The organism is Agrobacterium sp. CCNWLW155 (assembly GCF_036888815.1).
Classification (GTDB): Bacteria; Pseudomonadota; Alphaproteobacteria; order Rhizobiales; family Rhizobiaceae; genus Agrobacterium; species Agrobacterium radiobacter.
The window spans coordinates 1-43,801 of sequence record NZ_JBAKFW010000019.1; the positions used below are offsets into that span (position 1 = coordinate 1).

The 43,801-nt window shown below is 58.0% G+C and carries 44 protein-coding genes and 4 pseudogenes; 26 read left to right on the forward strand and 22 right to left on the reverse strand.

Annotation, left to right across the window (positions count from 1 at the left end; all coding sequences use genetic code 11):
• Positions 1-202 (forward strand): hypothetical protein (locus V6S97_RS26600; RefSeq protein WP_334428084.1); only part of this gene is annotated, 202 nt, incomplete at its 5' end.
• 48 nt (positions 203-250) lie between these two features.
• Here the strand turns inward: V6S97_RS26600 and V6S97_RS26605 are convergent.
• On the reverse strand, positions 251-1,507 hold the full coding sequence (locus V6S97_RS26605; RefSeq protein ID WP_334428085.1) for an amidohydrolase family protein: 1,257 nt from the start codon (positions 1,505-1,507) through the stop codon (positions 251-253).
• A gap of 81 nt (positions 1,508-1,588) precedes the next feature.
• On the opposite strand from V6S97_RS26605, the gene V6S97_RS26610 reads away from it, so the two are divergent.
• Complete coding sequence (locus tag V6S97_RS26610; protein ID WP_334428086.1) at positions 1,589-1,987, forward strand: nuclear transport factor 2 family protein; 399 nt, start codon at positions 1,589-1,591, stop codon at positions 1,985-1,987.
• 29 nt (positions 1,988-2,016) lie between these two features.
• Here V6S97_RS26610 and V6S97_RS26615 read toward each other — a convergent pair whose 3' ends face one another.
• A complete protein-coding gene (locus tag V6S97_RS26615; RefSeq protein ID WP_111796990.1) occupies positions 2,017-2,721 on the reverse strand; it encodes a GntR family transcriptional regulator in 705 nt (234 codons plus the stop codon).
• A gap of 233 nt (positions 2,722-2,954) precedes the next feature.
• Between V6S97_RS26615 and V6S97_RS26620 the strand changes: the two genes are divergently transcribed.
• From V6S97_RS26620 to V6S97_RS26640, 5 genes are all read left to right on the forward strand, one after another.
• Positions 2,955-3,794: an ABC transporter ATP-binding protein gene (locus V6S97_RS26620; protein ID WP_060726672.1), complete on the forward strand. Its 840-nt coding sequence runs from the start codon at positions 2,955-2,957 to the stop codon at positions 3,792-3,794.
• Between the two features lie 3 nt (positions 3,795-3,797).
• Positions 3,798-4,571: an ABC transporter permease gene (locus V6S97_RS26625; RefSeq protein ID WP_060726640.1), complete on the forward strand. Its 774-nt coding sequence runs from the start codon at positions 3,798-3,800 to the stop codon at positions 4,569-4,571.
• 29 nt (positions 4,572-4,600) lie between these two features.
• Positions 4,601-5,623 carry an ABC transporter substrate-binding protein gene (locus tag V6S97_RS26630; protein WP_334428087.1) on the forward strand — a complete coding sequence of 341 codons (1,023 nt, stop codon included), beginning with the start codon at positions 4,601-4,603 and terminating at the stop codon, positions 5,621-5,623.
• A gap of 98 nt (positions 5,624-5,721) precedes the next feature.
• Positions 5,722-7,266, forward strand: a complete 1,545-nt coding sequence (locus V6S97_RS26635) for a gamma-glutamyltransferase family protein (RefSeq protein ID WP_334428103.1) — start codon at positions 5,722-5,724, stop codon at positions 7,264-7,266.
• 422 nt (positions 7,267-7,688) lie between these two features.
• Positions 7,689-7,862, forward strand: coding sequence for a DapH/DapD/GlmU-related protein (locus V6S97_RS26640; RefSeq protein WP_334428105.1), 174 nt, complete (start codon positions 7,689-7,691; stop codon positions 7,860-7,862).
• A gap of 312 nt (positions 7,863-8,174) precedes the next feature.
• On the opposite strand, the pseudogene V6S97_RS26645 reads toward V6S97_RS26640, so the two are convergent.
• The 3 genes and pseudogenes from V6S97_RS26645 to V6S97_RS26655 form a co-directional block, all read right to left on the reverse strand.
• Positions 8,175-8,759, reverse strand: a pseudogene (locus tag V6S97_RS26645) (dioxygenase family protein).
• 49 nt (positions 8,760-8,808) lie between these two features.
• Positions 8,809-9,891: an aldo/keto reductase gene (locus V6S97_RS26650; RefSeq protein ID WP_334428088.1), complete on the reverse strand. Its 1,083-nt coding sequence runs from the start codon at positions 9,889-9,891 to the stop codon at positions 8,809-8,811.
• 30 nt (positions 9,892-9,921) lie between these two features.
• Positions 9,922-10,914 (reverse strand): MBL fold metallo-hydrolase, encoded by a 993-nt coding sequence (locus tag V6S97_RS26655; protein ID WP_223569150.1) that lies wholly within the window; start codon positions 10,912-10,914, stop codon positions 9,922-9,924.
• A 164-nt stretch (positions 10,915-11,078) separates the two neighbouring features.
• Here V6S97_RS26655 and V6S97_RS26660 point away from each other — a divergent pair, with 164 nt between their 5' ends.
• A complete protein-coding gene (locus V6S97_RS26660) occupies positions 11,079-11,999 on the forward strand; it encodes a LysR family transcriptional regulator (RefSeq protein ID WP_334428089.1) in 921 nt (306 codons plus the stop codon).
• 669 nt (positions 12,000-12,668) lie between these two features.
• On the opposite strand, the gene V6S97_RS26665 is transcribed toward V6S97_RS26660, so the two are convergent.
• Together V6S97_RS26665 and V6S97_RS26670 are read right to left on the reverse strand one after the other, a co-directional pair.
• A complete protein-coding gene (locus V6S97_RS26665) occupies positions 12,669-13,163 on the reverse strand; it encodes a lipocalin-like domain-containing protein (protein WP_223569131.1) in 495 nt (164 codons plus the stop codon).
• A gap of 49 nt (positions 13,164-13,212) precedes the next feature.
• Entirely contained in the window at positions 13,213-14,046 is an 834-nt protein-coding gene (locus tag V6S97_RS26670) for an SDR family oxidoreductase (protein WP_060726635.1), read from the reverse strand.
• A gap of 95 nt (positions 14,047-14,141) precedes the next feature.
• On the opposite strand from V6S97_RS26670, the gene V6S97_RS26675 reads away from it, so the two are divergent.
• Positions 14,142-15,041 carry a LysR family transcriptional regulator gene (locus tag V6S97_RS26675; RefSeq protein WP_334428090.1) on the forward strand — a complete coding sequence of 300 codons (900 nt, stop codon included), beginning with the start codon at positions 14,142-14,144 and terminating at the stop codon, positions 15,039-15,041.
• A 67-nt stretch (positions 15,042-15,108) separates the two neighbouring features.
• On the opposite strand, the pseudogene V6S97_RS26680 reads toward V6S97_RS26675, so the two are convergent.
• Positions 15,109-15,258, reverse strand: a pseudogene (locus V6S97_RS26680) (Atu4866 domain-containing protein); the annotation flags it as partial.
• Between the two features lie 219 nt (positions 15,259-15,477).
• A complete protein-coding gene (locus tag V6S97_RS26685) occupies positions 15,478-16,266 on the reverse strand; it encodes an alpha/beta fold hydrolase (RefSeq protein WP_223569134.1) in 789 nt (262 codons plus the stop codon).
• Positions 16,267-16,409: 143 nt separating this feature from the next.
• Between V6S97_RS26685 and V6S97_RS26690 the strand changes: the two genes are divergently transcribed.
• A complete protein-coding gene (locus V6S97_RS26690; RefSeq protein WP_334428091.1) occupies positions 16,410-16,877 on the forward strand; it encodes a MarR family winged helix-turn-helix transcriptional regulator in 468 nt (155 codons plus the stop codon).
• A gap of 50 nt (positions 16,878-16,927) precedes the next feature.
• Here the strand turns inward: V6S97_RS26690 and V6S97_RS26695 are convergent, their stop codons facing one another.
• Entirely contained in the window at positions 16,928-17,707 is a 780-nt protein-coding gene (locus V6S97_RS26695; protein WP_334428092.1) for an SDR family oxidoreductase, read from the reverse strand.
• A complete protein-coding gene (locus V6S97_RS26700) occupies positions 17,704-18,033 on the reverse strand; it encodes a nuclear transport factor 2 family protein (RefSeq protein ID WP_334428093.1) in 330 nt (109 codons plus the stop codon). Before V6S97_RS26700 ends, V6S97_RS26695 begins: the two co-directional genes overlap by 4 nt.
• Before the next feature lie 151 nt (positions 18,034-18,184).
• Here V6S97_RS26700 and V6S97_RS26705 point away from each other — a divergent pair, with 151 nt between their 5' ends.
• Together V6S97_RS26705 and V6S97_RS26710 are read left to right on the forward strand one after the other, a co-directional pair.
• A complete protein-coding gene (locus V6S97_RS26705; protein WP_060726629.1) occupies positions 18,185-19,084 on the forward strand; it encodes a LysR family transcriptional regulator in 900 nt (299 codons plus the stop codon).
• A 454-nt stretch (positions 19,085-19,538) separates the two neighbouring features.
• A complete protein-coding gene (locus V6S97_RS26710; RefSeq protein ID WP_060726628.1) occupies positions 19,539-20,336 on the forward strand; it encodes a creatininase family protein in 798 nt (265 codons plus the stop codon).
• Here V6S97_RS26710 and V6S97_RS26715 read toward each other — a convergent pair.
• Positions 20,324-21,295, reverse strand: coding sequence for a LysR family transcriptional regulator (locus tag V6S97_RS26715; RefSeq protein WP_060726668.1), 972 nt, complete (start codon positions 21,293-21,295; stop codon positions 20,324-20,326). The genes V6S97_RS26710 and V6S97_RS26715 overlap by 13 nt on opposite strands.
• Positions 21,296-21,479: 184 nt before the next feature.
• Between V6S97_RS26715 and V6S97_RS26720 the strand changes: the two genes are divergently transcribed.
• The 6 genes from V6S97_RS26720 (at position 21,480) to V6S97_RS26745 (ending at position 27,529) form a co-directional block, all read left to right on the forward strand.
• Positions 21,480-22,496 (forward strand): ABC transporter substrate-binding protein, encoded by a 1,017-nt coding sequence (locus V6S97_RS26720; protein ID WP_080865175.1) that lies wholly within the window; start codon positions 21,480-21,482, stop codon positions 22,494-22,496.
• 122 nt (positions 22,497-22,618) lie between these two features.
• On the forward strand, positions 22,619-23,422 hold the full coding sequence (locus V6S97_RS26725; protein ID WP_139786297.1) for an ABC transporter ATP-binding protein: 804 nt from the start codon (positions 22,619-22,621) through the stop codon (positions 23,420-23,422).
• Positions 23,419-24,213 (forward strand): ABC transporter permease, encoded by a 795-nt coding sequence (locus V6S97_RS26730; protein ID WP_060726625.1) that lies wholly within the window; start codon positions 23,419-23,421, stop codon positions 24,211-24,213. The genes V6S97_RS26725 and V6S97_RS26730 overlap by 4 nt, the downstream gene beginning before the upstream one ends.
• On the forward strand, positions 24,213-25,529 hold the full coding sequence (locus V6S97_RS26735) for a cytosine deaminase (protein ID WP_060726624.1): 1,317 nt from the start codon (positions 24,213-24,215) through the stop codon (positions 25,527-25,529). The genes V6S97_RS26730 and V6S97_RS26735 overlap by 1 nt, the downstream gene beginning before the upstream one ends.
• Before the next feature lie 3 nt (positions 25,530-25,532).
• Positions 25,533-26,939 (forward strand): FAD-binding oxidoreductase, encoded by a 1,407-nt coding sequence (locus V6S97_RS26740; protein WP_183229542.1) that lies wholly within the window; start codon positions 25,533-25,535, stop codon positions 26,937-26,939.
• Positions 26,939-27,529, forward strand: a complete 591-nt coding sequence (locus V6S97_RS26745) for an NAD(P)H-dependent oxidoreductase (protein WP_060726622.1) — start codon at positions 26,939-26,941, stop codon at positions 27,527-27,529. Before V6S97_RS26740 ends, V6S97_RS26745 begins: the two co-directional genes overlap by 1 nt.
• Before the next feature lie 36 nt (positions 27,530-27,565).
• Here the strand turns inward: V6S97_RS26745 and V6S97_RS26750 are convergent, their stop codons facing one another.
• A complete protein-coding gene (locus V6S97_RS26750; RefSeq protein WP_060726621.1) occupies positions 27,566-27,952 on the reverse strand; it encodes a RidA family protein in 387 nt (128 codons plus the stop codon).
• A 288-nt stretch (positions 27,953-28,240) separates the two neighbouring features.
• Here V6S97_RS26750 and V6S97_RS26755 point away from each other — a divergent pair, with 288 nt between their 5' ends.
• Entirely contained in the window at positions 28,241-28,702 is a 462-nt protein-coding gene (locus V6S97_RS26755) for a hypothetical protein (protein WP_334428096.1), read from the forward strand.
• Here the strand turns inward: V6S97_RS26755 and V6S97_RS26760 are convergent.
• Together V6S97_RS26760 and V6S97_RS26765 are read right to left on the reverse strand one after the other, a co-directional pair.
• Positions 28,699-29,724 (reverse strand): IS1595 family transposase, encoded by a 1,026-nt coding sequence (locus V6S97_RS26760; protein WP_334428097.1) that lies wholly within the window; start codon positions 29,722-29,724, stop codon positions 28,699-28,701. The two genes, V6S97_RS26755 and V6S97_RS26760, sit on opposite strands and share 4 nt — an antisense overlap.
• Before the next feature lie 409 nt (positions 29,725-30,133).
• Positions 30,134-30,337: a DUF1127 domain-containing protein gene (locus V6S97_RS26765; protein ID WP_334428098.1), complete on the reverse strand. Its 204-nt coding sequence runs from the start codon at positions 30,335-30,337 to the stop codon at positions 30,134-30,136.
• 127 nt (positions 30,338-30,464) lie between these two features.
• Between V6S97_RS26765 and gcvA the strand changes: the two genes are divergently transcribed.
• Positions 30,465-31,436 carry a transcriptional regulator GcvA gene (gene gcvA / locus V6S97_RS26770; RefSeq protein WP_334428106.1) on the forward strand — a complete coding sequence of 324 codons (972 nt, stop codon included), beginning with the start codon at positions 30,465-30,467 and terminating at the stop codon, positions 31,434-31,436.
• Positions 31,437-32,163: 727 nt separating this feature from the next.
• On the opposite strand, the gene V6S97_RS26775 is transcribed toward gcvA, so the two are convergent.
• On the reverse strand, positions 32,164-33,549 hold the full coding sequence (locus V6S97_RS26775) for an MFS transporter (protein ID WP_060726620.1): 1,386 nt from the start codon (positions 33,547-33,549) through the stop codon (positions 32,164-32,166).
• A gap of 180 nt (positions 33,550-33,729) precedes the next feature.
• The gene (locus V6S97_RS26780) at positions 33,730-34,677 is read right to left on the reverse strand and encodes a dihydrodipicolinate synthase family protein (protein WP_334428099.1); all 948 of its coding nucleotides are present in this window, start codon (positions 34,675-34,677) and stop codon (positions 33,730-33,732) included.
• Positions 34,678-34,841: 164 nt separating this feature from the next.
• On the opposite strand from V6S97_RS26780, the gene V6S97_RS26785 reads away from it, so the two are divergent.
• The gene (locus tag V6S97_RS26785; RefSeq protein ID WP_111796996.1) at positions 34,842-35,867 is read left to right on the forward strand and encodes a LacI family DNA-binding transcriptional regulator; all 1,026 of its coding nucleotides are present in this window, start codon (positions 34,842-34,844) and stop codon (positions 35,865-35,867) included.
• A gap of 332 nt (positions 35,868-36,199) precedes the next feature.
• Here the strand turns inward: V6S97_RS26785 and V6S97_RS26790 are convergent, their stop codons facing one another.
• Positions 36,200-36,904: an ABC transporter ATP-binding protein gene (locus V6S97_RS26790; RefSeq protein WP_334428100.1), complete on the reverse strand. Its 705-nt coding sequence runs from the start codon at positions 36,902-36,904 to the stop codon at positions 36,200-36,202.
• Between the two features lie 46 nt (positions 36,905-36,950).
• On the reverse strand, positions 36,951-37,850 hold the full coding sequence (locus V6S97_RS26795; protein WP_060726617.1) for a LysR family transcriptional regulator: 900 nt from the start codon (positions 37,848-37,850) through the stop codon (positions 36,951-36,953).
• A 191-nt stretch (positions 37,851-38,041) separates the two neighbouring features.
• Here V6S97_RS26795 and V6S97_RS26800 point away from each other — a divergent pair, with 191 nt between their 5' ends.
• The 3 genes from V6S97_RS26800 (at position 38,042) to V6S97_RS26810 (ending at position 41,145) form a co-directional block, all read left to right on the forward strand.
• Entirely contained in the window at positions 38,042-39,325 is a 1,284-nt protein-coding gene (locus V6S97_RS26800) for a serine hydrolase domain-containing protein (RefSeq protein ID WP_334428101.1), read from the forward strand.
• A 33-nt stretch (positions 39,326-39,358) separates the two neighbouring features.
• Positions 39,359-40,240, forward strand: a complete 882-nt coding sequence (locus tag V6S97_RS26805) for an NmrA family NAD(P)-binding protein (RefSeq protein WP_334428102.1) — start codon at positions 39,359-39,361, stop codon at positions 40,238-40,240.
• A 74-nt stretch (positions 40,241-40,314) separates the two neighbouring features.
• Positions 40,315-41,145: an aldo/keto reductase gene (locus V6S97_RS26810; RefSeq protein ID WP_080865434.1), complete on the forward strand. Its 831-nt coding sequence runs from the start codon at positions 40,315-40,317 to the stop codon at positions 41,143-41,145.
• A gap of 264 nt (positions 41,146-41,409) precedes the next feature.
• Here V6S97_RS26810 and V6S97_RS26815 read toward each other — a convergent pair.
• The 3 genes and pseudogenes from V6S97_RS26815 to V6S97_RS26825 form a co-directional block, all read right to left on the reverse strand.
• Positions 41,410-41,654 (reverse strand): annotated as a pseudogene (locus V6S97_RS26815) (type II toxin-antitoxin system RelE/ParE family toxin); the annotation flags it as partial.
• A 496-nt stretch (positions 41,655-42,150) separates the two neighbouring features.
• Positions 42,151-42,335, reverse strand: a pseudogene (locus V6S97_RS26820) (type II toxin-antitoxin system RelE/ParE family toxin); the annotation flags it as partial.
• Positions 42,299-42,712 (reverse strand): hypothetical protein, encoded by a 414-nt coding sequence (locus V6S97_RS26825; RefSeq protein ID WP_111796997.1) that lies wholly within the window; start codon positions 42,710-42,712, stop codon positions 42,299-42,301. The gene V6S97_RS26825 and the pseudogene V6S97_RS26820, both read right to left, overlap by 37 nt.
• 121 nt (positions 42,713-42,833) lie before the next feature.
• On the opposite strand from V6S97_RS26825, the gene V6S97_RS26830 reads away from it, so the two are divergent.
• Both V6S97_RS26830 and V6S97_RS26835 read left to right on the forward strand, forming a co-directional pair.
• The gene (locus V6S97_RS26830; protein WP_060726613.1) at positions 42,834-43,130 is read left to right on the forward strand and encodes a type II toxin-antitoxin system HigB family toxin; all 297 of its coding nucleotides are present in this window, start codon (positions 42,834-42,836) and stop codon (positions 43,128-43,130) included.
• The gene (locus tag V6S97_RS26835; protein ID WP_060726612.1) at positions 43,130-43,525 is read left to right on the forward strand and encodes a helix-turn-helix domain-containing protein; all 396 of its coding nucleotides are present in this window, start codon (positions 43,130-43,132) and stop codon (positions 43,523-43,525) included. The genes V6S97_RS26830 and V6S97_RS26835 overlap by 1 nt, the downstream gene beginning before the upstream one ends.
• Positions 43,526-43,801: the final 276 nt, after the last annotated feature.

Below are 43,801 nucleotides of genomic sequence, written 5' to 3' on the forward strand. Positions count from 1 at the left end.
CGAAATCAGGAAGACCATGGCTTGGCGTTTGGCGTCCGAACTGACCTCAACCGCAACTCCTCTAAAGCCTGCGGCTCATAGAACAGTCGACGTGTGCCACGGAATCGCTAAAAGTAGAATTTTGATAATGGCAGAAACCTTCATTGGTGATTACATTGCCGAGCGTGATCAAGCCGCTTCCCGCGTAAGTTTCCCTATTTAAGACTACCATGAGCACCTGCACAGGTGCCCGCTACTCTATCTTCAATTGTTACAGACTATGGTTCTGTCGAGGCCGGAGCAACGTCACGGCCGGCCTTGTAAAACTCTTACGCCCGCGCTTGAAACCCATAGCAGGTTCGCGCAGCCCGCCGAAGACCTCGGTCTCATCCTCGCCTTCCATGACGACGATATCGGCTATCGCCCCGACAGCCAGCCCGTAGCCTTCGATCCGCATCAATCGGGCTGCATCCTCCGAGACAAGATCCAGACAGGCTGCAAAGTCCTCCGGCCCGAGATGCATGACATTGGCGTAGAGATTGGCCATGCGCAGCAGCGAACAGTCGCCGAAGGGCGTGAACGGGTTGAGAATATTGTTGCTGGCGATGGATGCGGTGACGCCCCGATCCCTCAGTATATGCACGGGTGCAATACCTCGAACGGCGCGAAAGCCGGCTTCCCGGCCGTTCAGATAGAGATCGGTCGACGGCAGCGCCGTCACCCCGACGCCCGCCTGGCGCAACCGCGAAACCCGACGTTCGAATGCTGCCTCGTCCATCGTCGCAAGCTTGGTGGCGTGACCGACAGTCACCCTGCCCCGCCAATCGGCCCCCTCCGTCCGCTCGCAAATCTCCTCCAGATGCCCCCAGCTCGGATCGAGGTCGAAATCCAGATGAAAATCCAGATCCACGTCATGCCGCTTGGCCATGGCGAAAAGCCGTTCCATGTGGCCGGACGGATCACTGTCGGTATAGGGGCAGCCACCGAGAAGGTCCGCACCCTCCCCAAGCGCCTGCTCCAGCAGGTCCTCCGTGCCAGGATCGTTGGTCAGCCCTTCCTGCGGGAAGACGCAGATGGTAAGATCGAGCGCGAAGGCATAATCCCGTCTCAGCCGCTTCATCGCCTCGAAGCTGCGCAGACCCGCCCGCGGATCGACCTCCACATGGGTGCGCATATGCATCGTACCTTTGGCAATCGCCATCTCTATCGTCCGCGCCCCGCGGGCATAGACGTCGTCGACCGTATAGTCCCGCTTCAGACGGGCAACCGCGGCAATCGCCCCCTTCAGCCCACCTCCGGCGTTGCCGCAACGGCAGAGCAGACAGGACTTGTCGAGATGCACATGAGTGTCGACGAAGCCCGGCAGCACCAGCCGCCCGCCAATCGGCTCATCCTCGCGGCCCGCCGCGGCGGCGATCCGGCCGATGGCGGCGATGCGGCCATCGATGATGCCTATATCCTGCAGCAAGGCACGCCCCCTCAGGCGCACGTCACGCAGCACGAGATCGAAGGATTCTTGAAATGACATATTGCGACCCGAGGGGAAATTTTTGTAACACTTACTGTATGCACTTTTGATACAAAATTCGCAACACCCCTGGAGATATCGATGCACGAGACAACAGAACGCGACCTGCAGGCAGTAAAGGACTATCTCGCTGCCTCCATGGCGCCCGATCCGGTTCGCGCCGCGACCTATGTCGCTCCCGGCTTCACCTGCCGCTTCACCGGCAACCGGCTTTTTGACACGCCAAGCGGCCCGACCAGCTTCAATGCCTCCCGCTACAAATTGGTGAAAAAACGCATAGAGCGCTATGACGTCGTGCCGGGCGAAACCGAAACCATCATCTACAGCCTGGGCTATCTCCACGGCGAATGGCCGGACGGCACCCCTTTCGACAACAACCGCTATATCGACCGGTTCACGGTACGCGACGGCCTGATCATCGACACCGACGTCTGGAACGACAGCGCCGAATGGATACTCGACCCGTCCATCGCCCGCTGAATGACCGTTGAAGGGGCCATCAGGCCTTTTCAGTCTGCATAGGGCGCCAGGATATCCATCAAGTCGCGTGGCTTGGCGCCCGAGCTTTGCAGCAATGCCCGCGAGGCAACCGCCTCCAGATGCTCACCCATCATCGCCTCCGCCTTTTCCGCCGGCCCGGTGCGGATCGCCTCGATCAATTCGAGATGTTCGCTGACTGCGCAGTCGGAGGAATGCGGTCGTCCGAAGACGGCAAGCGACAGGCCTGCGCGATAGCAGATTTCCGTGACATAACGGATCAGGATCGGCTTGCCGGTCATCTCCGCCAGAAGCACATGAAACTCGGTGGCGAGCCGGATCGAAGCACCTTCAGGCCCGTGCCGCGCGCCGTGCTCGGCCTCGACGATTGCTTTCAGCTGCTTTGCCTGCGCATCCGTCAGCTTGCCCGCGAGACGCCTCACCACCTGCTTTTCCAGATCAAGACGGATGTCGAAAATATCCCGAGCATCCTCGAAGGACGGCGTGGCGACCACAGCGATGCGGTTGCGCCGCAGATCGACAAGACCTTCCGCCGCAAGCTGGCCGAGCGCATGGCGGGCAATAGTGCGACTGACACCGAACCGCTCACCGAGCGAATCCTCCGGCAGCCGGTCACCCGGGTGCAGCGCCCGCTCGATGATGGCACGGCGCAAGCCCGTACAGATCGCCGCAACGCGATCCCCTTCACTTCTTGCCGAACCCTTGCTGCCCGTCATCACGAACCCTCTTCTTCTGGTCAATCGATAAGCGAGGCGACGGCAAAGATCAACTCGGCACACTGCCGCATTTAAATGCAAATCAAATCGAAAATGCGCAAAATAAATGCATACAATTAGTGCATCCACTTTCACGGCCAATTAATCCATGCTGGAACGCAATGATTCCGAATTCATGGAATCTGGCACGCTCATTGCATGCACTTTTTCGAAACACTTTCAATGGTGATCTGATGCTGACTGTTCCTCAACCGACGACATACGCCCCTCCCGCTGTGGAGCTCTCCCAGGCCGCGGTCTCCTTCGGCCGACAGGAAAAAGCCGTCGTTGCGCTGCAGGAGACCAGCCTGCGCATTGCCGATGGCGAATTCGTGGCACTCGTCGGCCCGTCCGGCTGTGGCAAGTCCACGATTATGCGGCTCGCCGCCGGCCTGCTGCAGCCGACCAGGGGCGCGGTCATCGTCGGTGGCCGCGAAGTCGGCGCCAAGGCGCTGCGCATCGGCATGGCCTTCCAGAACCCGACCATGCTCCCCTGGCTGACGATCGAGCGCAATGTCATGTTGCCGCTCAAGATCGTGAAGCCGTTCCGTTCCGAATACCGGGCGAAGAAGAACGACGAGTTCCGCGACCGGGTGCGTGCACTGCTTGCGGATGTCGGGCTCGACAAATTTGCCAACCACTATCCGTGGCAGCTTTCCGGCGGCATGCTCCAGCGCGCCAATCTGTGCCGCGCGCTCGTCCACGAACCGAGCCTGCTCCTGCTCGACGAACCTTTTGGCGCGCTTGATCAATTTACCCGCGAAGAACTATGGGGCACGATGCAGTCGCTCTGGATGAAACGCAAGCCGACCGTCCTGCTCATCACTCATGACCTGAAGGAAGCGGGCTTCCTCGCTTCACGTATCTGCGTCATGAGCGCAAGGCCCGGTCGCATCATTGATGACAGTACGGTCGATTTCCATCGCCCCCGCACCATTGAGATGACCTTCGAGCACGATTTCGTTGCGCTCAACCAGCGTCTGCGCGAACTCATCATCGATGCCCGCTCCGACACCGCAATCCAGGGAGCCTGATCCATGAGCTATGCATTACGCCGCCGCTTCTGGGCCGCCGCCCTCATCGTCGCCTTCTTTGGCCTGTGGGAGATCCTCTGCCTCGTACTGCAGGTGTCCGATCTCGTCCTGCCTCGTCCGAGTCAGGTCTTCGAGACGCTCATCGACCGCTTGCCCATCCTCATGCCGCATATCATCCAGACGCTCTGGACAACGATGGTCGGCTTTGTCCTCGGCGTAGTCGTCGGCGTCGTCATCGGTGCTGCGATCGGCGTGTCGCGCACGGCCTATGATACGGCCTATCCGCTGCTGATCGGTTTCTCGTCGATCCCCAAGGTCGCGGTCGTGCCGGTCTTCGTTCTGTGGTTCGGCTCCGGGTCGGTGCCTGCAATCCTGACCGCGCTCGCCATGTGTTTCTTCCCGATAGTCGTCAACATCGCCACCGGCCTTGCGACAACCGAGCCGGAACTGGAGGACGTCCTGAAATCGCTCGGCGCCAGCAAGCTCGACATCCTGTGGAATGTCGGCCTGCCACGCACGATGCCCTTCTTTTTCGCCTCGCTGAAGATTGCCGTCACCTTCGCTTTCGTCGGCTCCGTCCTGTCGGAAACCGTCGCCTCGAACCGCGGCATCGGCAATGTCATGATGTCGGCCTCGTCCAATTTCGATGTGCCGCTGGTCTTTGCCGGCCTTTTCATCCTCGCCCTTCTGGGTGTGCTTCTCTACGTCGCGTTCTCGCTCATCGAGGCACGCGTCACGGGCTGGGCCGTCCGCGGCCAGGATTTCACTGCCGCCTGAATATCTACTCAAAACAAATGGAGCCAGACATGCTGAAGAAACTGATCTCGACTCTTGCGCTTGGCCTTTGCCTCGGCGGTGTCGCCCGGGCTGACACGGATATCAAGTTCACCCTCGGCTGGAAGACGCAAGGCTCGGACGCCCCCTTCCTTCTCGCCATGCAGAAGGGCTACTTCAAGGATGAAGGCCTCAATGTCACGATCGACCAGGGCGAGGGTTCGGCCGCCACGGTCACCCGCATCATGTCGGGCGTCTACGATGCCGGCTTCGGTGATATCAATGCCATCATCCAGAATGCCGCCACCCGGCCGAACGAAGTGCCGGTCATGGTCTACCAGCTCTGGAGCAAGCCGCCCTTCGCCATCGTCAGCAAGAAGGAAAGCAACATCACCAAGCCGGCCGATCTGGAAGGCAAGAAGCTCGGCGGCGCACAGGGCACGCCCACCACCCGCCTCGTCAACGTGCTCGGTTCGATCAACAAGGTCGACATGACCAAGGTCGCAATAGAGAACATGGGCCCCAACCTGCAGGAGCCGATGCTGATCAAGGGCGATATCGACGGCGCGCTGGTCTTCAATATCACCAGCTGGTTCAACCTCATCAACAACCGCCAGGACCCGGCAAAGGACTATAACTGGCTATCCTTCGGCGATTATGGCCTGGATCTCTATGCCAACGGCATGATGGTGTCGCAGAAACTCGTCAAGGAAAACCCGAAGGCCGTGGAAGGTTTGGTGCGCGCGGTCAATAGGGCCACCAGGGAAATCGCCGGCAATTCCAGGGCAGGCATCGAGGCCATCATGGCCTATGACAATCTCGCCAAGGAAGAGCTCGAATTGGCGCGCATGAAATTCTCCTACGAGAACCTGATCATCTCGCCTGAAGTCGACAAGCTCGGCCTTGGCGATGTCGATGACGCCCGCCTGGCCCGCTCGATCGATATCGTTGCCGAAGGCTACCAGCTACCGTCGAAGCCGAAGCCGGAGAATGTCTTCTCGCGTCAGTTCCTGCCGTCGTTGGCCGAGCGCAAGCTCGTCTACAAGATCGACTGATTGGCGGAAATAAGCCTCCCTGGCCGGAAATGTCCGGCCAGGCCATGAAGAGAGGAAATTTCATGTCGCTAAATGTGCCGCAAGCAGCCCGGCCGGGAATGGTCACCAGTCCGCATCCCCTGGCAAGCGAAGCCGGCGCAGCGGTGCTGAGGCGCGGCGGCAACGCTATCGAGGCTGCCGTTGCGATTGCCGCGACACTTGCGGTGGTGATGCCGCATTTTTGCGGTCTGGGCGGCGATGCTGTCTGGCTGGTTGCAGACAGACAAGGCCTCCGCCGGTCGTTTCTCGGGATAGGTCAGGCCGCGGCGGTCCTTCCTGATCATCATACGCCGATCCCGTTGCGTGGCTCCGCTTCCATGATCACGACCGCCTGCGCGGTGGATAGCTGGGGGCATGCCCTGACATTTGGGCAGCAGCATTGGCAAGGGTGCGAGCAGCTTTCAGATCTCCTGACGCCGGCTATCGCCTTGGCGGAAAACGGCTACCGGCCGAGTCACTCGCAAGATTTCTGGCTCGAATTCAGACGCGCCGAGATAGCCGGCTGGCCGGGTTTCGCGGCCGCATTTGATCATCCCGGAAGCAGGGGTATCTTCACGCAAAGTTCACTCGCTCGGACGCTTCGCCATATCGCCGAGCATGGCCACCGCTCCTTCTATGAGGGAGAGTTGGCGGCACGCCTCGGAGAGGCGATGGCTTCGCTAGGGTCGCCGCTCACTGCCGCCGATTTGCAGCTTACCCGCACCCGCGATGCCGAACCCGTGTCGCAGGACTATCGCGGCGTAACACTGCTCGCGCCGCCCCCGCCGACGCAGGGGGTTTCCACGCTCGCAATCCTTGGCATTCTGTCCCGGTTGGATCTGGCGGCACTGCCGTCGTCAAGCGCAGCGCGATACCATCTTTTGGTTGAAGCCGTGAAACAGGCGTTCCTCGATCGCGAACACATCGCCGATCCGGATTTTGTTGACGACAATACCCCCGGCCTTCTTGACCCGATGCGACTTGAGAAGAAAGCCCGGGCCATCGACCGCCAGCGGGCCCTCGAGTGGCCGCATCCTTACCAGCATGGCGACACGGTCTTCTTTGCGGCAACCGACGAGCAAGGACGCTGTGCAAGCGTGCTTCAGAGTACCTATTTCGACTGGGGCAGCGGCGTGGTCGTGGGCGATAGCGGAATCATCTGGCAGAACCGTGGCGCGGCGTTTTCAGTTGCGCCCCGCCATCCGAACGCCATCCGGCCAGGAAAGCGCCCGTTCTACACCCTGAACCCCGGCATCGCATTCAAGGATGGAGTGCCCCATATGCTTTACGGAACGCAAGGGGCCGATGGCCAGCCGCAGACATTGTCGCTGCTGCTCACCGGCCTGCTCGACTACGGCATGACACCCACACAGGCTCTGGCCCAGCCTCGTTTTCTGCTTGGGCGCACCTTTTCCGACGTCCACAACAGCCTGAAGGTTGAGCAGTCGCTTGGCGGAAACATCATTCAGGAACTCGCTGCGCTCGGGCATGACGTCTCGTCGCTGCCGGCACTTTCGCCGATTTTCGGCCAGGCCGGTGTCATCTGCATCCAGGATGAAGGGAGGATTATTGGATCCCACGATCCGCGTGGGGAAGGCGTCGCTATTTGTGTTTCCACAAATTGAAAATCGGCAACGCGGTTTCCATGATAGAGCAACAGTTCGCAACATGGAGTCCTCCCAGCCCTCAAAGAGTATCAAACGGTTTTCCGGCCATCGGCGCGATTTTCGTGAACAGCAAATCCTGATCTTGCCACTGCTCTTCGAAACTTGCGATGGAGGTTGCGCTCATCTCAGGGCCGAGTGCTCCCAACTCAGCCGAAGACGATGATCTACGGCACAGAGCTGTTGGGTGAGATGCATGAACATCAGTCCGAGGAATTCGTCCTGAGAGGCGAACATCTGCCGGCTGCGCCAACCGTCATTCCTGGATCTCATGTGGCTACGAAATCACCATCGGTGAAGAGGTTTTCATCGCTGACCAGGTAATCATCCGCGACTGGGACGGACATTCGATCGTTGGCCGGCCGGAGAAGGCGCCCATTAGGATCGGAAATCACGTCTGGATCGGAATGCGAGCCGTCATTCTCAAGGGCGTTACTATCGGCGATGGCGCCGTTGTCGCGGCCGGTGCCATCGTTACGAGAGACGTCCCTGCGGGCACTGTGGCCGCGGGCAACCCGGCCAGGGTCATAAAAGACAGCGTTCAGTGGATACCGTGATCTTCGAGATCATCGGGATTATTAAGTCATCCCCGCATCGCCTGGACATCAAGCTTCTCGTCAGAAACCTGACGGCCACGTGATCGAGACATATTCTTCCGACAATTGATTATCGCACTCGCAAGGCCGGCGACGTCGCTGCTCGCGAGGTTTAGTCCCATTTGTTGTCTGTTTGAGTGATCAAGCAGAGTATAGATTACCGCGAGCACGGGAACCTGGTACGCTAGCCAGCCAGCCATTGCAACGGTTGTCTTGATCGCGAATGGACGTCATGCCCGGCTAAACGCCGGCGCTTACGCTGCGTTTCGTGGCTCAGATCACGAAGTCGAACTGCGCAAACTGTCCGTCGTCCGTTTTCTTAAGGTCGAGGAGGAGCGCGTGGTGAAACAGCCGGTCTCCCGCATTTCTGTTTTCACCAGGGAAAAATAGTTGTGTCGTCAGAAGTCGCCCGCCCGGGCGCTGGACTTTGACATGGAAGTAACGTGTTCGGCCGGGATAAAGCGCAGGTATGATGGTGTTGAACCACTAGCGCCCTTGGGCGTCGGTGAACTGATGCCCGCGCAGGCGAAAACCAACGCTATCATAGTCACCTTTCTCATCCGCATGCCAAATCTCGACAAGGCTGCCGGCGAGCGGCCGGCAGCGATTGTCGAAGACGAACCCGGCAACGGTGATCCGCTCACCACGGGGTGCGCTGGAATAAAGATCGCGCTCGAGCGGTGAATTCGGCTTGAAGAAGGGACCGGCCTCCCGTTCAAGCGTCGGTTCTTCTCCGGCAGGACAGTGCGGGGTCGGCGGCAGCTCGGAAGTAGTCTGTGCAAACACCGTCGAGTGCGCGGTATCAATGACAGGCAACGTTAGAAATGCGGTTAGAAGAGAACGTCTGGTGGAGGGCAAGTCTATATCTCCCGGTGCCGTGAGTTCAAGGGCGAGCTGCCCGCGTATTTTACCGCAGGCGCTGCGCCGCGTTGGCCTGTGCCTCGCGGATGAGGCCGGAATACATATTCTCCTTGCCCGGGTACCACGGCATCGTACCAATGGAGCCGAACCCGGGAATTGTTTCCATATGCGCGACCATCCGAGCACGCATGCGCTCGTCCGGAAGCGGGCCTGTCATCGCCTGGACATTGTCACTCATATGGTCAGGGTTTGACGTACCGCAGAGCACGCTCGTGACGGCAGGGTGTGCCATGACCCATTTCAGAAAGAACTGAGCCCAGCTGGTCGCTCCGAACTCGGAAGCGAACCGGGGAAGCGGTTGCCCCTCGACCACCTTCATCAGCCGCGCCTTTTCAAGCGGCAGATTGATCAGGACGCCAACACCCTTGTCGGCGGCGGCAGGCAGAAGGCGGCGCTCGGCGTCGCGGTTAAAGATCGAGTAATTGGTCTGGATGAAATCGACATCGTCGCGCTGGACAATCGCCAGCAACTGGTCCTGTGCCACCGACTCGTGATGGGTCACGCCGACATGGCGGACGAGACCTTCCTTTTTCCATGCCTTCATCAGCGGGATGATGACGGGGGCATTGGTGATGCTATGGCACTGCATGAGATTGATCGTGTCTCTCCATGTCCGAATGCGTGATTGTCGAAAGCTCTCAACGGCGTGGCTTTCGTCTCCAAGATACTCGCCTGTCGACCAGACCTTATTGGCGAGGAACATTTCGTCAGATCGTTCAAATTCGCCCATGAACTGGCCGACGCTGACTTCTGCCGAACCGTAGAGCGGCGATGTGTCGACCAGGCGCCCCCCTGCGGCGGCGTACCGCTCAAATACCTGTCGCAGGGCATCGCGGCGATCACCCGGCTTTAAATCAAATGTCAGAAAGGTTCCGAGACCGAGAGCTGTGACCCGTTCGCCGGTGCGAGGCAAGGTGCGGGTCAGCACCGCCGGGTAAGAAGCAGGTGCGGCCGACGACGCATTCGTTTCCTGGGCCTGCGCGGTCGTGCTGCTGGCGAGTGCAAGCCCGGTTGCCGCTGCACCCACCGTGCCGAGAAAGCCGCGACGATTGATCTTTGACTGATTCATAGGAGATTTCCTGCTCGATTGTTGTTGACTTCAAAATTGCCAGTTGGCGGGGACCCAAGCATAGCCGCCATCAGTCTTCAGCATTCGGCCGAGACCCGGGAAAGGATAATGAAAGCCAAGAACCGGCATACGCTCGGTAGCCGCCCTGTCAAAAATGCGGCGACGGGAGGAAAGGGCTGTTTCCTTGTCGCGGTCGGGGCCCGGCACCCAAGGTCTGTCGACGTTGACGACAGGGTGATAGGCAAGGTCTGCGGTCAGCAGCAACTGGTCATTTCCGGAATGAACGAGGAAGGTGGCCATGCCTGGAGTGTGGCCGGACGCGACGATCGTCGCCAGACCCGGCACAATCTCGGCGCCGGCCTCATATAGTTCGACATCGTTCCTGAACGGCTCAAGGCTGTTCTTGATGTTTGCCGCAAATCGCCTCCGGAAATCCTCTGGCACAGGCATATAGGAGAGATCCGGATCGGTGCGAACAAAGAAGTCCCAGTCCGCCTTCGGGACAAAAACAGTGGCGCGGGGGAAGGCCTTGCCGCCGTCTGCAGTTCTCAAGTTGCCGACGTGGTCGGGGTGGGTATGCGAGATGACGATCGCATCAATGTCAGAAGCGTCAAGGCCGATTGCCGAGAGGTTATCGAAGATGCGGCCGCCATTTGGGCCCATGGTCTTGCCGGCGCCGGCTTCGATCAGAATCCGCCGGCCACCAGTTTCGATCAGCAGCGTGTTGAGGTTAAGCGTCATGTGGTCGGTCGGCAGAAATGCCTGTCGCAGCACGTCCTGAAGCTCGGCTTCCGGGGCATCACTGGCGTAAATGCGTGGCGGACCACCAATCACGCCGTCACTCAAGACCATTGCGCTTATCTCTCCGACGCGGAAGCGATAATAACCGGCGTTGGCGGCTGCTGGTGAAGACGTCTGGGCGTGGGCACTGTCCGAACCGCCCAGGCTCGGGAGGATCATGCTTGACGCGCCTGCAACAGCGGACAGCATGATGGCGCGTCTGTTGAGAGTGAAGGCATTCATCTGTCTTTCCTTCTTCATTGGGCGTCCTGCCTCGTCTTGCTTCTCGATCAGACCGAAGCGAGGAGAGAGTTGCCGGAGCCTCTTCAGTTAGCGGGATCATGACACGGCGCCATTGATCTGATAACCTGCAATAAGTTTATCAACTTGATTAGAAAAACTTCGCAATGGATCCCATTCGGCTAGACAGTTTCGACGTGTTTGTTGCCATCGTGCGCTGTGGCGGCTTCCGCGCGGCAGCACTCGAGCGGGGCATCTCTTCATCGGCCTTAAGCCAAACAATGAATGCTCTGGAGGAGGCTCTGGGCATCCGGCTTCTTAATCGAACGACAAGGAGCGTGTCTCCGACGGAGGCAGGACAGCGTCTTCTGGAGCGTCTCGCGCCTGCTTTGAGCGACATCAGGCTCGCTATCGCAGAGGTCGATGAATTGCGCGATAGCCCGTCAGGGACCCTCAGGATCAACGCACCGGCGCCGGCAGTCGATCACTTCCTCTGCCCACTGGCTTTCGATTTTATGGAGGTATACCGCGAGGTGAAGATCGAAATCATCAGCGATGCAGCCGTCATCGACATCGTGGAACAGGGTTTCGATGCCGGCGTCAGGTTCGGCAAACAACTGGCGCAGGACATGATCGCTCTCCCGCTTGGCCCCGCGCTCCGTTATGCAATCGTCGCTTCGCCTGAATATATCAACAGGTGCGGAGAACCAGAGACGCCGCATGAACTTGTCCATCATGACTGTGTCAAGCGTCGCTTCCCCGGAGGCACGCTTGTCACCTGGCGATTTGCCGAAGGCGACGAGGAGATCGAAGTCACCCCAACGGGCCGCCTGACGGTCAGTTCAGCGCACAATGAACTACAGGCTGCCCTGGCCGGCAGAGGTATTGCACATGTCTTCGATGACTACGCCAGACCATACCTTCAAGATGGCCGACTGGTAGAGCTACTCTCCGACTGGAGCCCCACCCTGCCACACTGGTTCCTATATTACCCCAGCCGCCGCCTTCCGAGCGCGGCCATGCGTGCGTTCCTCGATTACATGAGAAGCTACGACTGGAGCGCGAAGGACGTCCTCGAACCGCGGTGACTTGGCCAGAAGCTTTCGTAGAAGCAGATCGAAGCTTCCTCCAAATTCGGCATTGTTCGGCCGCATCGAACTCTTTGCGCGAGGCTTCGATGTCTTGCCATTGTCGCGGATCCAGTCGGTGAATCCCGCACAGGCTACGGTCTGCCGCGATGTGGGTCAGGCGGCGGTCATGCTTGTGATACTTGGCGCTATCGATGTATCCGCACCGATGAAGGCCAACTTTGCTCTGAGTGGAAGGATCGTTCTCCGAATGGCCGTCGCATACATGGTGGCCGGCGTTCCCGCAAAGTCAGTTGAAGCCCAGAAGTCCCATTCTGCTTGGCCGAGGACATATTGCGCCTCGCTGAACGCCGGACGATCGCCTTACATCGGTCCTTTGATGTGGTCGGCATGCCGTCAAGGATGACGTCACCCCAACCCTCCAGGCACGAAGCGTTAAAATCCCGTGTTGGTTATATCCGATTGCGGCGGGACGGACCCGAAGGCGGCGCGTGTCATGATTTGAGGCGCTGAAACGCCAGCGCGGTTGCGGCTCCTGCCCTGAACATGTAACGGCGATTGAAAAGCATGGCTCTCTCCTCCGGACAACTCAACTTCGCTTTTGATCGTAGTCGATGGGCGAACGCTCGTAAGGTTGAGCCCTAATACAGAAGACCGCCCTTCTGTGCCTCATTTGACACGCTGCCATTCGATCCTGACTTCAGTGCCTTCCGGCCTGCGAAATTGTTCGGTCATACGGTCGCCCTCCACGACCATCCTTAGATCATCACGTGTTCGTACACTGCCGACCCAGTTCGGAAATGTCGCCCCTTCGACACGGTTTCCGCTGAATTCGCCCTTCTCATCAACGGTGTATGTTCCGAAAAATCCGATACTGCGTGACATAGCCATGCGGTTTTCATCATCCGTTCCCTCACCGCGAGCATTGGAGGCAAACCGCGGGACGTCGGCGTCGGTCAGAACCTCCACGAAGTGCATGTCGGAGGTGAAGACGAGAAGACCGTTGGGCTTTTCTCCATAGGCAGCGATGTTTTTGCCACCAGGATCGATGGTTGCCGACATCATCCGCCAGGTGCCTGCGACCTGGTTTTCAGCGGCTGTCTGCGCAAAAGCAGAAGACGAGACGCTGATGGCGAGAACCAATATAGCTGGTCGAATGGACATGTTATCTTCTTTCCTGTTCTCGAGGTCCGTGTTTCCGGACCGCTGCTGTTCACAGATCCTGCCTGTCGGCGGAATCTGCCACTTCACGCTGCGCCTCAAGAGCGGACAGACGCGTGGAAAGCGCCTGCGAGATAGACGAATAGGCAGTGCTGCCCAGCGCCAGTCGCAGCGGCGGCTTCTCGCTCTCGGCGGCTGATATGATTGCGGCCACCGTTCGCGCCGCATCGCCCTTGATCTCGAAGCTGCCGTCAGTGATCGCCCGGCGAACGGCGCCGGCGGGGGTGTCATCGTAAACATCCATGGTTTCCGCAAGGACGAGATTGGCTCCGAAATTCGTGCCCGTCGGCCCGGGCTCGGCGATGATGAAGTCGACGCCGAAAGGCGCCACCTCCTGTGCCACGGCTTCGACAAAGCCTTCGATGCCCCACTTGGTCGCGTGATAGAGGCTGAAGCCCGGATAGGCGATCTGCCCACCCTCGGACGAAACCTGGACGATCCGCCCGCCGCCTTGCCTTCGAAGATGAGGCAATGCTGCCCGGATCAAATGGATGGAGCCGACAAGGTTTGTGGCGATCTGCCGGTCTATCTCCTCATTCGTGAGCTCTTCCGCAGCACCGAACAGGCCGTAGCCGGCGTTGCTAACGATCACGTCTATCCGGTCTTGCCGTTGGAATGATCCTTTAACGGCGGAGTCAATGCTTCGCGGCTCGACCAGATCGAGCTCAACGATATCGAGACGGCCGCCGTATTCCTGCGCAAGTTTCGTCAGCGTACCCACACGACGGGCAGTGGCGACCACCCTGTGTCCCTTATCGAGCAGCTGTTGTGTCATCTCGAGACCGAGCCCCGAAGAGGCACCGGTAATCAACCATGTTTTTAGCATAGAAACTCCTGATCTGTTCATCTCTGAATGTAAGCCAGCAGCATTGGTGATATAAGATCTTCAATTTGAGATAAGGTGGTGAGGATAAATCACGAATGTCACGCCCTAGCCTGAACGATCTTGCCGCCTTTGCCGCGGTGGCCAATCACCAGAGTTTCCGCAGAGCTGCAGACATCATGGGCGTCTCGCGCTCCGCCCTTAGCCACGCGATCATCGGACTCGAGGGAAAAGTGGGAATACGGCTCTTCAACAGGACCACGCGTAGTGTATCGCTGACCCAGGCTGGCGCTCGCCTGCTCGCACGACTGGACCCGGTTCTGCAGGATCTCGATCAAGCACTCGATACCATATCCGAGGAACGCGGTACCCCAAGCGGCTCGCTGCGGATCAATGCGAACAAGAGCGGCGCGCGCATCCTGCTCATCCATGTCGTTCCGCGATTTCTAGATCTCTATCCCGACGTCGAGCTTGATCTGGTTTCGGAAGGTCGGCTCATCGATATCGTGGAGCAGGGCTTCGACGCCGGCATCCGCCTGCTGGAAGCTGTTCCGAAAGACATGGTCGCGGTGAAGTTCGGCGGCGACGTGCGTTTCATCGCCGTGGCAGCGCCATCCTACCTCGAGGGCAGAGCAAGGCCGCACACGCCCGACGACCTTTTCGCGCACCGCTGCATCCGCCAGCGTCTGCCGAGCGGGAAGCGCTATCGCTGGGAGTTCTCAAAACGCGGCGCCGAAGTGGCGATAGACGTCCCAGGCAATCTCACCCTCGATGACAATGATCTTCTCGTGCAGGCGGCGGTAGATGGGCGCGGTATCGCCTATGTGCCCGACTATTTCGCGCAGCCGTTTCTGGCGTCCGGTCAATTGGTGACCGTACTTGATGATTGGTGCCCGCCCACACCGGGGCTGGCGCTCTATTACCCGCGCAGCCGGCACGTTCCGTCACCACTACGAGCCTTCATCGACCTCCTGCGCGAGGTGGACAAGTCACGATAAGGAAGGGGCAGCGATGAATGGCATCTGCCCCTCTGCACTGTCGCGTTCGGGAGGCTTACCCGGTGGGTCACGATGCCGCTGGCTTGCGACGCAAGATCATGCCCCCATGATGCAAAGTGTTGGCATCAACGAAGTCGCCGTCGGCGGTAAAGCCGGTGTCGTCCCAGTACTCGATACGCGTGCCTTCGACTTCGTACCGGCCTTCATAGGCTCGCTCAACTGCGTTCGGGCAGTGTCTAGTTCTTGCTGACTAACCGCATTGTTGGCGCTCAGCTGTTCGTAGCGCTCGAACCTTGCCTTGGCGCTTGGAACGGCCGCTCTCGACCCGCTGCAAGGCAGCCTGGGCACTTCGGTAAGCAGCTTCAAAGGGCCTCGGGTCCAGCCCGTAAAACACCTTGGCAGGACCGAATGTTTCCTGCCAAGGCTCCTTATTGGCTCATTTCGTTTTGGCAGAGACGGCCTTTGCTGCCTGATCGATGGTATCGGCAATGACCGCCGGCTGCGTCATAAACAGGGCATGGCTTGCCGACACCTTGGTGATCCTGGCGTTGATCCGCTCAGCCATATGGATCAACATGGCCTGGTCGAAAGCCTTGTCTTCGGTTGCGATGACAGCCCAACTGGGCTTGGTGCGCCAGGCTGCATGTTCGAGCTTCGTACCGAACGCCGACATGTTGATCGGAACTTGGGCATCCCGCATGAATGCCACATCCGCATCACTGACGTCGTGCGCAAAGCCAGCCTTGAACTTTTCCGGGCTGACATAGCCGAAACCATCCTTCGTGATCTCGATAACGAACTCGGACGCGGGCGCAAATCCCTCGTATTGCTGAGCGGTCGTCTCGCCAGCATCGGGAGAAAGTGCCGAGACATAGACGAGGCCCGCAACCTTGGGATCGATGCCGGCTTCCGTGATTACGGTTCCGCCCCAGGAATGTCCGACGAGGATGACAGGACCAACTTGCCGCTCAAGCGCGCGTCTCGTGGTGGCAACATCGTCTGCAAGCGACGTCAGGGGGTTTTGCACGATGGTAACGCGATAGCCGCGCTTCGTCAGGTTGTCGTAAACACCCTTCCAGCCGGACCCGTCCGCAAATGCACCATGAACCAGAACGACGTTTCTGACGGTTTGGTCCTGTGGCAGCGCGTCAGCAGCGATTGCCTGCAAGGCGGCGGACAGGGAGGCTGCAGCTGCGATCGCGGTAATGGATATTTTGCTTGTCATGGCGTGCTCCTTTTATTTTCGCAATAACAATTATCGCGATAACATTAAGCTTTCATATTTGCCGATGCTCGTCAACATTTTTCTTATCGCGATATTGGTTTTTGCGATAAGTTAATTTATAAAGATCCTCATAGGAGTTCGAAATGTCCCAACGCCACAATGATCCCCCGCCCCTGCGCGACCAGCTGTGCTACGCTGTTTATACAGCGGGCATTGCAATCCAGCGCGCCTACAAGCCGCTCCTCGACGAGCTTGGGTTGACATACCCGCAATATCTCGTCTTGAACGTCCTTTGGGCGCAAGACGATCAGACGGTCGTGTCGATCGCCGACCAGCTTGCTCTGGACTCCAGCACCTTGACGCCTCTTTTGAAGCGTCTCGAAGCCGCCGGGCTTGTGTGCCGGACCCGCAATCTGAGCAACGAACGTCAAGTTCTGGTAGCATTGACAGACCAGGGTCGCACCTTACAGCACAAGGCGGGATGCCTCAGCGACACTTTGCTTGCAGCCTCGACCCAAACGCCCCCGCAACTCGCTGCCTTGAACCAAGACGTACGGTATCTGCGCGACGCGATCTATTCGCAGATCGGCGGGTGGAAACCACCCGCCTGATCCGCAATGGTCTACTTCAGCGAGACCACCGTCCAGAACACTGCATCCCCTTACGCGGTCGGGACAGTGCCGCCGTCGATCACATGCTCGGTTCCCGTAATCGACGACGCCCGGTCCGAGGCCAGGAAGGCGATCAGGTCAGCGACCTCCCCAGGCCTGGCCGGTCGTCCGAGCGGTATGCCGCCCAGCGAGTTCATGATCATCTGCACAGCGTCGTCATAGCTGATGCCGGCTTCCTCCGCGATCCGTAGTGCGAGACCGTTGGAGCCCGAATCCGCGATCCAGCCGGGAGAAACCCTCATCACCCGCACGCCCTTGGGAGAAACCTCCTTGGAAAGGCTCTTGCTGTAGGTGTTGAGCGCGCCCTTGGCTGATGCATAGCCGGTAGTCGCCTGGTGCAGCGGAAGAACCCGCTGGATCGACGTCACATGAATGACGACCCCACTTCCCTGCGCGATCATGCCGGGGATGAGAGCACGATCTAGTCGGACAGCCGGGAAGAAGTTGAGGTTGAATTCCTTCTCCCATTCCTCTTCGGTCAATGCCGCAAAGCCGCCGGAAGGTGCCGAAGAGCCGCCTAGCACGTTCACGAGGATATCGAGCCCGCCAAACTCCCGGTGAACAGCGTCGACGACTGTCTGCACACCATCGACGGTGGTCAGGTCGGCTTCGACGAACGCCGCGCCGGAGAAGTCTGCCGGCTTCTTGCGAGCGGTCGCAAGCACGCGTGCGCCAAACTCCTTGAACAGTGCCACGGTTGCTGCGCCAGCACCCGAGGTGCCGCCAGTGACGAGAGTACGACGGCCCTCCAAATTAAGAAACGCGCTCATACGGTGATCTCCAGTTCAGCAACCTTGTCGCCCGCAAGGGTGAAGATAAAACGCAAGTCAATCGGGCTACCCGGGAAGTCGCCCGCAGTGTGCGCAGTGACCTGGGTCTTGCCGTTCTCGACCGTGATCAGAAAAGGCTCGACCGTGTAGCTGTACTGCTGGGCCTCATCAGCCATCCATTCACGGATGGCGTCGCGTCCGCGGTGCGTCTTGCCCTTGTCCTTCACGATGCCGTTCTCGGTGAAGGTGGCAGCAATCGTATCCGGACTGCCTGTCCGGTCTGCCTCGAAATAGGCTTCGATGGCCTTCGGTAGTTTGATCGTCATTCGCTTCTCCATTCCTTCTCGCGGCCTCATTGGCGACCGTTCGACCTCCGTCTGAGATCGACTGAGTGAAAGGTAGATCATCATCATTGACAGGATAATCCGGACAAACAAGGATGTGGCATTGCGAAAAGAGGGACAATGACGTGACACCGTGACCAGATCCGTTCTTGCTGACCTTGATGCCGTTCTTAGTATCGCCCGCCTCGGATCGTTCCGGGCGGCCGCGCTCGATCTCGGCATTTCCACAACGGCCTTGAGCAATGCCATCGCCAAGCTCGAACAGCGTCTCGGCATCCGCCTGTTCAACCGGACGACACGGAGCGTCTCGCTCACCGATGCGGGAAAGACCTTCGTCGAACGGGTCGGTCCGGCGGTAACGGACATCCACGATGCCATGCTGGCCGCTCAATCCCTTCAGGAGGTCCCGACCGGCACGCTACGCATCAACGCCTTTGCCACGGCAGCCCGCGAGGTGATGGAGCCGCTCATCCTTTCGTTCATACAGCGCTATCCCCAGGTCCATATCGACCTGGTCACCGAGGGACGGATCGTCGATATCGTCGCGGCCGGCTTCGACCTTGGCCTCAGGCCAGCTGATCTCGTCCCGGCCGATATGATCGCCGTGCCTCTGGGCTTGACGCGCAGCAATGCGGTCGTCGCATCGCCGGAATTCCTGCAGACGCATGGAAGGCCTGCTGTTCCGGCCGACCTCTACCGGTTTCGATGCATCCGCGCCCGTCTTCCAAATAACGCGCTGTTCCGATGGAAATTCGAGAGGGATGGGAAAGCCGTCCAAATCGATGTGCAGGGCTCGATCACCCTTGATGAGTCGAGTTTGGTCAGGATCGCGGCGCAGAACGGCGTAGGTCTGGGATACGTTATGGAGGCGGACGTGCGTGAAGATATTGCAGCCGGGCGGCTGATCCGGGTTCTGGAGGACTGGACGCCCGCGTTGGCACCGCTGGCGCTGTATTATCCGGGCAGAAAAAACCCGCCGGCTGCCTTCACCTCGTTCATCCAAGCTGCTCGCGAATTCGCAAAGGGCTGCTAGCTCGGCAGATCGCGTCGTCGATATGGCGTCGTTTGCTGCCACCCGGCCTGAATTCCTGAACAGCTCCTGATGGCCTGTACATTATCTGCAGGCAAATGAGCATTCCATGCGACATAAAAAAGCACCTCAGGTCGCGTGCAAGCACGTAGTGAGCGGCTAACCCGCCCACTGCCAGACCGAGATTGAGACGTCAGTGTTTGTTGCTGGGCTCCCGTGGAGAGAGACGAGGCCCGACTATCCAAGCTGAAAGATGCGTGGCTATAGGAGCGAGGTGCCAAGAAAAATACGCGAAACTACTTTTATCACGCTGGTCGAAAACCGAAACATCTAAATTTCCGACAGGTCAGAGTATCTGCGCACACAAAAAGGCATCAGGGCAGACTGAAATTAATGCTTTTCGAGCCTCCGTTCATCTCTTACGCCTGTGTCGGTAAAGACGAAAGCAGGGACGAGAATGGCAAAGCCGTTTTACTGGAATGAACTGAATACGCTCGATTTTGCGAGCTTGTCCGAAGACCGAACGATCGCGGTCTTGCCAATCGCCTCGACCGAGCAACACGGCCCTCATCTGCCAGTGGCCACCGATGTTGCAATCGCCAACGGCATGTTGGCGGAACTGAAGGTTCTACGACCGGATGATATCGATTTCCTTGTCTTGCCGACGCAGGAAATCGGCAAGGCCAACGAGCATGTCTATGGTCCCGGTACGCTGTCTCTAGGCCCAGAAATCCTCATTCAGACCTGGACGGCGATTGGTACGAAAGTTGCTGAGGCGGGTGTTCGCAAGATGGTGATCGTCAATTCCCATGGTGGCAATGTCGATATCATGAGCATTGTTGCGCGTGAGTTGCGTGTTAAACATCGCATGGCGGTCGTTAGCACTCAGTGGGGCCGCTTCGGCAATCCCGAAGGCATGATCTCTGAGCACGAGCAGAAATTTGGCATTCACGGTGGAGATGTCGAGACATCCTTGATGCTTCATTTTCGACCTGATCTCGTGCGGATGGAACACTCCCAGAATTTCACGTCGAAGGCCGAATGGATGAAAGAACAGTCGCGGCTGCTGCAGCCACTACCGCCCCATTCCCTGGCATGGATTGCCCATGATCTCAATCCGCACGGCGTAGTCGGAAATGCGGCAGCAGGCACCGCAGCCAAGGGCGCGGCCATCTGCCGCCATCAGGTCACAGGCTTCATCGAATTGTTGCGCGACCTTTCCGACTATCCGCTGGACAACCTCTATGTGAAGTGACTGCCCTCGGCTTTGTCCGGTTGGCGCTGTGGCGGCACGTGCCCCCTGGCTTCAAGTTCCGCCACAAGTTCTACCAGTCGCGACAATATAAACTCTACAAAAAGACTTGTAACCGTGTCGAGCGAAGTGCGAGAGCGTGCGAAGAGTTTCATCGGTTGATGCCGGGAATGGGAGCCGGCCAATGGCCGAAAAACAAGTTCCCCGCGCTGGCACTCTGCCTGAACATCGAGCGGATTAAGCAGCGTCAGCCCACTTCCGAGCTTGACCAGCCGCTTGAGCATATCGGACGCGTTGCTTTCCACGACGGGCTGGACAGCGACGGAAAGCGGGGCGAATGCGAGATTGATGACGTTACGAAGACTCGTGCCCGATTGTGCAAGAACTAAAGGCTCCTGGGCGACATCGGCAAGATCGATCGGGCCTTCTCCTGCAAGGCGGTGCCCTGGCGGCATAACGACTCCAATCGGTATATCGAAATTGGCGAGCGTGCGAATACCGGGCGTAGCAGGAATGTTGAAGCCGAGGCCGATATCTACTTCACCAGCTAACACCGGCGAAATCGTGGTCGACGGGCCGTCATTACGCAGATGGACGTGCACCCGCGGATGTTGCGCGATAAAACTCGCGATGATCTCCGGAAGCGGCCCAGCCGAAAGTCCAACCGTCGCAACCATCGAGACCTTGCCAGCTTGCGGTGTCTTGAGCCCGCGAATGCGTGCTTCCATCCGCTCATAGGTTTTGAGCACTTCGCGGATATGCTCGATGCACAATTCTCCCGCTGCCGTTAGCCTCAATCCTCGCGGCATGCGTTCGAAGATGGGCGCACCCAACTCCTCCTCCAACGCCAGAATTTGCCGGTTTATGGCGGATGACGCGACGTTCAATCTGGCAGCGGCCTTGCGGATCGACCCGCATCTGGCGATCTCATCAATGTAACGCAGTTTTCTCGAATGGAGCACGTCGACCGTCCTTTGCTCAATTTTAAGGCGCGCTGCCATTTTCAGCGGCCCAATTGGCGAGCGATGCCGTAAAGGCATCAATGTGCACGAATTTTGATGCTTTTCAAAGATCATGGCAACCGCTCAAATGAAAGAAAGAGAGCTGGCACGCCTACAATGCCGGTTAACAGGGGAACGGATCGAAATGTTCAGATTCACAGATACAAAGAGCTGTCTGGTCGCATTGGGCCTGGGTACTGCAATTTTATACGCACAACCGGCATCGGCGCTTGACGAAGTCAGCTACGGTACCAATTGGCTGGCGCAGGCTGAACATGGCGGCTTCTACCAGGCGGTTGCCGATGGCACCTATGAGCGGCATGGTCTCAAGGTGACGATTGTGCAAGGTGGCCCCAACGCCGCCAATCGCGCTCTGCTGTTCGCCGGAAAGGTCGATTTCTACATGAGCGGCCAATTGGGGGATATGGATGCACGAAAGGAAGGCATTCCCGTCGTTAGTGTCGCCTCCCTCTTCCAGAAGGACCCACAAGTCCTGATGGCCCATCCCGATACTGGCGTGGAGACGTTCGGAGATATGAGCAAGCTCACCACTGTATTCATGGGCAAGGAAGGGTTTGCCACCTATTTCGAGTGGATGAAGAAAAATTACCCAGGGTTCAAAGAAGAGCAGTACAAGCCCTACACCTTCAATCCCGCGCCGTTTATTGCCGACAAGCAATCCGCGCAGCAGGGTTACCTGACATCGGAGCCCTATGAAATCGAAAAGCAGACGGGTTGGAAGCCCAAGGTCTTTCTGCTCGCCGACTCGGGATATGCACCTTATTCGACAATGATCACTGCGATGCAAAAGACGGTCGATGAAAAACCCGACATGGTCCAGCGCTTTGTCGATGCCACGCTGGAGGGCTGGTACAACTACCTCTATGGTGACAACAAGGCCGCCAATGATCTAATCAAGAAAGACAATCCGGAGATGACGGACGGCCAGATCGCATACTCTATCGCAAAGATGAAAGAATACGGCATCCTCGAGTCCGGCGAAGCAGCGACGAAGGGTATCGGCTGCATGACGGATGAACGATACAAGGCGTTCTTTGATCAGATGGTGGCGATTGGCGTCGAACCGGCCAACCTCGACTACAAGCAGGCCTATACGACGAAGTTCGTGTGCAAGGGCGTTGGGATGGCTCTCAAGAAATGACATGAAGCCATTGGATCACGTGCTTCACCCATTTGGGTGAGCCGTGGTCATCCCGTTTTTCCGTAATTCGAGACGCACCTGTTCGCCAAGGCCATGCAATGACATTACCGCCAGTTTCGAAAATGCCAGCCAGTAAAGAAGGCCGCAAGCGGCCGCTGGTCAGCATGCAGGACGTATCAAAACAATTTTCGAACGGAACGCTGGCGCTGTCAGGCGTGTCAATGACCATTGAGAATGGCGAGTTCGTCAGCCTGCTTGGACCTTCCGGCTGTGGAAAGTCTACGGCCTTGCGGATCATCGCAGGTCTCGGAAGTGCCACATCAGGCAGGATCGATTGGCCGAGTTCGCGCATCAATTCCAAAGGCCTGCCGGATGGCGACATCTCTTTCGTCTTCCAGGAACCTACACTGATGCCCTGGCAGACGGTGTTCGGCAACGTCCATCTGCCATTGAAGCTGAAAGGCATTTCCAAAAATGCTGCCAAGGACGACGTAGCCAAAGCGCTTGAAACCGTTGGGCTGAGCGATTTTGCAGATGCTTACCCACGCGAATTGTCCGGCGGCATGAAGATGCGTACTTCGATCGCGCGCGCGCTCGTCACGAAACCAAAATTGTTGCTGATGGACGAGCCATTCGCCGCGCTTGATGAGATCACCCGGCAAAAGCTGAATGACGACGTGCTGCGCCTGTGGAAGCAGACCGGCATAGCCGTCGTCTTCGTTACCCATTCGGTTTTTGAAAGCGCTTACCTGTCCAATCGGATCGTAATCATGCGGCCAAGACCGGGCCGCGTTCATGCGGACTTTCCACTCGTCACAAGTCTGGAACGAGACGCCCATTATCGCACCTCGGAAGAGTATCGGCAGGCTTGCGAAAAGGTGTCCAACATGCTGATCGAAGCTATGGACGGTGGAGGACACTCATGATTATCAACCGCGACATGGCTTTACGCCTCACAATACCCATCGCCGTGGTAATCGCGATGATCCTGATATGGCAAGCCATCATCAGCGCCTCTGCAATTCCGCAATACATTCTGCCCGGCCCGATTGCTGTGGGAAAATCGCTTTATAACGACTGGGGAACTTTGTCCCCCGCCTTGCTGGTGACTACCAAGATTACTCTTCAGGCGCTGGCACTGGCACTGATCGGCGGCGTGGGAATTGCGATCATTCTCGTGCAGTCGAAATGGATCGAGATCGCGCTTTATCCGATCACGGTCATTCTTCAGGTCACACCCATCGTGGCCATCGCACCCCTGATCCTCATTTACACGCCGACGACCCAGATCGCTCTGCTGATCTGCGCCTTTCTCGTCGCGTTCTTTCCGATCCTGTCGAACATGGCGCAGGGTCTGAAAAGTGTTGATCATAATCTATTGAACCTGTTCGACCTCTACGGCGCCTCACGCTGGCAAACGTTGATCCACCTCAAACTGCCATCAGCGCAGCCCTACTTCATGACCGGTCTGCGAATTGGCGGCGGCCTTGCGCTGATCGCAGCTGTCGTCGCCGAATTTGCAGCGGGTTCGGCAGGCGCCGGGTCGGGCCTCGCGTTCCGCCTTCTGGAGGCGCAATATCGGCTGAACATTCCAAGACTGTTCGCTGCACTGGTGCTGTTATCGCTGCTCGGCGTCGTCATCTTCTGCATAACCTCTTTTATTTCCTGGTTTTTCCTGCACCGGTGGCACGAGAGCAGCCTGAAGAGAGAAAATTGATGACAAATGGATTTATGGCGCTGCCGCAAGCGGATCGTTTTGCTCTCAGGAATGCCACATTACCTTCCGTGACGGTCGAAGGGTTTCAAGGTCAGGCGAAGGATGGCCTTGTTTGCGCAGACATCGTGATTGCCGACGGCAAGATCGAGGTAGTTTTACCGGCGGGCGATACCCCCTCTGACATGCCGCAGGCCGACCTTCGCGACGGCATGGTCTTCCCGTGTTTTATCGATATGCACACCCATTTGGACAAAGGACATGTATGGGATCGCAGGCCGAACCCCGATGGTACGTTCATGGGCGCCCTCGACAATGTGCGCGCCGACCGCGTGGTTCACTGGTCGCATGACGATATTCGTGCGCGCATGGAGTTTTCACTGAAGGCAGCTTACGCGCATGGCACGAAGTTGATCCGAACGCATCTGGACAGCATTCCCCCGCAGACGGATATCTCCTTTCCCCTGTTTGCTGAGGTTCAACAGGAGTGGAAAGATCGCATCGCCCTGCAGGCAGTCGCCTTGTTGCCACTGGAGAGCGTGCTCGACAAACCGGTTTTCGACGGCGTCGTCGCCACCACCAGAAAATACGGTGGTCTGCTGGGCGGCGCGACGCGCCTCCTGCCGGATTTGGATAAAATCCTCGACATCCTGTTTCGCAGTGCTGCCGATAATGGCCTCGATATCGATCTGCATGTCGATGAGACAGAGGATCGCGAGGTCCTGACGCTGGAGGCCATTGCCGACGCTAAACTTCGTCTCGGCTTTGAGGGTTCCGTCGTCGTCGGTCATTGCTGCTCGCTGGCGCGTCAAGATGATGACACGGTAAAGCGTGTCATCGACAAGGTCGCCAAGGCGAACATCTCGGTCGTGTCATTGCCCATGTGCAATATGTATCTTCAGGACCGCCATGCGGGCCGCACCCCGCGCTGGCGTGGCGCAACCTTGTTCAAAGAACTCTCAAGCGCCGGTGTGGCCATTGCCGTCGCTTCCGATAACACTCGCGATCCATTCTATGCCTATGGCGACCTCGACTGCGTCGAGGTGCTGCGAGAAGCGGTGCGCATTCTCCATCTCGACCATCCGATCGATGGCGTTGCGCGCGTCGTGACCACGACACCTGCCGACATCCTGGGTCGACGGGATGTTGGCCGCATCGGTGCTGGCCTTCCCGCCGATCTGGTCCTGTTTACGGCTCGCCGTTGGAGCGAATTTCTATCCCGTCCGCAGGGAGACCGCATCGTGATGCGCAATGGCAAGGGCATCGACAGCCGCCTACCGGACTACCGAGACCTAGATCCCATTCTTATGAAAGAGTGACATATGGCCGACTATGCGCAGATCAAGAAAGAACTTGAAGGCATTGCAACGGAAGACAATCCTGCCCTCGTACGCCAGAAAAGTCGGGATTTTTACTGGTATTCCCCCGTTCTGAAACGGCAGCTCGACAATGTAACCGCCGACCTGATCGTTTCACCGAAATCGGTAGAGGAGATCATCCAGACGCTGAAGGTTGCCTACGCCCATTCCGTACCCGTGACGCCGCGCGGCGCCGGTACCGGCAATTACGGCCAGGCCATGCCGCTTTCAGGTGGTATCGTCCTCAATCTCATCAATATGAATGCGGTCAAGGAAATCCATCGCGGCCGCGTCATCGCAGAACCTGGCATTGTCATCGCTGAGCTGGATCGCCAGACAAGAGCGCATTCCAATCAGGAACTGCGCTTCCACCCGTCCACTGCCCAATCGGCAACGATCGGCGGCTTTATCGCTGGAGGTTCCGGCGGTGTCGGGTCCATCCATTGGGGTGGGTTGCGTGACCTGGGTAACATCCTTCGCTTGCGCGTCGTCACCATGGAAGCCGAACCCCGGGTGCTTGATCTTACAGCCTGGGACCTCCAAAAAGTGACCCATGCCTATGGCACAAACGGGATTATCGTCGAAGTGGAGATGCCGTTGGCCCCGGCCTATGACTGGGTGGACGTTCTCGTCGGCTACGACGACTACATGGACGCGGTCCGGCTTGGCGATGCGGTTGCCCATAAAAACGGTATTCTGGTAAAGGAAATTGCGCCGATTGCGGCACCCATCCCCTATGATTATTTTCCGCGACACAAACCGTTCATTCGCGATCGGGGCCAGTCGATCTGCGTGTTCATGGTCGCACCCCAATCCATGGATGCCTTTGCCGCTTTCACCGAACGGCAACGCGGCGAAATCCTGTTCCGCTCCGACAAGGTTGAAAGCATGAAAGGCATCCCTCATGCCTATGAACTCGCTTGGAACCACACAACGCTGCGCGCCCTGAAGGTTGACCCGAGCTTCACTTATCTTCAGGTGCAATATCCGGGTCCCGATCACGTCGCCAAAGTTCAAAAGATGACCGAAATTTTCGGCGATGAAGTTCCGGGGCACCTTGAGTTCCTCAAGTTCGACGGTCGCATCCAATGCTCCGGCCTACCGCTCGTGCGCTTCACCACGGAGGAACGGCTGGAGGAGATAATAAAGATCCATCAGGACAACGGCTGCCCGATTTTCAATCCACACCGCTACACGCTGGAAGAAGGTGGGATGAAGCAGACGGACACGGTTCAGCTCGCCTTTAAAAAGGAGACCGATCCTAACGGCCTGCTCAATCCTGGCAAGATGATCGCTTGGGAAAATCCCGACTTCGACTTCAAAAGCGGTAAGAACTATCTCTTCCCCGGTTTGGCAGAAGCGGGTGGTTGATGAAGATTTTGCTCCTCCACTCTCACCCGGTTGAATCAAGCTTCGGCTCGGCCTTGCATGTCGAGGCCCTTCACACCCTGCGCAAGGCGGGACATCAGGTGGACGATTGTGATCTTTACGCGGAAAACTTTGATCCTGTGCTGACACGCGATGAGCGCCTTGGTTACCACATCGTGCCAACGAATATCGAGCCGGTGCGCTCATATGTCGAACGGTTGCGCGCCGCCGATGCGCTGGTGATTGTGACACCCGTCTGGAACTTCGGATGGCCAGCTATTCTTAAAGGCTATTTTGATCGCGTCTGGCTGCCGGGTGTCACCTTCGATATGGATGAAGGCGACCGGGGTAAACTCACCCGCAAGCTGACCAACATCAAGAAAATCGTTGTGGTGACGACCTATGGGGGAAATCGCTGGCGTGCTTTGCTTGCTGGCGACCCGCCTCGCAAGATGGCGACGCGCGTGCTGCGCGCGGTCGCCAGACCGGCAAGGGGCGTCACCTATCTCGCGCATTATGACATGAATAACTGCACTGTTCAGACCCGCACCAGATTTCTGGCACAAGTTCGTGCGGAAATGCAGCGTCTCTAGAAAATGCGTTAAAAATTATGACCTTTTGAACATCCCTTAAACCTTGGCGGCGGTAACCTCTACCTCAACCAGGAATTCCTCGCGAGTGAAGCCGCCAACCACAAGCAAGGTCGAAACCGGCTTAGGATCAAGGGTGAAACGATCACGAACAGCCATATAGGCTGGAAAGTCTTCGCGCTTGGTAACGAAACCGGAGATGCGTATAACATCCGCATATGTCATGCCCGCTTCCTCCAAAATGGCGCCAATCGCCTTGAAGCACAGTTCCGCTTGTGACGAGACGTCTGGTGGGACCCTTTCGTCCGGGCCAATCCCCAGTTGCCCAGATGTGACGAGCAGACTCGCACCGGGCTCCACCAGCAATCCGTGATTATAAGCGCCGAATGGTTGGCGCACGCAGGGAGGATTGAAAACACGCTTCATGTTGCACTTCTTTTGATGATGGTGAGACGAAGCTAGCTCGGCTTATCCCATACTTCAATCCACGTCGGCCCGACGGAAAGCTATAATACTCAATTGGTCGAGTTTGCTATCGAACTGTGGTCGATCGCTTGCGAAAAACAACTATGCATGGCGGATCGTCTTGGCAACATCATAGCGACCGACGAGGTAATTTAAGGTGCACGCCTTGAAGCGGCATTAGGTAGCAAAAGCCACCAGACCTGAAATGGTGTTGCGGCTACCTTGGCTCCGGTGAAAACGGAGCCCCGAATGAATGTAGCGTACGAGTTGAAGCAGAAACGAGCCGCCTTTACTGACAGGCTGCAGCAGCTTGAGAGGGAACGGGGCGACATTCAAGAACTGATAAGAGCGCTGGACCGCGTCATCCTAAGCTACGAGCCCGACTACCAGGCATCTGCGCTGACGGGGCCTGAACAGGGGAAACGCTCTCAGAAGGCCAATCGGTCATCGTCCGAGGTGAAAGCGGCGATGAGCGGCGTAAACAAACGCCAAGCCGTCTTGGAGGTCCTGCGCGAGGCAGGGGAACCGATTTCGGTGACCGACTGCGCCGCGAAGTTTGCAGCCAAGCTCGGCATCGCGAGCGAGCCAGCCAACCTCTCAGACATCGCACACCGCTTGTCGGCGGTCCTGACCCAACTGACGACTGCAGGACGTGTGCGGCAGTCGGGTCAGTTCGACGGTCGGAAGGTTCTATGGGAGGTCGCCGCTTAGCCTTCCCAGATCAGGTCCGGCGGCTTGTTGCCCTGCCAGTATCCGCATAGATAGCGTGACGTCGGGCGACACAGTGCCTTGCCAAGCACCTGGGACGTATGGCCGCGGTTGCTCACCTGGCGACAATCCTCACGCCACGCGAGCTCGGCCACATACCAGTCGAAGTATTTCAACGAAAAACGATGATGGATGCCGACATAGGCACGCTGAACGCGTGAGAAGAAACTCTCGACCTGGTTGGTGTTCGTGCCATCGTCCGTCTGATAGGCCTTTGAGTGGTTGGCGCGCTCCAGCTTGTTCAGACCAGCCAGGTCGTTATAGCTGCCGTGCTCGTCCGAGAATACCGTTGCCTCCCGAGACACGTGATCTCGGACGGCCGCCCAGGCGGCATCGCCGTCCTCGTTTCGGATGATACGGGTGAACGTCTGCCCTCCCAGTCCGCGTTGGCGGATCGCAAGAGCGCACAGCCGCTTCATGTTCTGGTATTTCTTGAGGCGACGATCGATGCGATCCTCGGCCTTGTTTTCAGGACGGATGTGGCCGCCAGCGTACTTGCCGTCAATCTCGACCTCGCCATCGAGTACCATCTCCTCCCTGCGCCATGCGATGGCCTCTCGCAGCTTCATGAGGAGGACCCAGGCGGTCTTGTATTGGACGCCGATCTCGCGCGAGAGCTGGAGCGCAGCCTTGCCTTTCACCGAGTTCGCCGAGAACCAGATGGCGATGAGCATCTTCTTGAAGCTCAGCTTCCGCGCATGAAAGACCGTGCCCGAGGTGACGCTGAACACGGCCTTGCATGTCTTCTCGGCACACTTGAAGCGGTTACGGCTCATCGTGTGGCAGCGCAACATTCCGCACTTGGGGCAGTAAGGCTTGCCCTCCGTCTGGTGCCAGCGCAGGCGCTTAAACCAGTTATAGGCAGTCGTATCCCGCATCTTGGCGAGATCGAGCACCGTCAGCGTTCGGCATTCTGGCGACAGCAAGAAATGCTGGCCCTTGGGCGTGTCGTCGGGGTTCGCCACGGCTCAACCCCTCCGCCATCCGGAGGAAGGCCGGACGTATTTCCAAGCCCCCAACCAAGACACTGACGGTCAACACCTCAGCGTGGGAGCGATGGGCAATGGCGGCGGTGGCGATGAGGGTCATGTTCAGACTCCAGAGGTCGGCGGCAGGCACAGCAGATCGGCGGACGAAAAGGCCGCGGGAGATCAGAGCTGTATTTGTATCATCCTGAACATGATCCAGGTTCTTATCTGGACTTCGCGTCGAGGTCGACCGAAGGAGGTCTAAATGGTTAATTTTGGCGAGAGATCGAAAGCCTTTTGCTGGATATCCGTGCGACCCGCGATTGCTTTCGGCCCATTGCAGGCATGTGGAAATGAATGCCCAGATGTCGGGGCTTTCTTTCCAGAAGCCCATTGGGGCCTGATTTCAAAACTCGAATTCACATTTCGTCAGATGAGGAATGTTCTCCGGGTTGACGCCTATGTCCCGTAGACGTTGCTCAGTAAGACGACGCAGGTGTCGCTTGAGGTAATGCAGTGTCCGCCGCCGGCGCGTTTCATCGTTGAATCGACGCACCAGATCGTGCATTTTTGAATTAAAAAAATTGAGGGTAATTTTGGTCGAGTTCATGCGGCATATTCCCTGCCGTTATCGCGGTGACCTGATATTTCTCGTATAATTGACATACTCGCATATTGAATGCGAGCAGGGAAACGAGTATTCTTGTTCAGAATTTCAAACTTTCTTTGAAGCAAAAATGAGCATAATTCCTGGAATGCGGGCGCTAAGAGCGCTTGATGCCGCGGGGCGACACCTGAACTTCAGTCGAGCGGCCGACGAACTTGGCCTGACCCCGGCGGCGGTCAGCTACCAGATCAAGGAAATCGAGGACCAGCTCGGCCTGTCGCTTTTCAAGCGCACCAATCGCTCGATCCGCATGACGGAGGCTGGATTGATCCTTTGCCGCGCATCCGGTGACGCGCTCGAACTCATGAAGCGTGCCGTCGCGCAGGCCCGCAGGAGCGAGCGCGGCTCCCGCCACCTGAAAATCACCGTCGATCCGGACTTTGCCGTCAAATGGCTGATGCAGCGGCTGAAACGCTTCCGTGGCGCTTGGCCGGAAATCGACCTGCGCTTTGATATCTCCCCCGAGGTGCGCGACTTCGAGCTGGACGACATCGATATCGGCATTCGCTTTGGCACGGGAAACTATCCCGGCCTTTGCGCTGATCGATTGTTTGATGACGTTGTCGTGCCCGTATGCAGTCCTCGGCTACTCGCGTCCGAGAGGCCCATTCGAACGCCGACTGATTTGTTTGATCACACCTTGGTTCATATCGAATGGGAGCGACAGGGTGTCGCGTGGCCGAACTGGTCGACGTGGATGGCGGCTGCCGGTATCGACGCCTTCGACGACAGTCGTACGGTTGCGCTCGCCACCTCATCGGAAATGCTTCAAGCCGCGATCAGCGGGGATGCTGTGGCACTTGTGGACCTGACCACTGTCGCAAACGATCTGGCCGAGGGTAGGCTTGTCCGGCTTTTCGATCTTGGCATCCCGATCCCGTCCGAACTCGCCTATTTCCTCGTGTATCCGCAGGAAACGGCTTCCGATCCCCGTGTCGTCGCCTTTCGCGAATGGATTCTTGACGAGGCAGAACAGATGCCGGGTCAGGAATCGCGAACACCTGCATCCGATGAAAAGGGGCGCGGGACCAGGGAGGCTTAGACAGCCCAAGCCGAGCATCGAATTACCCAACCAGAGGCAGCATGTCCGAAGTATTCACACGCTCTACTCTGAAAAGCGTCACTCTCCGCAATCGCATTGCCGTTCCGCCGATGTAGGCTCCGTAGCAACGCTGTCACTAACCCAATCAACGTCAGCGGCATTCACGGGAATGCTGGCCTGAAATTCCGTTTTGATTCAGAGGAGTAAAGCGCTTTTGGGGGTCTTTGCTACCTAATGCCGCCTTGAAGGGGATCGAAGCTTTGATGCGAGCTGCTGTATTTCTTGCTATCAGCATCTGAGGTTGCGCAACGTTCAGTAAGACTCTGTTTTTGAATCTCTTTCGTGACGCGGCCAGACTACTGCAGACTGGATAAACCCGCGTGTTTGCGTCAAGGCTTTGGCAACAGGTGCTTGGCGTGCTTTTCTGTCCTTGGTCCCAGGACAGAGGACACCATTCGGAACACATGATGAAAAGAAGTGCAGCGGATGGCGAAACGCGCCACGCACGCCGACAGATCCTTCAATCCCGATGGGCAACCAGCTGATCTCGAATTGATCAAGGCGAGCGACCACATCCTGATGCACATCAAATGGTGCTGTCCAATCGGGTCCGGCAGCTTTTCAGGCCGCACGAAGCATATGATACAGCGCCACATTGCAGTGATAGGCTGTAACCGCCCTCCAGGCCAAAGGGCGGTCAACTACGTTCAATCAGATCTCCGAAGATTTACGGCGACAGCTCTTCGAGAACTTTACCCCTGGTTTCAACTGCAAACAGCATCGTGACGATCGCACCGACAACCAAGATCACGGCGAAGGTCGCAAACACATATTGTATCCCGAAGGATGACATTACGACGCCCACAAGCATCGGGCCGGCGGAGGAACCGAGACGCAACCAGGCGCTGCCGGCGCCCGTGCCAATTGCGCGCATACGGGTCGGGTAGATCTCTGCCGAATAGAGATACAGTGAGAACGTCACGGTCTGGACTATGGCATAGGCAAGACCTGCCAGAATCAGCACCTGCATGGGCGAAGTCGCACCAAGCCAAGCCAGAATTACGAGCGGTACAGGAGCCAGAAGCAGGGCCCCCGCATACCAACGCTTGCGACCGACCTTATCGATCAGCAGTGCGCAAATGACGGCAGCGACCACGCCTGCCGCGGATGTCATGAAGCCATACAGAATGCTTGTCTCGAGCGGCAGATTGAAGGTCTGGCGATAGAGCGTCGGCAGCCAGGTGATCGTTCCGTTCGCCACCATGTAGGCGCAGAACCACATCGCCCAGATCGACAGGGTGCGTTTCAGATAGATTCCCTGGAACAGTTCCTTCCAGTCGGATGTACGCTTGACAGGCGTTGCGATGATCCGTGGCTCGGGAAGCTCCTTCCCGGAGGCTCGAGCGCTTTCTTCCATACGTGTTACTATAGCGTTGGCCTCATCATACCGGCCGGTTGCCGCCAGCCAGCGCGGGGATTCTTTCAGAAACCACCGCAGCGGAATCATCAGGATCGCGGGCACCAGACCCACGACGAACATTGCTTTCCAGCCGTAGACTGGAACCATGAAGTAGCCGATCAGACCGGCGCCAACGAGGCCGAGCAGGAACATGACTTCATAGAGCAGGAAAAAGCGACCGCGACCTTTCGAGCCGATCAACTCGTTAATGTATGCACTGGCGACAGGTACTTCCCCGCCGGTGCCTATCCCCTGTACGAAGCGGAACGCCATCATCATGCCGGCGCCCGCAGCGAAAAGGCAGGCAACATCCATGCTGACAAACAACAGAATGGTGAACAGCAGGACTTTCAGCCGACCGATCTTTTCCGCGAGCCAGCCGAACAGGATGGCGCCAATGAGTTGCCCAAGGTATCCCATCGACAGGATCATGCCCGTCTGGGATGGGCTGAGCCCCCATTCCCGGACGAGAACCGGCATCGCATAGGCAATGGCAATCACCGTATAACCATCGAAGAAGGTTGCGGCCCCCACAATATTGCGGGCCCAGAATACTTCTCTTGTGATAGGAAGGCGCTCCAGACGGGCGCTGATGTCGGCCTGCGGATCGGCAACAGCCGTCGCGTCAGCCCGTAATGGCTGCATGATATTCATGATTTCCTCCTCGACCCGCCGCCTATCTCTCTCCCGGCTACGGATGTGCTTCGTCGTCGTTGCTACGGTGTTTCTGTTTTCCTGTCAGAGATAAAATTGTATCGGCATCACCCGGCTTTTGCGTTCGACGCCCGGTCATGAGGCTTGCCGCCCAACGCGATCGCGCGGGGCGGCAAAAGGTTACTCGGCGGCCAGCAACTGCTCGACCCGGCCAATGCCCGCGGCATCGAAGGCCGCGAAGATTTCCTGTTCCGCCTTTTCGCCGAGGTTTTTCAACGGTTCGCGGATCGTCGCATGATCAAGGACCCCGCGGTGGACCAGGCCGAGTTTGAGAGCGACAGTGCCTTCCATATGTGAGCCGCGGTGGTAGACCGCACGGGTTACCGGCAGCAATTGTTCGAAGATCTTGCGCGCTTGCGGATAGTCCTGTGCCTTGCCAGCCTTGATCAGGTCGATCAGAAGCTCAGGCGCGATGTTACCATAGCCGACGAGCAGACCGTCGACGTCAAACATCGTCGGCAGCAGCCACTCGTCATGGCAACTGAGGACCTGCAGGTTCGGATTGGCCTTCTTCAGTTCCGGGACTTCCACATACCAGCGCTTCATGTTGCGTACGCCGTTCTTCGTCGCAACGACGCCGGGCTGGGTCGCGATTGCCAGCTGCGTGTCAAGGTCATAGGACGCCTTGGTCACGTCAGGATACTGGAACAGGATTTCCTGCAGGCCGGACTCTTCCCAGATCGCCTTGTAGCGGTCCTGCGGAGCACCTTTCTGGAAACCAAAACGAAGCCAGCCATGGTTTGGATAAACGAGCGCACCGGTGGCGCCGGCAGCCTTGCACTTCTTGGCCTCCGCAGCAGCCACGCGGGTTCCTTCACCGGTAATACCGGCAATGATGGGGAGAGCACCGCCAACGGCATCGACGTAAACGCGGATGAGTTCGAGGCGTTCGTCTTCGGTCAGGAACGTGCCTTCGCCGGCATGGCCGAGTATGACAAGGCTCTTTACGCCTTCCATCGAGGCGAGCCACTTGGCGATTTTGGCATTGGCTGCGTAGTCGACCTCGCCATCCCGCGTGAAAGCAGTGACGGGTGCCGGGCTGAGGCCGCGAAGGTCCATGGGTTGCATCTGATTTCTCCTCCTTATCAGCTGCTGTCCTTAATCGATCAGCAGATGGGATCGTTAATGGGAACGTTCCCGTTATCGATCTTCATTACTCTGGAGTCAACGGCATTTTTCGTGCAATGTGGCGTTCGAACAGCCATCACCAGAGTTGGAATGGAAAAAAGATAATGGAATCAAGAGAGCGCCCGCGTCAGCCGCGCGTCACTGTTCACAGCGTTGCGGCTGCCGCGGGAGTTTCGAAGTCGACCGTATCCCGCATTCTGGACGAGCGGCTACCCAGGTCCGACAGCGAAACAGCGAGACGCGTGCGGAAAATCGCCGCGGAACTGGGCTATGTGAGGGATGTTTCGGCCGCCAGCCTGCGGCGCGGCAGCACGCTAACGATCGGTGTCATCGTTCCGCGTTTAACGGATACGGTCATGGCAATGCTGTATGAGGCGATCGTTAAAGCCTGTGCCCGCACCGGACGTTTTGCCATCGTGGCAACGACGGAGGATGATCCAGAGGCGGATCGTATGGCGGCAGAATCCCTGCTCAATCGAGGCGTTGACGGGCTTATTCTCTGCACGGCACGCAAAGACGACAGTTTCCCCGACGAACTGAAAGAGCGCGGTGTGCCCTATGTGCTTGCGCTTCGAACCGATCATCACAGTCTATCGGCTGTCGGGGATGATCGGCTGGGCGGTTATCTCGCGACGCGGCACCTGCTTGATCTGGGTCACGAGCGGATCGGCGTGATCGCGGGTCCGGACTATGCGTCAAGCGCAACCGGACGCGTCGAAGGCTATCGACAAGCGCTCGAAGAGGCATCCATTTCCCTCGATACCGGTCTGATCGTCCCGTCCACATTCGGCATCCAGTCGGGTGCTGAAGCGGTTGAGAAACTCATGGCGCTCGGCGTCCGGCCGACGGCAATCTTCGCCGTTAACGACAATACAGCCATCGGGGCGCTATCCGCTTTGAACAAGATGGGGCTTTCCGTGCCTGATGATGTTTCCCTCGTCGGCTACAATGACATTCCCATCGTCAGCCACCTCTCGACCCCGCTCACGACGCTCCGCGTTCCATTCGATCAGATTGCGTCTAATGCTCTCGATTTGCTGACCTACACGACCGCCCCGCGCGACAACCGGATTCTCGTTTCAGCCCCAACTTTGATCCCACGTAAATCGACGGCAAGGCTCCACATTTAGCTCGGACTGACGCATTTTGAGGCCAATACTTTAAGGCTGCTGGCTACAGTTTAAATTGCGCAGGATTTGTTCGCCTGCAAGAGTGAAAGGTTTGGCAGCCGGTCAAGGCGGACTAAGAAATAAAGCTCGAGACGGATACCGCTTGGCTTGGCTTGCCTTGATTTCGACTGGCGCAGAGGCGACATGACGCTACTGCAGGCGCCATGCCTTCCGTGCGGCAGGCTGTATGATGGCAATCATACCTGGCGTCTTTCTCGCCTTGAAACGATCTGAACCGTCGACCCCTAGAATCAGAATCAAAACTGAACGATTTCTGTTATTTACGTCCTTAACTACGTAGAGGAGCGCAAATTTATCCCGCTGCGGGTCGTATCAGTCAAACCGCTCGCAACAGGCGCGGTGACATTTTCTATCACGATCCGTCCGTCCCTGAGTTCGATCGTTCTATCGAAGAGATCCTGCACACGCGGATCATGGGTGACAATCGCGACGCCTGCTCTTCTCGTATCGGCGATTTGCCGAAAGAGAAAAATCACTTGTCGTCCACGTACGCTGTCGAGCGCTGCCGTCGGCTCGTCGGCAAGAAAAAGGGCAGGATCATTCGCCAGCGCCCGCGCGACGGCCACGCGTTGCTGTTCGCCTCCCGACAGCCGTGCCGGAAGATTGCCAACGCGGTGCGCAAGATCGACGCTGCCAAGCAAATGCGAAGCATACTCGCGCGCCGCTCGCGCTGGCACATCGTCGATCTCGAGCGCCACGGTTTCCACCACCTTCAGAAACGGAATGAGATTGGCCCTCTGAAAAACGAAATCGATATTGTTGAGCCTGAAGATATAGATCTCGCCGGTCGTGGGCGGCTCCAAAAGGCCGGCAATCAGCAGAAGTGTACTCTTGCCGGAACCGCTGGGTCCCAGGATGCCGCCGACATCACCCGGATGAATATCGAAAGAGACGCCGTCAAGGGCGCGCACCACCGTCTCCCCGCTGCGGTAGAGGCGGGCTGCGTTGCGGACACTGAGAATCGGACTGTCGCCCATGACAGGATTTCCAACCATACGAGGCGGCAAGAATACCCCCCCTGCGCTACGTCACCGCGATTCGTTGAACAAAGTCCAGAAAAGCCCGCACCTTGGCCGGCGGCATGTGGCGTGACGGATAATAGGCGTAGAGCGGAAACTGCTCGTCGGACCATTCCGCGAGGATCGTCGTCAGCGCGCCGCTCTCAAGCCACTCGTCGAGACCTATGGCAAAGCTCTGGAATAGGCCTTGCCCTGCGAGACAGGCCGCGACGGCAGCCGAGGGATCGTCCATGATCAACCGCCCTGCCACCTTGATATCGATGGCGCCGCTATCACCCTGGAATTCCCAGGTGAACGGTCGCCCGGTCTGCGGGTCGCGAAAGAGGATGCAATCGTGGTGCATCAGGTCGTGGGGCGTGGCTGGAACTCCGCGACGGTCGAGATAGCCCGGGGCGGCACAGGTCAGCACCGGTACGTCCAGCAGTTTGCGCGCGATTAGCGACGATTCATCCGGCGGACCAAACCGCACGGCGACATCCGCGCCGCTCATCATCTCTTCGCGATAGTTGCTGGTGGTCAGATCGAGCGTCAAAGCGGGATAGCGCGCCAGAAACTCACCGATCCTCGGTGCTAGCACCATGCGCGCGAACCAGGGATCGATCGAAACCCTGAGCCGCCCGCCGACGAAGGCCGCCGAACCGGCAGCTTCGGAGGCCGCCTCCTCCAGCCCGGCCAGCAACGGCATTATCCTGGCATGGAAGCGGGCGCCCTCTTCGGTCAGCCTAACTTCACGCGGATTGCGGTCGAACAATCTGACGCCGACGCGTTGTTCGAGCCGCGCTATCGCTCGACTGACCCCTGATGGCGTCAGGCCGAGAACATCCGCGGCTCGCACAAAATTGCCCGCTTCCATCACCGCCCCGAAAACACCGACCCCGGTGAGCAACCGCGTGTCGAAACTCATGCCCTCTCTCCGTCGCAGGGTCGGACTTCGCCGACTGTCTCGTTATGATGATTTGAGATCATCTTATCTTTGATATTAATGCGTGTGAATCATCTTTATTCATCCCGTAGATACTTCCTCAACGCCCGGACGGCGCCAGCGGCATGCCGGAACCGCGTAAGTCTCCGGCCTTGCAGAGAAGGACTTCATCCATGAATGCGATCTCACGCAGAAGCCTGTTGGCGCACGGCGGCCTTTTGCTGGCAGCCGGTACAGCCGCTGCGAATACGCCGGTTCATGCGCAGGCAGCCAAACCGCAAGCATGGTCCGGAAATTTCAAACCGATCGACAGGGCGATGGAGCAGGCCGTTCGCGACGGGACCGTGGCAGGAGTCGTTGCCACAGCCGTGGGACCGGACGGCATGATCTACGAAGGGACCTTCGGAAAGGCCAATACAGCGACCGGAGCAACGATGCGCGCCGACACGGTGTTCTGGCTGTTGTCTATGACGAAGGCCTTCACCGCCACGGCCTGCATGCAACTCATCGAGCAAGGCAGGATCGATCCCGAAGACGATGCGGCGAAATATCTGCCTGAACTCGCCAATCCGATGGTGTTGGAAGGTTTCGACAGCGACGGCCAGCCACGCCTGCGCCCGGCCAAGCGTGCCATCAAGGTGCGTCACCTGCTCACCCACACCTCCGGCTATACCTATTCGATCTGGAGCGATGCCCTGACCCGCTACGAGCAGGTCACAGGAATGCCTGATATCGCGACCTGCCAGAACGGTGCTTTCCAGGCACCGCTCGAATTCGATCCCGCCGAACGCTGGCAATACGGCATCAGCATGGACTGGGTCGGAAAGCTGGTGGAAGCGGTCAGCGACCAGTCGTTGGAGGTCTATTTCCGCGAGAACATCTTCGCCCCGCTCGGCATGACAGATTCAGGCTTCCTGATCGGCAGCAAGCAGAAGGCCAGGGTCGCTACCTTCCACAAAAGGAACGCGGACGGCGGACTGACATCCGCCCCCTTCGAAATGCCACAACGGCCGGAATTCTTCATGGGCGGCGGCGGCGCCTTCAGCACGCCACGCGACTACATGACCTTCCTGCGGATGCTGTTGAACGACGGCTCCCACAAGGGCGTGCGCGTGCTGAAGCCGGAAACGGTCGCGTCGATGATGCGAAACCAGATCGGCGACCTCGACGTGCGCGCCATGACGACGGCCCAACCCGCCTATTCGCAGAGCTTCGACCAGTTTCCCGGTGAGCACCACAAGTGGGGATATTCCTTCGACATCAATACGCTGCCCGGTCCGAACGGTCGGTCGGCGGGCAGCATTTCCTGGGCTGGCCTGCTGAACTGCTATTTCTGGCTCGACCCGGTGCAAAAAGTGACCGGCGCCATCTTCACCCAGCTTCTCCCATTCTACGACGAAAAGGTCGTGAAGCTCTACGGCACATTCGAACGCCGCCTCTACGACGGCCTCGCCTGATCCATTCCCGACCTCAACACCAGGAGACATATCATGTATGCGATTACAGGAATTACCGGCAAAGTCGGTGGCGCGCTGGCGAAAGCCCTGATCGAAGCCGGAGAGCCGGTCCGTGCGGTGCTACGCGATCCCGCCAAGGCGGAAATCTGGCGCAAGCGCGGTTGCGAGATCGCCTTTGCCGAGATGGACGCCGCGACGCAGCTCGCCGCCGCGTTCAAGGGTGCCAAAGGTGTCTTCATCCTGCCGCCGTCGGAATTTGATCCGGCGCCAGGCTATCCGGAAGCGGCGAAGCTGAATGAGGTGCTGACGACCGCTCTCCTTGCTGCCCGCCCGGAAAGGGTCGTCTGCCTCTCCACCATCGGCGCCGACGCGGAAGTGGACAATCTGTTGAGCCAGCGGACGATGCTGGAAGAAGCCCTCGGCGAGCTCGATCTTCCCGTCACCTTCCTGCGGCCCGGCTGGTTCATGGAAAATGCGACCTGGGACGTCGCCTCGGCCCGCGACGAAGGTGTGTTGCACAGCTTCCTCCAGCCTGCCGACAAGACCTTCGCCATGGTGGCGACACAGGATGTCGGCCGGCTTGCCGCAGATCTGATCCGCGAGCAATGGATCGGCAATCGGGTGGTGGAACTGGAAGGCCCGGCTCGGGTCTCGCCCAACGATCTCGCCAATGCCTTCGCGTCGGCACTAGGGCATCCGGTGCGGGTGGAGATCGTCCCGCGGGACAGCTGGGAGGACCTGTTCCGTGCGCGGGGTACGCGTAACCCGCAGCCGCGCATGCGTATGCTCGACGGTTTTAACGAAGGCTGGATCGACTTCAAGGCCGACGGCGGAACCCATGTCAGGGGCACGACGTCACTTGAGCAGGTGATCGAAGCGCTGGTCCTGCAAGCAGCGGCGAGCGAGACCACCTGAGCCCGCCGGGAAAGCGGGCGGCGGACGGCTTCGGCCTCTGCCGCCGCGTCCCTCGCAACTCGAAAGGAATGATCATGGAAACGATTGAGACTCACGGTATAACGATTCCCCGGTTAGGACTGGGGACTTTCCGAATGCCTGGCGATGCTGCCCGACCGGTTGTCGAAAGCGGACTTGCCCTCGGCTTTCGCCACATCGATACCGCCGCCATGTACGACAATGAAGCCGCCGTCGGCGGGGCGCTTGAGGCCTCCGGCATAAACCGCGCTGACCTGTTCGTCACCACCAAGGTCTGGCACGACAAGCTCTCCCCCGATGCCCTGCGACGGTCCTTCGACACGAGCCTCAGCAAGCTTCGCCTCGATCATATCGATCTCTTCCTCGTGCATTGGCCATCAGCGAACATCAACATGAGCGTAACGCTGGACGCGATCACCAAGCTGAAGGAGGAAGGGTTGGCGCGCGCCATCGGCGTCTGCAACTTCAACCTGCCCATGATCCGGCATGCGATCGAGGAAATCGGCGCCCCCATCGCCGTTCATCAAGTCGAATATCATCCGTTCCTGTCACAGACGCCGATGCTGGATTATCTTCGCCGCAAGGGAATTCCGATGACCGCCTATGCGCCGCTTGCGCAAGGCCTGGCCGCAAAGGATCCTGTCCTCGCCAGGATAGGTGAAAAGCACAGCTCCACCGCCGCGCAGATCGCCATAGCCTGGCTTCTGGACCAGGAAAACGTCATCGCTATCCCCAAAGCCGCTCGCCCATCGAACCAGCGAGCCAATCTCGATGCGCTCAATATTCACCTCGACGACGAGGACCGTGCGGCTATCGCGGCTCTGCCGAAGGACCTTCGCTATGTTGATCCGCCTTTTGCGCCAAGCTGGGAGGCTGCAACGCTCTGAATGCCTTTTTTATTGTTGCGCTACGCTCGGGATACAACCCGATTTAGCCTCGCAACATCCGCTTGTTGAAGCCAAGGCTATTGGCGGGAACGACCGAAATGGGCGCGCGAAGTAGCTGTTGTGCTTCCACCGCAATTGGCAGCACTGTGCCGGACCGCTTCTTCGCTCTTGAAGGGAACAGAACTGGCGCGCCCCCTTTTTTGGCCACTCGATAACAACTATTTGTCGGTCTTGCGCTCAGGTAATCCCGCCTCCGTCCAAACATCATTCGTTCAGACGATCAACCAAACTCTTCATGAGATCCATTCGTTCATGAAGAATCGCCACGATGAGAGCGGGCCATCCTCTCGAGGCTGACAAAAGACGTAGTGGTGTTGGCATCGCACCATTCGTAACGCCGGATAAAGCGCACTTATATCCTTGAAAGAACCTTTGCCCTCGGCAAGGGTTGCGATACCTCGCTCCAAACTCGAGACATGGCGGCGTACTTGGACAGTACCCCATTGCGCACAGCGCGGGCACGAACTTCAGGAGAGCATTTGTTCGTCGTCTTGCTTGTCATAGACCGCACTTCTCACGAATTGAGGTCTCCGGCAAATTCGGGGCGGTTCAGGCCGCTTCTTTATCGAGCCGCTTAAGCTTAAGGGCGTCGAGGACTTTGCGGAGTACGGAATTGTAGTCAGCTTCGCGATGATCACCGTCCCAACCAGCCAGCAGAGCTTTATTCGACGTACGGCATATGCATCTCTTCGAAAATCGTTTCAGGAGAGTGGCGTCACTTTCGCTCAACCTGTCGTCAACATCGCTGGTAAAGACCCGTCTGATCTTGCCGCCGCAACCTTGGAACATCAGCGGTCAACGGCATCAAACCAAGCCATCAAGTGACGGCATCAGTTGAGGCGATTGCTCTTGAAGGGAACAAAACTGGCGCGCCCCCTTTTTTGGCCACGCGATAACAACTATTTGTCGGTCTTCCGCTCAGGTAATCCCGCCTCCGTCCAGACATCATTCGTTCAGACGATCAACCAAACTCTTCATGAGATCCATTCGTTCATGAAGAATCGCCACGATGAGAGCGGGCCATCCTCTCGAGGCTGACAAAAGACGTAGTGGTGTTGGCATCGCACCATTCGTAACGCCGGATAAAGCGCACTTATATCCTTGAAAGAACCTTTGCCCTCGGCAAGGGTTGTGAACCGCAGTTCAAAGGCCTTTGGCTAGTCGGTGCCAAGATGGCCGAATTGAAGGGCGCACGTTGATGCGCCCTTTCAAACGTGCCAACCGAGAATTGCGCCTTCAGATCAGCCGAGCTGTTCAATTGCAGCACCGGACTGCGGAAGCCCGATTGCGGATTTTCGAAACTCTCGTACTCGGCGGCTGCATTGACAAAACCGGAGAAGGGTATGACGGAACCTGCATCGAGGGCAGCAAGTCCCGCGCAGAAGTGGAGTTTTTTACGATCTATAGAAAACTCATCGGCGGTGGCTTTGAAATCATCACCGGCCGTTCCGATTTTTACGAGGCGCAGCGCGTTGCCGCTCACCTTTGCGGGCGGATTGACCCTCAAGATCGAATGTTAGATGAATTTCATGGTTGTACTGGAGATTCGGCGTCACCACAGGCCCCGGCTGTTCCCGTTTTGGGAATTTTCTCTTGTTCCCGTTTTGGGAATGTGATAGGTAGTCCCCATGCAGATCATCGCCAAGTCTACGTTGAAACAGTTTTGGGAGCTTCACTTTCAGGCCGAAACACCTCTGAAAACGTGGCATGCGATCGTCAGCAAGGCCGAATGGACCAGTCCGGCCGACGTGAAGGCAATATTTGGCGCGACAGTCGATTTTGTTTCCGACAATCGCATTATTTTCGACATTTCGGGCAACAAGTACCGGCTTATCGTCCACGTTGCCTACCCATACAAGCGAGTGCTGATTAAATTCATCGGCACGCACAAGGAATACGACCAGATCAACCCGGAGACAGTGTAATGGACAACATTCGCGCCATCAGAAGCGATGACGACCTCGCATGGGCCATTGCGGAGGTCAGCCAGTATTTCGACAATCCGCCCGATCCTCTCAGCACCGACGGCATGCGCTTCGATGTTCTTTCCGATCTGATCGAAGCATACGAAGACAAGCATTACCCCGTCGAGGCACCCGAACCGGTCGAGCTTATCAAGGCTCACATGGAGCTGACAGGACGTAGCCAAGGCGACCTCGCGACGCTGTTCGGATCCCGCTCCCGCGCATCCGAAGTGCTGAACAAGAAGCGCGCCCTGACCGTTGATATGATCCATCGGCTACACAAGGAATGGGGCATTCCTTCCGATTGTCTCGTTGAGCCCTATCACCTTGCAGCTCCGGAGCTTAAATACGCTTGACGGGTGGCCTCGTCTTAACCGATCGCCGACGTCGTGAGTGCTCCAACGGCGACCGGTGGTTCCTCGAACGCGTCCAATCGGGGGGCGAGGATATCGTTGTCCACCGTGCCAATCCTGCCTCTGGCGGAAAGGAAACCAGGACGCCTGTCTCAGCTTTTCTTTACGTGAACGCCAATAGCCCGACCGCAGGGCGCTTTGCGAAGCTCTGCGAGAATTGAATCCTCTCGGCGCACCACCGGACAGCGGCAAAGCCGTCTGGGAAAACGGGTCCCGGAA

Coding starts and splice junctions, on each gene's coding strand:
- V6S97_RS26675 (WP_334428090.1), top strand. CDS start 14,142: ATGTCACGCCCTAGCCTGAACGATCTTGCCGCCTTTGCCGCGGTGGCC.
- V6S97_RS26635 (WP_334428103.1), top strand. CDS start 5,722: ATGGTCACCAGTCCGCATCCCCTGGCAAGCGAAGCCGGCGCAGCGGTG.
- V6S97_RS26690 (WP_334428091.1), top strand. CDS start 16,410: ATGTCCCAACGCCACAATGATCCCCCGCCCCTGCGCGACCAGCTGTGC.
- V6S97_RS26670 (WP_060726635.1), bottom strand. CDS start 14,046: ATGCTAAAAACATGGTTGATTACCGGTGCCTCTTCGGGGCTCGGTCTC.
- V6S97_RS26805 (WP_334428102.1), top strand. CDS start 39,359: ATGTATGCGATTACAGGAATTACCGGCAAAGTCGGTGGCGCGCTGGCG.
- V6S97_RS26650 (WP_334428088.1), bottom strand. CDS start 9,891: ATGAATCAGTCAAAGATCAATCGTCGCGGCTTTCTCGGCACGGTGGGT.
- V6S97_RS26700 (WP_334428093.1), bottom strand. CDS start 18,033: ATGACGATCAAACTACCGAAGGCCATCGAAGCCTATTTCGAGGCAGAC.
- V6S97_RS26655 (WP_223569150.1), bottom strand. CDS start 10,914: ATGAATGCCTTCACTCTCAACAGACGCGCCATCATGCTGTCCGCTGTT.
- V6S97_RS26830 (WP_060726613.1), top strand. CDS start 42,834: ATGCAGATCATCGCCAAGTCTACGTTGAAACAGTTTTGGGAGCTTCAC.
- V6S97_RS26615 (WP_111796990.1), bottom strand. CDS start 2,721: ATGACGGGCAGCAAGGGTTCGGCAAGAAGTGAAGGGGATCGCGTTGCG.
- V6S97_RS26810 (WP_080865434.1), top strand. CDS start 40,315: ATGGAAACGATTGAGACTCACGGTATAACGATTCCCCGGTTAGGACTG.
- V6S97_RS26745 (WP_060726622.1), top strand. CDS start 26,939: ATGAAGATTTTGCTCCTCCACTCTCACCCGGTTGAATCAAGCTTCGGC.
- V6S97_RS26720 (WP_080865175.1), top strand. CDS start 21,480: ATGTTCAGATTCACAGATACAAAGAGCTGTCTGGTCGCATTGGGCCTG.
- V6S97_RS26780 (WP_334428099.1), bottom strand. CDS start 34,677: ATGCAACCCATGGACCTTCGCGGCCTCAGCCCGGCACCCGTCACTGCT.
- V6S97_RS26755 (WP_334428096.1), top strand. CDS start 28,241: ATGAATGTAGCGTACGAGTTGAAGCAGAAACGAGCCGCCTTTACTGAC.
- V6S97_RS26660 (WP_334428089.1), top strand. CDS start 11,079: ATGGATCCCATTCGGCTAGACAGTTTCGACGTGTTTGTTGCCATCGTG.
- V6S97_RS26740 (WP_183229542.1), top strand. CDS start 25,533: ATGGCCGACTATGCGCAGATCAAGAAAGAACTTGAAGGCATTGCAACG.
- V6S97_RS26735 (WP_060726624.1), top strand. CDS start 24,213: ATGACAAATGGATTTATGGCGCTGCCGCAAGCGGATCGTTTTGCTCTC.
- V6S97_RS26630 (WP_334428087.1), top strand. CDS start 4,601: ATGCTGAAGAAACTGATCTCGACTCTTGCGCTTGGCCTTTGCCTCGGC.
- V6S97_RS26665 (WP_223569131.1), bottom strand. CDS start 13,163: ATGTCCATTCGACCAGCTATATTGGTTCTCGCCATCAGCGTCTCGTCT.
- V6S97_RS26695 (WP_334428092.1), bottom strand. CDS start 17,707: ATGAGCGCGTTTCTTAATTTGGAGGGCCGTCGTACTCTCGTCACTGGC.
- V6S97_RS26710 (WP_060726628.1), top strand. CDS start 19,539: ATGGCAAAGCCGTTTTACTGGAATGAACTGAATACGCTCGATTTTGCG.
- V6S97_RS26625 (WP_060726640.1), top strand. CDS start 3,798: ATGAGCTATGCATTACGCCGCCGCTTCTGGGCCGCCGCCCTCATCGTC.
- V6S97_RS26800 (WP_334428101.1), top strand. CDS start 38,042: ATGAATGCGATCTCACGCAGAAGCCTGTTGGCGCACGGCGGCCTTTTG.
- V6S97_RS26725 (WP_139786297.1), top strand. CDS start 22,619: ATGCCAGCCAGTAAAGAAGGCCGCAAGCGGCCGCTGGTCAGCATGCAG.
- V6S97_RS26775 (WP_060726620.1), bottom strand. CDS start 33,549: ATGAATATCATGCAGCCATTACGGGCTGACGCGACGGCTGTTGCCGAT.
- gcvA (WP_334428106.1), top strand. CDS start 30,465: ATGAGCATAATTCCTGGAATGCGGGCGCTAAGAGCGCTTGATGCCGCG.
- V6S97_RS26605 (WP_334428085.1), bottom strand. CDS start 1,507: ATGTCATTTCAAGAATCCTTCGATCTCGTGCTGCGTGACGTGCGCCTG.
- V6S97_RS26785 (WP_111796996.1), top strand. CDS start 34,842: ATGGAATCAAGAGAGCGCCCGCGTCAGCCGCGCGTCACTGTTCACAGC.
- V6S97_RS26765 (WP_334428098.1), bottom strand. CDS start 30,337: ATGAACTCGACCAAAATTACCCTCAATTTTTTTAATTCAAAAATGCAC.
- V6S97_RS26795 (WP_060726617.1), bottom strand. CDS start 37,850: ATGAGTTTCGACACGCGGTTGCTCACCGGGGTCGGTGTTTTCGGGGCG.
- V6S97_RS26790 (WP_334428100.1), bottom strand. CDS start 36,904: ATGGGCGACAGTCCGATTCTCAGTGTCCGCAACGCAGCCCGCCTCTAC.
- V6S97_RS26685 (WP_223569134.1), bottom strand. CDS start 16,266: ATGACAAGCAAAATATCCATTACCGCGATCGCAGCTGCAGCCTCCCTG.
- V6S97_RS26610 (WP_334428086.1), top strand. CDS start 1,589: ATGCACGAGACAACAGAACGCGACCTGCAGGCAGTAAAGGACTATCTC.
- V6S97_RS26620 (WP_060726672.1), top strand. CDS start 2,955: ATGCTGACTGTTCCTCAACCGACGACATACGCCCCTCCCGCTGTGGAG.
- V6S97_RS26835 (WP_060726612.1), top strand. CDS start 43,130: ATGGACAACATTCGCGCCATCAGAAGCGATGACGACCTCGCATGGGCC.
- V6S97_RS26730 (WP_060726625.1), top strand. CDS start 23,419: ATGATTATCAACCGCGACATGGCTTTACGCCTCACAATACCCATCGCC.
- V6S97_RS26750 (WP_060726621.1), bottom strand. CDS start 27,952: ATGAAGCGTGTTTTCAATCCTCCCTGCGTGCGCCAACCATTCGGCGCT.